Here is a 57,671-nt window from a genome sequence, read left to right on the forward strand (position 1 = left end):
AAATTCTTTTAAAAGGTTTTGTTTGAACAATCCAAACATCATATAACCTAATACGATTGGTGTGACCACACTTAAACAAATCGTCCACCATGACCCTAATCGAATATCTGATATTCCGTTTGCATGTGTTTGAAGATCTTTCAGTTCACGTAATACCCAAACAATCATTACAACTTCTATTAAACCAACCAATGCTACTCCAAATTGATTTATGAAGTAATCTGCAGCATCTAGGAAGTACAATCCACCTTGTGTAGCATAAAGCAAGGATATAACCGCAGCTAAACCGCCGCCGAAAAGTACCGCTTTGGATCTGGAAATGTTAAATTTGTCTACTAAACCAGCGACATATGTCTCCGTAATTGAAAGTAATGAGCTTAACCCAGCTAGAACTAAAGAAGCAAAGAATAAAAAGCCAAAAAATTCATTTAAGAATGGGAATTCATTAATAATTGCAGGGAAAACTACAAAAGCTAATCCTACCCCTCCTGCAACTACTTCATCAACCCCAACACCAGCTGCTGTTGCCATAAAACCTAAAATAGCGAATACACCAATACCAGCAAGCAATTCAAAACTGGAATTACCTAACCCTACAATAAAAGCATTGTTAGTAATATCCGATTTTTTTGGCAAATAGCTAGAGTAAGTAATCATTATTGCAAATGCAATGGATAAACTAAAGAATATCTGTCCATAAGCTGCAACCCAGACATCAGGATCTGCTATCCTATTGAAATCAGGAGCAAAAAATGCATCTAGTCCTGTTATTGCACCAGGTAATGTTAAAGCATAAACAACAATGATAAGAAAAATAATAACTAAAACTGGGATAAAAATTCTGTTAGCAACTTCAATACCCTTTTTAACACCTTTAAACAAGATCCCCAAAACCACTACCCAAACAATAATTAACGGAATAAGTACACCAGGCACAAGGCTCCCCGTTTGACCCGGATCAACAGTTAGTTTCAAATAATCTCCAAACAAGAATCCTTCTGTATCTGCTCCCCATCCCAAATTAAAGGAGAAAACGGAATACGATATTGCCCAGGCAATGATAACAGAGTAGTACGTAGATATAACAAATGCGATTAGTACGCCCCACCATCCGAGCCATTCTGTTTTCTTATTCATTCTTTTGAATGATAAAGGAGCTGAACCTCGATACTTATGTCCAATGGTAAATTCCATAATAAGTATCGGTATCCCAGCAGTAAGCAGTGCAAATAAATAAGGAATAAAAAAAGCTCCACCACCATTTTCATAAGCAACCGCTGGAAAACGCCAAATATTTCCTAGACCAACCGCTGATCCAACAGCTGCCAATATAAACCCCGCTCTTGTCCCCCACTGTGAACGTGTTTCCATGTATAAACCTCCCCCTTTTTCCATTCTACTAGCAATACTATGCTATGCATCATGGCGAAAATGAATGTTTAAAATGTTTATTATTTTCTAAACATTTATGCTTGTATTATATCGGTACTTTTCACCTATGTCAAAGTAATTTTTAAATCTTCTTTCTATTACCATCATTTCTAACAAAAAATCTTCCACCAAATAGGATGAAAGATTTTTTATTCGTTATTATTTACTTTTGATTGAATGAATGATGAATCCAATTAGCAACACGAGAGCTAGTGAAATGAATAGTGGAATAAATACCATATTCGTTAGACCTACCAACAAGTAACCTACAATGGCTACTCCAGCAGCAATGAGTGCATATGGTAATTGCGTCAACACGTGGTCTATATGGTTAGCACCAGCTCCTGTGGAAGACAGGATCGTAGTATCTGAAATTGGTGTACAGTGATCACCGAAAACGGCACCGGCAAGTACAGCAGCTAAAGATGGTAGAAGCATCTCCATGTCAGAGACGGCTGCAACTTCAGCAGCGATTGGTAACATGATACCGAATGTTCCCCATGATGTTCCAGTTGAAACAGCCATTAATCCAGCAATGATAAAGAACAAAACTGGTAACATTGATGAACTGATGGACGCTTCACTCACTATTTCTGCTAAATACGTACCGGTTTCAAGTGTTCCAATAATCGAACCAATCATCCAGGCAAGAACAAGAATATAAATGGCTGGAAGCATGGTTTTAATACCTTCAAAAAAGATTTTCCCTACATTCGCCTTTGGTATGCTTAAGCCAACATGAAATGCGAATGATGTTACAACAGCAGCAACCCCACCTATAAACAGTGATAAATTAACATTTGTATTAGCAAAGATGGTTAATATCGTTACATTATCACTTGCATTGGCACCAGTAACAACCATGGATAGGACTGTACCAACGACTAATATAATAATCGGCAGTAATAGATGGTATATTTTACCAGATTTATGCGGATAAAATGTATTACTTAAATCTCCAGGTACCTTATCCTGTTCCGGATCCAATACTGCTCCTGTTTTAATGGCACGTTCTTCATGTTTATGCATTGGACCAATATCCATATTCAAATAGGCAACCATGAATACAAGCAATACTGCAGAAAGTGCATATAAATTAAGTGGGATCATTTGGATAAATGCTGTTAATGGTTGAATATCCGTTATGCCATTAGCAGCAAACAATCCACCTAGTATACCTATTATATATGCACCCCAGCTTGAAATTGGCGAAATAACTGTGATGGGTGCAGAGGTAGAATCGATAAAATAAGCTAGTTTTGCACGAGAAATTTTATGTCGATCTGTTAATGGTCTTGCAACTTGTCCAACAGCCAAGCTATTAAAGTAATCATCGATAAATATAATTAAGCCTAAAACACTGGTCATTACTTGCGCACCAGTACGGGTTTTGACGCGTTTCATCATCCATTCCCCAAACGCCCTGCTGCCACCTGATGCTTGGAGAAATGCAGTCATCATACCTAATAATAATAAAAATCCTAATAATAGCAGATTTCCTGTATTTAAAGATCCTTCTGAAACAAAGATATTATAAAAAACCATCCAGACTTCAGATACGGAATCTAAAATATTAAAATCATGAATTAATAAAGCTCCAACGATAATTCCTGCACCTAAAGATAGCAATACCTTCCTCGTTAGTACGACAAGTACCAACATAAGCAGTGCTGGAATAAGTGATAAAATTGTTCCTTCCATGATGTTACCTCCATTAGTTAATATCGAATGTGTGGGAGTTGGACATATTGATTGCGAAACGCTTGGTGTACGAGCATACATCATTAATTTTGCTCACAAAAAAACAACGACAGAAAATAACCCATCATTGTTTTACAATATACGTTATCCTCCATTTCGATCAGTAGTTCTCCATGCACATTCGTATACGTTACATGACAGTGCATCCTTTATTCAAAGATGTACCAGCAATAATAAGTTTGACCCTTATTACACTTCGGCAAATAATCCTTTTACCAACCATCACTGTTGTCTTCCTCCGGTTGATTACTCATATTATTTGCGCCTCTACCTCACCGATCTGATAAGGTTTTTATTCAATTATGATTTTACTATACAAGATTTTCAGTCATTCTGCAAGTCGTCTTTTGGCACAGAGATAGATGGTCCACCTCCATCACCACCATAGAAGTCGGGTACTTTCCCCATAATTGCCCCACCATCAATGTAAATTTCGGTATTGACTGTCTTCACATCTGTAGTGAATGGAATAATTATTTGAACATCAGCCTCGACATCTACATAAAGGGAAACCCATGAACCATTAATTCCAAACTCCTCTTCTTCACGTATAATATTCGTCCTTACACTTCCAACTAACCCGAGATTTATTGGTATTTTAGGACCTAAATTTGCCAGGACTGTATTTCCTGTAACCTGACCTAGTGGAACTTCCACCAATGTCGGATCTTGTTCTACACGGCCCTCTGCCCCTTCTTCATATTCATAGGGATCATGAAGGGAATAATCATACGTAATTGGATCACCCCTGTTTACATTTAAAAAGAATTCTTCGACGCGGTCTGTTGCCACCCGATTTATTTCACTGACTACAGAGGGATTCCAATTGTATGTTGCGACATGGCCTTCATTATCATAGGTAATATTCAATACCTCATCAAAGCTGTATTCTTCAGCAAATCTTACTGCTGAATTAATCGCACGCGTTGCAAATTCATCCGTTTTTACTTCTGCAATTTCCATTAAGACCGGTTCAACCCGCTTATCAATGATCCATATACTAAGACCAACACTGCATACAAATATAATGAACGTAATCATCATAATAAAATTATTTGGAGGCGATGCAAAGTTTTTCTTTCGATAACGCTTCTTATGTCTCAACCAAAAAACCCCCTCAAAACAATTTATGCTTGTTTTAAGGGGGTTAGAATAAGTAAAAGCACGGAGAAAAATACGGATTAATCCTTCGTCAATACAGAAGTAATCGTTACATTCACGACACTTCCCAAATTAACTTCATAAACTTCTTTAACTTCTGTGCCGTTCTCCTGAATAATTCGAATTATGGGCCTGTCACAAAGTTGTTCGTTTTGCCTGATAACGACACCTTGCCTTCCATCACTCAACTCCACTGTCAAGCCTTCCGGATAGACAGCAATGCTCTTCTTAAATGCTTCGACCATCTCTTTATCAAAAAGACGCATCGCACCAGCATAAAGGAGCTCCAATCCTTCATGTGGAAGCATTGCATCACGATAAACGCGATTACTTGTCACAGCATCAAAAACGTCTGCGATACCAATCAATTTTGCATATGGAAGCATATCTCTATCTTCAATGCCTCGTGGATATCCTGAGCCATCCAGCCGCTCATGATGCTGATAGGCACAATGGGCAACTACAGAGGAAATCCCCGAATGCTTTCGCAAATAGTCATAGCCTATTTGTGTATGACTTTTAATAATTTCAAATTCCTGGTCTGTCAGCCGATCCGGTTTATGTAAAATCTCAGGATCAATGAAGATCTTGCCGACATCATGTAGCATTGCACCAACACCTATTTCCAACAGCGTACTTTTTGAATAGTCCATTTGAACCCCTATTGCAAGAGAGTAAATCGCTACATTAAGTGAATGCTGAAAGACATAATTATCAGAAACAAAAATATCAGCAAGCAGTGTAAGCGATTTTTCACTGTTTTGGATTTCTTTAAGAATCTGCTCGACCACATTACCAAGATCCTTTCCCTTTTTATTTAAAATATAGGGATTATTCAGAAAACCATCTTTTTTAATCTGATGGAATGTTTCTTTAATTGTTTCTGTCGCTTTTCTACGTAAATGATCCGGGATTATTGACTCAGGATAAATATCTTTTGTCAGTGGATCCTCTATGTATATGTATGTAATTCCCTGGTCAAGCAGCCTCCTAATCATTCTCTCCGTTAAAGACATGCCTTTTGCCAGCAGTACAACACCATTTTCATTATAAATGGATTGCGCAAGCGTTGTTCCAGGTTTAATTGATTTCGTACTCGCAAGTTTCATAATGATCTCCTTACCCTAAAATCGACATAATTCAACAAAATGAGCCCTTAGTCTTATTAAATAATATCAGAAATTGACCATTAAATCTATGAAAATATTGTCTCTTTTTGCAATATAAACTTTTATCGTAGTCTTTAAAAAGGGTTCAAATAAAAATGTCTCCCATATGGAAGACATTCGAGGTCATGATATTTTCAACAAGGCATCTTTCCCTGTCATGCCAACTTCCCAGCCATAGGCTTTCGATGCATCCGTAATTTTTTCCAAAGGTGCATTCAGCAATTCATCAATGGTTCGTACTCCTACTGCCCGGCCTGCAATAACATGACGTTCTTTTAATTTTGGAATCTCGTTAAAGATATCCACGTCCAATGCCGCACACATAATGTAGCCGATGTCGTTGGAAATCGTTAACAAAGTTGTTTTCGGAAGCTCTACACTTACTGCCGTAAAAATCATGCCATCTACTTCAAGCGGATTTATCGTAATCATAATTATGATTGCCCCCTTCGCAATTTACCTTATATTTGTATGCAAATAGGGGGCGACGTGTCACAATTCCTTTGTAAGTAGTAATGGCCTATCAGGAAAAATTACTGCGGAGTGTATGTGCAAGCAGATCTCTCAGAAATTCAGGTACAAAATACTGCTTTGTACTTGCTTTGGCAATTTCTGGCAAGAGCCGGCCAAACGTAAATGTATCTGCGGTTGCAATGTAATACGTATGATCAGGGTTCACCTGTTTACCATTTTCCAGTAAAACGCGTTTGACATATTCCCCGCCATCCCTATGAAAAGCAGTTTCCACTTTTAGTCCAGAGAACATCATCTTGCCAAGCAACTCTCCACGGAATCCAAACCCCTTCAGTCTTAACTCCATAAATTCCTTTGTTAAAGAGGCCCGGATTACTTCAATCAACTCATCGCCCTTCAGGTCAACCACCACAGGATTAATAGGATGTGGACAGATGCGATGTATATCTTTGTATGTGACAGCACCAGCAGGCAAACGATCGAGCAGCAGCCCTGCATTCAGCATTGCAGCATCTGCTTTTGTCCAGTTTCTTAATGTATTCGTTAACTCCTGCATGATTGGAGAATTCGTAAACCAGTTGACCTCTATCGGTTGTTCAAGATGCACAACGGTCTTGCCAAGTAATTTATCCGCTTCCGCTTGCATTTCTTGGATCGTTTGTTCTGTCTGCAAATCTTTCGCTTTATTTGTTATGTCGGTTGTATAAGCCTCTTTTTTCACGAGCTTTTTCTGATGATGATCCCACGTTAAAATTACTTCCCCAATAAAAGAACAATGCTTACCTGCAGCGGTTATAATCGTATTATTTATGGTTTCACCATTACGCAACAGATGGTGTGTGTGACCACCAATAATGACGTCAATATCCTCATACCTCCTTGCAATCTCCTGATCAACGCTGATCCCAAGATGGGACATTAATATAATAATATCCACCGATTGTTCTAATTCAGCGATATGGCTATCAAGTGCATCAAACTCAGTAGAAATATGCCAGCCTAACAGTTCATAGAATGCATTAAATGGTGCAGTTAAACCAATGAAACCAATCTTTATGCCATTAACCGTTTCTATCTTGATTGTTTTATTCAACCATGGTGGTTCCTCTTGATCTGTACTATTTAGATTTGCACATAAGACCTGAAAATTCGCTTCATCATACAAGTGATATAAATCTTGATGGGATAGGGTAATGCCTTCATTGTTTCCTATCGTAACAAAATCATAACCTGCATCATTTAATAGCTTTATATTGGACTTCCCCATAGAAGCTTCTGTAATTGGATGGGAACGGTCCACATGATCGCCAATATCGATGATCCAACTTGATTCCCCTCTTCGATTCCGGAGAGCCTTCGATTCCTTTAAATAGCTTGATACTCGTGGCCATTGTTCGAAATTACTATGTAGATCATTTGTATAATTAAAATAAAGTTTCTCTTCCATTTATATTACTCCTTACTATAACCCTTGATATATCATACGTAATCCAATGAAAACAAGCAAAATCCGTAATATCAATTCAAGCGTTTTGCCGGGCATCAGTTGATTTACCTTTGCTCCAAGTTTACCACCAATCCATGAACCAGGTATAAAGAAAAGCACATACTCCCATGGAATATGACCTAGTGAAATATGTGTCGTTGCACCTACAATACTTACAAAGAAAATCATAAACATCGAAGTGGCTGTTGCAATATGGGCAGGAAATCCAAATAATAAAATCATTGCCGGAACCATGATTGAACCGCCACCAATTCCAAACAAACCTGATAATGTCCCAACGATAACGGACAAGAGGAATGCTCCGAAAACAGACACCTTATAGTAATAGGTTTCACCATACAATTCAAACGATCGCAGACCACTTTCATTTCCGGAGTATATCCGCTTTGCAGAAGGTTTCTTTTTCAGTAACAATACAAGCGAAATAACAATCATTAATATACCAAAATACAGTAAAAATGATTCTGTATCAACAAATTGATTTAGCCAGGAACCGACTACCCCTCCTGGAATGCTCCCTGTTAAAAACAAGACACCTGCTTGGTAATCTACACGTTTCCCCTTCGCATAAGACAATGTGGAGGCCAACGAAGTAACCACCATCGTAATCAACGAAATGCCAACAATTGCCTGTGGAGTTGCCCATGAAAAACTGTCCGAAATAGAGCTCATAAATAATAAACTAGGAATCAGTACGATACCACCGCCCAACCCCATTGCTGAGCCTACAAGTGCAGTAATCACTCCAATTACCAAACAAACGAAAACAACCAATTTAATCCCTACCATCTATTATAATGTAATACCATCATATCATATGCTTAGTGCCTGTCCTCCGCAAGAAAAATTGTCCTATCAAGTATGCGGACAAAATTATTAAAAGGAATAGAAATAGAATCCTGAATTAAACCTTCTTTCCCTATATTGTCACCCTACGTAAAATAATGGTTGACAAAAGATATTTATTTCTTCTATGATTACCTAAAGGGGGGGTGAAAATTATGAATTCAAAAAATCATTGGACTCCGATTGATCTTACAATTGGCAGTCTATTTGTTGCAATGATGGCTGTCGGAGCAAACATTACATCTATTGCTCCTTTTATGGTCATTGGCGGTGTACCAATAACATTGCAAACGTTTTTTGCTATCTTAGCTGGACTTATTCTAGGTAGTCGATTAGGGGCTTTTTCCATGTTTATCTACATGGTTTTAGGGTTAGCTGGAGCACCAATCTTTGCCCAGTTTAAAGGTGGTGCTTCCATTCTTCTATCTCCGACTTTTGGATTTATCGTATCATTTATTTTGATAGCTTATATAGCAGGTAAAATTGTAGAAAAAAGGCGAAGTGCTCCTAGGTACATGTTGGCTGCATTAATTGGAATGGCCATCAATTATATTTTTGGTACAAATTGGATGTATGCTGCTTACATTCTATGGTTTGATGCACCAACAGGGTTTACCTACCAAATGGCCTGGTATTGGATGATTTTTCCTTTGCCTAAAGATATTGTTCTTTCAATATTTGCAGCTGTGATGGCTTATCGCCTTGAAAAGAGTTTTATTGCAAAAAGTGCTTTTCGGAATCAAAAAAATATTGCTTAAAGGTGGAATTACATGACAAATTGGAAACTATTAGCTGAAAAAGTTTTGCTGGGGGAGGAAATAAATGATCAGGAGGCATATGCTGTCTTAGAGTGCCCCAATGATGAATTACTGGAACTGTTACATAGTTCATACCAAGTTCGCAAGCATTATTATGGTAACCGAGTAAAGTTAAATATGATTATCAATACAAAATCAGGACTTTGCCCAGAAAATTGTGGTTATTGCTCCCAATCAAGGGATTCCACGTCTCCTGTCCAAAAGTATCGGATGATGGATAGAGACACAATTATCGAAGGGGCTAAACAAGCGCATCTTCTGAAGTCAGGCACGTATTGTATCGTTGCGAGTGGTCGTGGTCCATCGAAACGGGAACTTGATACCGTTACGTCTGCAGTTGAAGAAATCAAAAAAAATTACAACATGAAAGTTTGTGCTTGTTTAGGGATACTAAAGCCTGGACAAGCAGAACAGTTAAAAGAAGCAGGGGTAGACCGCTATAATCATAATATCAATACATCCGAGCAACATCATGGTAGTATTACTACAAGTCATACGTATCAAGACCGAGTAGCTACTGTAAATCAGGTCAAGGAAGCTGGTATTTCTCCATGTTCCGGGGTGATTGTAGGGATGAAGGAGAAAAAAGAAGATGTCATTCAAATGGCACGGGCATTAAAAGCTCTTAATGCCGACTCGATCCCTGTCAATTTTCTGCACGCTATAGATGGGACGTTATTAGAAGGAACGAATGAACTGACACCAACTTACTGCTTAAAAGTACTCTGCCTTTTCCGATTCATTAACCCTACTAAAGAAATTCGAATTTCCGGCGGGAGAGAGGTCAACTTAAGAAGCCTACAACCACTTGGTCTGTATCCTGCTAACTCAATCTTCGTAGGTGATTATTTAACGACAGCTGGTCAGGAAGGGTCAAGTGACCATAAAATGATTGAGGATCTTGGTTTTGAAATAGAATATACAACTTCTGAAGAAATGGTTTAATCCCAAAGCTTATCACTTTTCCCTTTATATTATTGAACAAATATAATATAAAATAGAGAAAGTAAAGGGGCTGATTCTCTTGATAATTCATCATATTACAGTGAAAGGTGCTATTGACCTTGAGACTCGTTGCAAACATTATCATAGCCGAAATGAGAGAATTGCGATTAAATTCTATTGTTGTGGAGAGTATTTCCCGTGTTTCAATTGCCATCAGGAATATGGATGCGGAAAAAAGGCAGTTTGGCCACAAAGCAAATTTGATGAAAGAGCCATTTTATGCGGGTCGTGTGGAAAAGAACTTACGATTCACGAGTATTTAAATAGCGACGATGCATGTCCTTCATGTCGTCAAGCTTTTAATCCAGGATGTTCCCTTCATTATGATTTATATTTTGAAAAAATGAATTAAAATAAGCACATACGATAGATTAGAAAAGTTAAGAGTATCTTATGAAAACAAATTTCTTAATTCTCATTAATTTTCTAATTAAGGGGATTGTCAGAAAATCTTCTAATTTTGTTCGCTATATGTTTGAGTGAATAGACAGTAGACCGTAATCTCTATAATCAATCCCTTTCTAATGGAAGGAGTTGATTGTAGGGATTACGGTCTTTATCGAGTAACGAATTTTAGATCATGTTATTATGTGTTTCTAAAACCAGCGCCCAACCCCGTTGATGAGTCAACAAGTTCAGTAATCACTCCAATAATCACTCAGGAAACAAGCAAATTAGTTGCGGGAAAATAAAGGATAAGCTAAGCTTCACTAAAAAAGGAGTTGTCCAGTAAAATACTTGTACTTAAACAATGAATAGGATTGATATGGGTGAAAAAAGGTATCAGGTATCAAAACGGTATCTTATTAAATGTAGATATTAATGATAAAGTGAGGGATTAGTAATGAAACTTGTCGGTATATCAGGAGCACTGGCTGGTGACAAAACATCTTTAGCTGTAAACAATGTTTTAGTCGCGGCTCAACTTTATGACCGAACGATACAAAAGGAGTTAATTGACTTAAGGGAATATGAAATTGAATTTTCCGTTGGTGCCCCTTTAGCAGATTATAATGATGATACTAGGGCGGTTGTAAGTAAAATTTTATCCGCCGATTTTCTTGTATTTGGAACTCCAATTTACCAAGCATCCATATCGGGCGCGTTAAAAAACTTGTTCGATCTTCTTCCTGAAAATGCATTTAAATATAAAGTAACTGGGATTGTTGCAACAGGATGGTCTAACAACCACTTTCTTGTACCAGAATATCAGTTAAAGCCAATCCTTTCTTATTTTAAAGGATTAATTCCAACGGGAAATGTCTATATCCAAAATGACTCCTTTAACTTGGAAAGCGATGAAATAATAAATCATACTATTTCCGAGAGAATTCAAAAGCTTGCTGAAGAAATGATTTATCTGCAACGCGGGATTAATAATCGATGAAAAAATAGTTCAGTTAAAAATTAATTCGGTACAAACTGAAAATTAACATTAGAAAAACCCCGCCACAAATATTGAAGTGACGGGGTTTTTGAAGTATTAACCGATAGAACCTTCCATCTCAAACTTAATCAGGCGGTTCATTTCTACTGCATATTCCATTGGAAGCTCTTTTGTAAATGGCTCGATAAAGCCCATTACGATCATTTCTGTTGCTTCTTCTTCAGTCAATCCTCTACTCATCAAGTAGAATAATTGTTCCTCGGAAACTTTCGAAACTTTTGCTTCATGTTCCAATGAGATGTTATCATTTAAAATTTCATTGTATGGAATCGTATCCGACGTTGACTCATTATCCATAATCAGCGTATCGCACTCGATGTTTGCACGTGCTCCGTCTGCTTTACGGCCAAAATGAACAAGTCCGCGATAGGATACTTTACCACCTTGTTTGGAAATGGATTTCGAAACAATAGTGGAAGACGTATTTGGCGCCAAGTGATGCATTTTAGCTCCTGCATCCTGTACTTGACCTTTGCCTGCAATAGCGATGGACAGTGTGTTACCACGAGCACCTTCGCCTCTTAGGAGGATTGCAGGGTATTTCATTGTCAATTTAGAACCGATGTTACCATCAATCCATTCCATTGTTGCATTCTCATCACATACTGCACGTTTCGTCACTAGGTTATACACATTATTTGCCCAGTTTTGAATCGTTGTATAACGGCAATAAGCATCTTTCTTAACAATGATCTCAACAACTGCACTGTGAAGTGAATTTGTTGTATAGACTGGTGCAGTACAACCTTCTACATAGTGAACGGAAGCACCTTCGTCAACGATGATCAACGTTCTCTCAAATTGCCCCATATTTTCAGAGTTAATACGGAAATATGCTTGTAATGGTGTGGTTGTTTGAACACCTTTAGGCACATAGATGAATGATCCACCAGACCATACTGCTGAGTTTAATGCAGAGAATTTATTATCAGAATAAGGAATTATCTTACCAAAGTATTCTCTGAAGAGATCTTCATGTTCTCGCAATGCAGTATCTGTATCTGTAAATAGGATACCCAAATCTGATAAATCTTGTTTCAAGCTATGGTATACTACTTCCGATTCGTACTGTGCTGATACACCAGCCAAGTATTTTTGTTCTGCTTGAGGGATACCAAGTTTATCAAACGTTTCCTTGATTTCCGCTGGTACTTCATCCCATGTAGTCCCTTGCTTTTCAGATGGCTTTACATAATAAACAATCTCATCAAAGTCAAGGCCGGTAAGATCGCCGCCCCATTGCGGCATTGGACGATCATAGAAATGTTGCAAAGATTTCAGACGGTAATCCAGCATCCACTGCGGTTCTTCCTTCATTTTGGAAATTTCTTCAACGACTTTTTTTGTTAAGCCTCTCTCCGTACGAAAAATAGAGATGTCTTTATCATGAAATCCATATTTATACTCATCGATTTCTGGCATATTTTTAGCCATTACTAAAACCTCCTATTGGTATTTAAAAACATTATACCTTAGTCTTCCTGTACCCCTTTTTCCATAGCCTTCCATGCTAAAGTTGCACATTTAATTCTTGCTGGAAACTTAGCAACACCTTGAAGTGCCTCAATGTCTTCCAAATCAAATTCTTCTGTATCAATTTCATTTCCAAGCATCATATTCGAAAAAGCGTGGGACATATTAATCGCATCTTCCACTTTTTTCCCTTTAATTGCCTGTGTCATCATGGAAGCTGATGACATACTGATTGAACAGCCTTCCCCGTCAAATTTGGCATCTTTAACAATACCATCTTCCACTTGCATCTGTAGCTGTATTCGATCACCACAGGTTGGGTTATTCATGTCAATCGTTACTGCATCGCCATCAATATTTCCACGGTTTTTTGGATTTTTATAATGATCCATAATTACTTGTCGGTAAAGTGTATCGAGGTTATTTAAAGCCATTCCCAAAATACTCCTTCGTTTTTAACAGTCCCTCTACAAGACGATCAATATCTTCAGTTGTATTATAAAGATAGAAGCTTGCACGTGCCGTTGCTGATACTTCTAACCATTTCATCAATGGTTGTGCACAATGATGTCCGGCACGCACTGCAATCCCAAAAGAATCGAGTACGGTTGCAGTATCATGTGGATGAACATCATTAAGATTAAAAGTAACAAGTCCGGCACGTTTTTCAGGACCGTAGATTGTAATACCATCTATTGTACGTAATTGATCCATCGCATAGTCTGCTAATTCTTGTTCATGTTCCAAAATGTTTTCCTGGCCAACTTCAAGTATAAAGTCGATTGCTGCGCCGAGTCCGATAGCTCCAGCAATAATTGGTGTACCACCTTCAAATTTCCAAGGTAGTTCTTTCCATGTTGAATCATATAGATCTACAAAATCAATCATTTCTCCACCAAATTCAACAGGTTCCATATTTTCCAGGAGAGCCCTTTTACCATACAATACCCCTATACCAGTCGGCCCAACCATTTTATGACCGGAAAAAGCATAAAAGTCACAATCCAAGTCTACTACATCCACTTTGATATGTGGAGCACCCTGTGCACCATCAACTAAAATGACAGCACCTTTTTCATGTGCAATTTTGGCTATATCTTTGATTGGGTTAATGGAGCCCAATACATTGGAAACATGGTTGACTGCCACCATTTTCGTATTCTCGGTAATCGTCGAGCGGACATCTTCCAATGTAATCGTCCCATCGCTTTGTAATGGTATATATTTTAATGCTGCGCCGGTTGCTTTTGCCGCCTGCTGCCATGGAATAATATTGCTGTGATGCTCTACCTGTGTAATGACAATTTCATCCCCAGCTTTTAACGTGTTACGAGCATAGCTGGTTGCAACTGTATTAATTGCTGTCGTTGTACCACGGGTAAAGATTACTTCTGCTGTACTCCCGGCGTTTATAAACCCACGAACCTTTTCACGGGCCCCTTCGTATTTATCTGTTGCCCTGGTCCCTAACGTATGAACACCGCGGTGTACATTTGAATTATCTTCACGGTAATACTTATTCACAGCCTCAATTACGGTGACCGGTTTTTGTGATGTCGCTGAAGAGTCGAGATATACTAAAGGATGTCCATTGACTTCCTGATTTAAAATTGGAAACTGCTCTTTAATGGCTTGAACATCCATTAATTAACTTTCCTTTCAATTACTTGAGTCAATTGTTTTCTAATGGACTCAATCGGAATTTGAGATACAACCGGATCAAGGAAACCATGAATAACAAGGCGTTCTGCTTCTTCTTGTTTCAATCCGCGGCTCATCAGGTAATACATTTGAAGAGGATCTACACGACCTACAGATGCAGCGTGACCTGCAGTAACATCATCTTCATCAATTAATAGGATTGGGTTAGCATCGCCACGTGATTTTTCACTTAACATCAATACGCGTGATTCCTGCTCAGAGTTAGACCCTGAACCACCATGCTCAATTTTTCCAATTGCATTGAAAATAGTTGTCGCACTGCCTTTCATAACCCCACGTTGTAAAATATAAGCGTCCGTTTCTTTTCCGTATTGACGAATGCTAGCTGTAAAGTTCTGTATTTGCTTACCGCGCCCAACAGAAACCGCTTTTGCTTCTGAAGTCGAATTGTCTCCAAGCAGATAGGTAATGTTTTCTGAAACTGTATTTCCGTCATTCATTTGACCCAGTGCCCAGTTGATTTTTGTATCACGATGACCAACTCCACGACGGTTTACATAGGTTGTTGTTCCAGCAGCGAAATGATCCACTGCACCATAGGCAACCTGTGCATTATCATGTGCAAATACTTCGGATACAATGTTTGCTACTGTTTCTTGCTCATCATTATGGGAAATATAGTTTTCCACATAGGTTAGGGAGCTTCCTTCTTCAGCTACAACGAGAACATGGTTGAACAATGCTGTTTCTGGGTTTTCCTGCCAGAAAATAGCTTGTAATGGTTCTTCAACTTGAACGTTTTTTGGAACGTATACAAAAATTCCACCGTTCATTAATGCTGCATGAAGTGCAGTTAGACGGTTTTGATCTACTGCTACTGCATCTTTCATGTAATATTTTTCCACTATATCACTGTGTTCGTTCATCGCAGTAAAAATATCCGTGAAAATAACGCCTTTATTTTTAAGTTCTTCATTTAATGTATTATATGCTACAGATTGATTACGCTGAATCAAGAGATTCTCATTCGCATTTCCTTCATCAAAATACGCTTGCATTTCTGCAGGCAGATCTTTTATGGAAGAGATTTTATCTCCTTCTGTAAATTCGTGCTTAAAATTACTGAAATTCCAATTACCGATTCTCGTCTTATCCGGTTTTGGCATCTCAAGTGTGTCTGCCATTTCTAAAGCACTAAGACGTAACGAGTTCATCCATTGTGGTTCATTACGAGCTTTGGAAAACTGGTCGATATAATCTTTATCAAATGGAAGCTTAGTTTCTACAGTCATATTACCCCTCCTACATTACGCGTTTTGTTCAACTGTTTCGTCTTCGATGCCTAGTTCATCTTTGATCCACTCATAACCTTCTTCTTCCAGACGTTTAGCAAGTTCAGGTCCACCTGACTTCACAATACGGCCTTGCATCATAACGTGAACAAAATCTGGTGTAATATAGTTTAGCAAACGTTGGTAGTGAGTAATAATTAAGCAACCGAATTCTTCGTTGCGCATTTTATTAATCCCTTTGGAAACGACTTTCAATGCATCGATATCCAAACCGGAGTCAATTTCATCCAGGATTGCAATTGCCGGGCTTATTTGCATTAATTGAAGAATTTCATTACGTTTTTTCTCCCCACCAGAGAATCCTTCGTTTAGATAACGTGTTGCCATGCTTTGATCAATTTCCAGAAAATCAAGATCTTTATCTAATTGTTTAATGAATTTCATTAGAGAGACCTCATCGCCTTCTTCGCGACGGGCATTAATTGCGGAACGAAGGAAATCTGATGTCGTTACACCACTGATTTCACTTGGGTACTGCATTGCCAGGAAAAGTCCTGCACGAGCACGTTCGTCCACTGCCATTTCCAGTACGTCTTCTCCATCAAGAAGAATGCTTCCTTCTGTAACTTCATATTTCGGATGACCCATAATTGCAGAAGCAAGTGTTGATTTACCAGTTCCGTTAGGTCCCATAATAGCGTGGAATTCTCCACCTTTTATCGTAAGGTTTACACCTTTTAATATCTCTTTGTCTTCAATGGATACATGAAGATTTTTAACTTCTAAAACTGATCCTGACATAAAACATACCTCCAAATACTGTATTTTCTAGTAATCAAATGAATTTACATCCATTCTCAATTTAGTCTCATTCCAATCTTAAAGCATTTCAAATTAATAATCAACTCTTTTAGATTAGCAGAAAATCGAGGATTTCTTCACTTTTGATATACTCTCTAATTGAAAATAGAGAATGCTAATTAATGTGTTCCTTACTATTCTTTCCTGTTACCTTTTTTCTATCGTATTAAAAAAATACTGATGCTCCTATGAGGAACATCAGTATTGTATTTCATGTATTTATTTAGGGAGTTGACCATCCATATTAGAGGATAATTGTTTTGCCTCTTTGTATTCTTCATCGCGTTGGCGTTCAACCTCAATACGTTTATCAAGCTTTCTTCCGTATTCCTCATAGTTGACATGTCGTGATTGAGTCATTCCTTTTTGCATTTCAGAAGTATACTTTAAGTCTATTCCACTATTAATAGTGAACCATCCCTTTCAAGTTTTTAACTACATTAATGTTACCACAAAGACGATTCCCTTAACAAAGCGGATATAAACCCCTTTTCAAGGAAATAGACCGATATTTGGTTAAACCATAACTCCAAATAGATTGTTTACATAAAATACGGATAAATAACTAACATTTCCTCTGGAATCCTCATTATTCAGTTTTCAATTAATTCTCTCCACCTACAGGAACTACGGCACCCTTGTAGTTTTCGATAATAAAGTTTTGAATTTCTTCTGATTGAAGTACTTCAATCAATGTATTTAAAGCTTCATTATCTTTATCTTCAGATTTGGCAGCAATAATATTTACATATTCTGATTCTTCGCCTTCAATGAATAATGCATCATCAAGTGGACTTAAACCAGACTCTATTGCATAGTTTGTATTAATGACAACAAGTGCTTCTTCTTCCGAATTGTAATATTCAGGTAAGAAAGCTGGATCGTAGTCAGGAGAGAAACTTAAATTTTTAGGGTTTTCTGCAATGTCTTCCATGGTTGCTTCTGATTTCTCGACACCTTCGTCAAGTGTAAGTAATCCTTCAGCTTCAAACAAGGATAGAATTCTGCCATGGTCAGACACAGAGTTACTCAAAATTACTTCTGTACCGTCTGGAATCTCGTCAATACTTGTTATGCTTTGTGAATATACACCCATTGGTTCAACATGTATGCCACCAATCGATTCAATTTCATAACCAGTGTCTGCAACCGTTTGGTTCAAATAAGGGAGATGCTGGAAATAGTTTGCATCGAGGTCACCACTTGCAAGGTCATCATTTGGAAATACATAATCCTGATATTCTTCAATATTTAAGGTAATTCCTTGCTCTTCAAGCAAAGGTTTTGCTTCTTCAAGAATTTCTGCATGGGGAACACTTGATGCACCTACAGTAATCTCAGTAGTTTCTTCTGTTCCTTCTTCCGTAGTTCCGTTATCGCTTCCGGTGTCAGAATCTCCTCCACCACACGCAGCCAATAGTAGTACAAATGCTAATGATAATAATGCTAGAATTTTTTTCATCTTTTTCTCTCCTTCTATGTTTTTATATATTTGAAATGGGCATCTGCCTATATACAAATCAATTATCTTTTATCCACTTTATTAGTAATAAAGTCCCCAATAAATTGGAAAATAAATACGATAATAACAATTATAATTGTACAAAGAAATACAACATCAAAGTCTCTTCGCTGGAATCCAAAGTAATAGGCGTAATTTCCAAGTCCACCGGCGCCAATGACACCGGCCATTGCAGTATAGCCGATTAAAGCAATTGCTGTAACCGTAAGTCCTGAGACAAGGGCAGGCATGGATTCTGGAATAAGTACCCGTAAAATAATGGTGCTTGTCTTTGCCCCCATTGATTTCGCCGCCTCGACAACACCTTTATCTACTTCTTTGAGAGCAATCTCAACGAGTCTCCCATAAAATGGTGCCGAACCGATAATTAGGGCAGGCAATGCTGCATTTGGTCCGCGTATGGTTCCAATCAAAAAATCAGTAAAAGGAAATAACAATAAAATCAATATAATAAAAGGAATAGCCCGAAATATATTTACAAATGCTGCTACGATTAAATTAACATAGCTATTTTGCCAAATTCCATCTTTTGTTGTCAGATAGAGAAGTAGCCCTAAGATGAGGCCTAAAATACATGTCCCAATCAATGCCAGAATTGTCATGTAGAATGTTTCATAAGTAGCTACCCAAAAATCCTCTATATCGATATTCGGAAATAAATTAGTTAGCATCTCGGATAACCTCCACTTCTACTGAGGTTTCTTCCTGAATAAAGCTTACTGCCTTATTAACTTCCTCAATTTCACCTTTCGCCTGGACAAATAATGTACCATATCCGCCAGCCTGAGTTTGTGTTATTTTCCCCTGCAATATATTCAGATCGATATCAAACTTTTTCGCCAATTCACTGATGAGGGCTTGATTTGTAGTTTCCCCAAGAAAATGCAAGCGTAGAATTTTCCCCTCGTTACTATACGTATCGATAATATTCGATATATCATCATCTTCACTACTGGATCCCATAATTTGTTCCACAAACTTCTTTGTAACTGGCATTTTCGGATGTGTGAATACCTCTAGCACTTGCCCTTGTTCCACGACTTTCCCTTGCTCCATGACAGCAACCTGATTACAGATTTTACGAATAACATGCATTTCGTGAGTAATTAAAATGATTGTCAAACCAAGCTTCTTATTAATATCCATCAATAAGTTTAAAATGGAGTTGGTCGTTTCGGGATCTAATGCAGATGTTGCTTCATCACACAGCAATACTTTCGGATTGTTTGCAAGTGCACGCGCAATACCAACACGTTGTTTCTGTCCACCACTTAACTGGGATGGATATGCCTTTTCACGTCCACTAAGCCCGACGAGATCAATTAGCTCTTGCACCCGCAAAGAACGTTCCGCTTTGGATGCGCCTGCTATTTCCAATGGAAAGGCAATATTATCTTCAACTGTTTTTGACCAAAGCAGATTAAAGTGTTGGAAAATCATACCCATTTCCTGGCGTGCAAGCCGTAGCTGTTTCGTATTCAAAGCCGTAATCTCCTGGTTGTCGATGATAACTTTACCTGCAGTTGGTTCTTCCAGTCGGTTTAGCAGGCGTACAAACGTACTTTTACCAGCACCACTATATCCGATTACGCCATAGATTTCGCCTTCTTTTATATGAAGGGTCAAATCGTCAACAGCTGTTATATTTTTCTTATTTAGAGCAAAGATTTTACTTAAACCCTCAATTGAAATCACTATTTATCCTCCTAATGATTCACATTTAATCAACAAAAAACGTCCATCTGCTCGAGAACAGAAAGACGTAATAGTTTACATAAAGTCTCACGTTCTCTCATCTGTCAAAGTACTACTTTGCAGGAATTGGCACCTTTCAAATTTAAATTTGAAGGTTGCCGCGGGTTCAAAGGGCCAGTCCCTCCACCGCTCAAGATAAGAGATAGAAAATATTAAGTTTTGAATCAGTGAGACTATAGTAGCACGGTGAAATATTCATGTCAATATTAAATTTTTGTATCTTTCTATTATCCTTAGCTTTTCGCAAACAACTCAGGCTTATACTTTATTAAATAACTATAGATATTGCCTGTCGAATGGAAGGCATAGATTTTCTCCTTTATTTGGCTGTCTTCCTTAATTAACAGGCATGGGACACTTTCTATTTTATTCTCAATCATAAATTCCGGGTTCAAAGACGCATTCATTTCATAAAATATGTTTTCCTGATGAACCGCTTCAATTTTTTCAAGCATTGCACGTGCAACACTGCATGTTCCACAAAATGGAGTATAAATATAGAGCAACATTCGGTCTTGTTTATGCGTTTCTTCTGTAATAGTTTTCACCTTTTACCACCTTATACCTTTGCACTAAAATAAAAATATGGGATGGACGGAAAAATGTTTGCTGAGTAAAGCACTCGCAAGAATCTTCTCAGGTGTTGCAGCTACTTCGCGGTATTCACTGCTAACATAAATGTGTTCCGCATGTGGAAGTTCGCGAGCAAGTTGTTTCCGTAATTTCATCCCCGACTTATCCTCATCTACCAGTATAAAAACATCCTTCTCATCCAGTTCATATGTTTCCAGTAATTCATCAAATTTCTCCACACCAAGTGTACCATTCGTACAAATAATCGTAACATTGTCGTTGATAATCTTCGCAATCTGCCGTTTGTCTGTCAGCCCTTCGACAATAATTACTTTCTCTGGTTCAGTAGTTATCATCACATAGCACTCCTTATGCAAGCAAGAAAGATGCTTATTTACATCCATTATATGATAAAACTAAGGCTGACTATACACAATTGTGTGCTTTAGTCAGCCTACGGAGCATTATTCTTCGGTTAATTCTTTGTATTGATCAGGTGTAAGTAGTTCATCAAGCTCAGATTCATTAGACGGTTCCACTACAACCATCCATGCTTTCTCGTATGGTGATTCGTTTACAAACTCTGGGCTGTCATCCAACTCTTCATTTACTTCAACTACTTTGCCACTTATTGGAGCATACAATTCAGAAACTGTCTTAACAGATTCAACACTACCAAAGGGCTCATCTACGGTTAGCTCATCACCAACTTCAGGTAATTCCACAAAAACGATATCGCCAAGTTCATCCTGAGCAAATGCCGTAATACCGATTCGTACATTTCCATTCTCTTTTTTAATCCATTCGTGTTCTTTTGAATACAATAATTCCTCTGGTAAGCTCATTCTTATCCCTCCAATAATTAATTCCAATCTAACTATACAATTTAATGCTCTCTTTTTCTAGTCCCTGTTATACTTATTTCCAATTTTCCTGGAATGTTTCTTCTTTGAAACCGACTGTAACAATCTCGCCATCTGTTACAATGGGCCGCTTAATCAGCATTCCATCAGATGCCAATATTTCCGCCATTTCTTCCGTGCTTGCATCCTTGATTTTATCTTTGATACTTAACTCGCGGTACTTCTTCCCACTCGTATTAAAAAATTTCTTTGCCGGAAGATCACTTTTCTCCATCAGATTCATTATTTCTTCTTTTGACGGACTCTCTTCCACAATATGTACACTTGTATAATCGACATTATTAGTTTCAAACCATTTCTTCGCATTCTTGCATGTTCCACAATTTGGATACCAATAAAATGTTAATGCCACCCGATAACCCCCTCATACCACTAAATTGAATTTCATTATATCAAACCCAATGTGCATTAATCCATTATAAGTGCTTTTAGTTAAGCTTCTTTTCGTAATGTTTGCTGATTTATAATCTTCGTAGTTAAGATAAAATACGAAGTAACTACTAGCTGATATCCAAAATCGTGTGCTTCCATCGCCGTCCGGGATCGCTCTGGTGAAGTTGTTGATGCTATGTCAGCTACCCGCGAATGTAGTAATAGTCAGCAACCCTTCTAACTAGCTCTGGGAAATACACGTAGACTTCTGCGGGAGGAAAGGCATAGGTGAGACTCTGAAATGCGTCAGCATGAAGAGGCTCACCAGCCGCCCGCGAAAAGAGAAGTGTATTTCCCAGAGCGGTCGCCGAAGTTCCTGCATACTGATAGAAAACCAGCAGTTACGTCGCACTTTATAGATTTGCCGCAAAAGAACAGCCTTTGTTAAAAAGCAAAAGTCTCTACTAGAACCGCAGAGACTTTCTCATCATTATAAAACGTATTTTTCTTCTTTAATAATTTCTGCTGCAATTTCACGTTTTTTAATTACAACATTTATTGGTGTGTGACGAGTCAATTTACGTAAGGATGACAGCATCGTACGGAGTGTGTCCCCTTCTTCAACCGTTATCAATGTTTCTTTTGCATTCGCTTCAATACGATTGAATGCTTCCTGAACATACACTTGTGTATATAGCAACTTGATATTATTTTTATCTTCTCCGTTTTTACTGATTGCTTTTTCTGTACGAAGGATTGCTGACTCCATATTGTAAACTTCTGCTGTCATATCAGCTAAATTCACAAGAATCTCTTGCTCTCTTTCCAGGTTTTTGCCATATTTTTGTGCAGCAAGGCCCGCTCCAAGGAGAACCATTTTCTTAGCGTTACGCAATAAATATTTCTCTTGTTCCAATGCTTCTGTACCGACTTCTTCGGGCATCATCATCATTAATTCCTCTTGGAGACCTTGTGCTTTTTGCAGCAATGGTAATTCACCTTTCAATGCTTTCTTCAAAAGGGTACCAGGCACAAGCAGGCGGTTGATTTCATTTGTCCCTTCAAAAATACGGTTGATTCTAGAATCACGGTAGATTCGTTCCACTTCATATTCCTGCATAAAGCCATATCCACCGTGCATTTGTACAGCTTCGTCCGCAGTGTAATCAAGTAATTCAGATGCCATAAATTTGTTCATGGAACATTCAATTGCATACTCAGCAATTGCACGAGCTACTTCACGTCCATCCTTTAACTGTTCGTCAGTCAATGCACCCATACGTTGTTCAAATAGGCCTACCGTACGATAAACAGCACTTTCATTTGCATAGATTCCAGCAGCCATTGTCGCAAGTTTTTCCTGTGTTAATGAAAAACTTGAAATTGGCGTATTGAACTGTTTGCGCGCATTCACATATTTAACAGCTAATTCTAGCGCACGTTTCGATCCACCTACACCACCAACTGCCAGTTTATACCGTCCTACGTTAAGGATATTAAATGCAATTACATGCCCACGACCCTTTTCTCCAAGTAGGTTCTCTACAGGAACTTCAACGTCCTCTAAAATCAATGTACGGGTTGAGGAACTCTTAATTCCCATTTTCTTTTCTTCAGCTCCTGTTGAAACGCCTGGAAATTCACGTTCTACAATAAATGCTGAGAAATGTTCGCCATCGATTTTTGCATAGACAATAAATACATCTGCAAATGCGGAGTTTGTAATCCATTGTTTCTCACCATTTAATACATAATGTGTTCGTGCTTCATTAAGTTTTGCAGTTGTTTTTGCACTTAACGCATCAGATCCAGAGCTTGGCTCAGTCAATGCATATGCTGCTAGTAATTCACCCGTTGCCAGTTTTGGTAAGTACTTTTCCTTTTGCTTATCATTTCCAAAAAATACGATTGGCAGTGATCCGATTCCAACATGGGCACCATGAGTGATTGAAAACCCACCTGCGCGTGCAAATTTTTCAGTAATCAGTGATGAACTGATTTTATCCAATGCTAGACCACCATATTCCTCTGGCACATCGGCACCTAATAACCCCAAATCTCCTGCTTTTTTTAGAAGTTCAACAGAGTAATCAAATTCATGATTTTCAAGATGATCTACTTTAGGCAAAACTTCTCCAATTACAAAATCTTCGGTTGTTTTAGCAATCATTTTATGTTCTTCGGTAAAATCTTCAGGTGTTATGATGTCATTTCCAGTCAGATCCTCAATTAAAAACGCGCCACCTTTAAATAATTTTTCTCTTGTTTCACTCATGAAAATCTTCCTTTCTTATATAGGAATTTTATTTTAATTTCATTTATAATCCATCTTCAACATTCCGTTTACCTTACAGTAGTTCAAAAACCCCTGCTGCTCCCATACCTCCACCAATACACATTGTTACAACACCAAATTGTTCATTTCTACGCTTCATCTCATGCATAAGTGTCAATGTCAATTTCGTACCCGTGCATCCAAGTGGGTGACCAAGTGCAATTGCACCACCATTCACATTGACTTTATCCGTATCCAGATTGAGTGCCTGAATGACACGGAGAGACTGTGAGGCAAATGCTTCATTTAATTCAAACAAGCCGATATCGGATAGTTCCAGTCCAGCAATCTTTAACGCCTTTGGAATGGCTTCGACCGGACCTACACCCATAATTTCAGGCTCTACCCCTGCTACAGCAAAAGAACGAAATTTCAGTAATGGAGTAAGTCCTTCTGCTTCAGCCTTCTCCCGATCCATCAAGAGTACGGAAGCTGCTCCATCACTCATCTGAGAAGCATTTCCCGCCGTTACGGATCCTTTTATATGAAATGCAGGCCGTAATTTAGCAAGAATTTCGGTTGTCGTTCCCTGCCGAACTCCTTCATCCATTTCAAATTGGAAACTTTTTTCTTCAATCTTATTATCCTTACCTACCACACGCTCTGTGACTTCGACAGGAACAATTTCATCATTAAATTTACCGCTTTCAATTGCTTTTGCCGCGCGCTGGTGACTCTGTACTGCGAACGCATCCTGATCTGCACGGGAAATCTCAAAACGATTTGCTACTTCTTCTGCCGTATGCCCCATACCCATATAATAGCCAGGGGTATCCTGCACCAATCTCGGATTCGGCTTTATTACATGCCCTCCCATTGGTAGTAGACTCATAGATTCTGCCCCGCCTGCGATCATCGTGTCGCTTGCTCCGATCATAATACGTTCAGCAGCGTAGGCGATACTTTGTAAGCCAGAAGAACAGTAACGATTGATCGTTATTCCGGGGACGTCATACTTAAGTCCTGCTAAACCTGCGATATTTCGTGCCATGTTCATTCCCTGTTCTGCTTCCGGGGTAGCACATCCTATAATGACGTCATCAATACTTCCATCATAGCCTCCTGCACGTCTCAATGTTTCTTTAATGGTGAGCGCGGCTAAATCATCAGGTCTTGTATTTGAAAGGGACCCTTTACCTGCTTTTCCAACTGGTGTTCTTGCGCCTGCAACAATAACTGCTTCCTTCACATTTTCTCCCCCTTTTCGATTAATTACGTAATGCTTTTCCTTTTACGAGCATGTGCTGCATTCTCGCTTGTGTAAGTGGTTCTGCTATCAGACTCAGGAATGCTTCACGCTCCAAATCGAGCATGACCTGCTCATCGATCAACGTTCCCTCTTTCATTCTTCCACCTGATAATACATACGCTAATTTTTCAGCTATTTTCACATCATGGTCAGAAGCATAGCCTCCATACTGCAACGTTTTTGCTCCCATAACCATTGCCGCATATCCCGCTTCTCCAACGACAGGGATATTTTCACGTTTTGGTTTTTTATATCCTGCTTTAACTAACGCAAGCACACGCTCCTTTGCGTCATATAGAAGATGATCCGGGTTCGCACTAATCCTGTCGTTACTATCAAGATAACCATTTTCAATCGCTTCCGCAGCAGAAGTGGATACTTTAGCTGTAGCAACCTTCTCAAAAACGTTATTTCCAATCTTTGTTAAATCAAAATCTACGCCTTGCGGAAGATTTCGAAGTTCTTTTAAATAAAGTTCCTTCGTCCCTCCACCGCCAGGTATCAGTCCGACACCAAATTCAACCAAACCAATATACGTTTCTGGTGAAGCCTGAATTGCTGCTGCAGGTAAAGATACTTCTGCCCCGCCACCAAGTGTCATATTGAATGCTGCGGTTACTACCGGTTTCTCGGAGTATTTAATATTCATCGTCATATTCTGGAATTGCCTAATGACCATATCCAGCTCAAAATAATTATCGTCTTGGGCTTCCATCAGCATCATAGCGAGGTTGGCACCGACGCAGAAATTTTTGCCTTGATTCCCAATCACAAGTCCTTTATAATTTCTGTCGACTTCCTCAATCGCGTAGTTGACCATTTGGATAATATCGAGACCAATCGCATTACTAGGCGAATGAAATTCCAGTAATGCAACACCATCGCCCATATCTATTAAACTGGCACCAGAATTCTTCTTAATAATTCCTTTCACTTCTTTTACGTTCTTTATATTAATCTCTTTTTGATTAAATTCCTGTTGGTTATACCCCTCACGATCATAGTAATAAACGGATCCGTTCCCTGTTTTGTAGAATGATTCATTACCTTTTTCAAGCATTTTTAGCACCCAATCAGGTACTGTTTCTCCTTCCTCCTGCATCCGTTCGACAGACTTACGAAGTCCGATTGCATCCCATGTTTCAAATGGGCCAACTTCCCAGCCGAATCCCCATTTCATTGCCTGGTCGATGGAAACAATATCATCCGCAATCTCACCAAGCAGTTCAGCAGAATAGATTAATACTGGCTTCAGCACAGACCACACAAGGTCCCCAGCTTTATCACCTTTTGCAGATACAAGCGCTTTCAATTTGTTGCGTGGGCCTTTTTCCTGCTTTGCCATTTCGGTGGCAGTTGTCTTCAATTTTTTCCGATCTTCATATTCCAATGTTTCGGGATTTAATTCATAAATAACGTGGTCTTTTTTCACAAAAAATCCTTGACCACTTTTAGCACCTAGCCAGCCATTTTCAAGCATTTTCTTCATGAACTCCGGTACATCGAATACTTCTTTCTCAGCTCCTTGCACTTGGTCATAAACATTTTTAGCTACATGACTGAATGTATCGAGGCCGACGACGTCAAGCGTACGGAAGGTTGCACTTTTCGGCCTGCCAATGAGTGGACCTGTAACCGAATCGACTTCACCAACACTGAATGCCCCTTTTTGCATTTCTCTTACCGTAACAAGCAATCCGTATGTACCAATTCGGTTAGCGATGAAATTCGGTGTATCTTTCGCTTCGACTACACCTTTTCCGAGTACATCTTCTCCAAATTGCTTCATAAAGGAAAGTACTTCTGGATCCGTATGCTTTGTTGGTATTACTTCCAACAGTTTGAGGTAACGTGGTGGGTTGAAAAAATGTGTTCCGAGAAAATGTTTTTTCAAATCCTCTGAACAATCTTCTATCATAGCTTCTACAGAAATCCCTGATGTGTTGGAGCTGACAATTGTTCCTTCCGTTCGATACGTATCTATATTTGCAAAAACTTTCTTTTTCACTTCTAGATTTTCAACAACGACTTCTATAATCCAATCAACATTGGACAATTTTTCCATGTCATCTTCCATATTGCCTATCGATATTAAATCAAGACTTTTTTTAGTTGTAATTGGAGAAGGCTTTTGTTTTAATAAGTTCTTTTTACTGGCTGCAGTAATACGGTTGCGTACAACAGGATGTTCCATTGAGAGTCCCTTTTGCTCTTCTTCCTTTGTCAGTTCACGCGGTACGAGATCAAGCATCATTACTGGTATCCCCGAATTTGCTAAGTGAGCTGCAATACCAGAGCCCATAACACCAGATCCAAGTACTGCGGCACTTTTTATTGAATGCTTCATCATTTATCCCCCAATCAATTTTGAATGAATACTCATTCATTTTTGGATTAAAATAAAAGGACAGTTTCCTATCCGTCTATCTAATACTATAATCTAATTTCTGACATTTCGCAATAAATTTAATTCATTTATTTCTAAAGGTTTTCTTTTAATTAGGATCATTTCGTAATGGTGTTGCTTTATATCCCTCTTATTCTATTTGAATTATTTTTCATTCAATCGTAATCATTACTATTTACAAACCGTAATCATTACGTTATGATATTGAAAGTGAAATTCATAAGATGACGGAGGTACGATTGATCTATGAGAAACTTAAAAACTATAACATTGCTATTATCTTTACTAATAATCGTTGTTGGATGCTCTTCTGCTGATGAAGTAAATTCAAAGCAGGAAGACCATCTCGAAATCTATACATCTATTTATCCGATTCAATATGCTGTGGAAAGAATCGGTGGAGAGACCGTTTCAGCCAAAACTGTTTATCCTCCAGGTGTAGATGCACATACGTATGAGCCAACATCAAAAGACATGACTTCCATCGCAGACAGTTCTGCTTTCTTTTATATGGGTGCAGGAATGGAAGGATTTGCAGAAACTGCAGCAGATGCACTAGCATCTCAAGATGTTAGTCTAATAGAAATTGGTGTACATGATGAGCTTTTCCATTCAGAATTTGATGCTGAGCAGGATCACGAAGCAGAAGCGGATGAACACGGTCACGAATCCGGTGAAAGTGAACATGAACACGAACATGAAGCTGAAGTAGAAGATGAGCATGAAGAAAGTGAATCACATGACGGCCATAACCATGGTGATGATGATCCACATATTTGGATCGACCCATTACGAATGATCGAGATGGCGGAAATTATAAAAGAGGAACTGATTAAATTAAATCCCGATGAAGAAACTCTCTATAACGAAAATTTCTCTGCATTGGAAACAGAACTGGAATCATTGGATAAGCGTTTTACAGAGGTATTGAGTGCAAAGGACGATAAACATATCCTTGTCGCCCATGCTGCATACGGTTATTGGGAAGAAAAATATGGAATTGAACAAATTGCTATTAATGGATTGTCTTCAAGTAGTGAACCTTCACAGAAGGACCTCACCAATATTATTGATCAAGCGAAAGAATATGACCTAAACTATATTATTTTTGAACAAAACAGCTCTAACAGCGTTTCAGAAATTATCCAAGAGGAAATTGGTGCCGAATCACTAATTATTCATAACCTGTCCGTATTAACTGAGGAAGATGTCAATAATAAGGAAGATTATTTCTCTTTAATGAAGCAAAATTTAGAAGTCCTTGACAAAGTAACAAAATAAGATTTTTACACGACCAGCTATTTCCCAAAATAAAAGAGGTGTAATAATGACTGAACCAGTCGTTTCCATGAAAAATGTTAGTTACAGCTATGAAAACAAAAAAGTACTCGACAATATCAATTTTGAGGTACCCCAAGGCTCCTTCATGGGGTTAGTCGGTCCAAATGGTGGCGGAAAAACAACGTTAATCAAACTTATTCTCGGATTAATCAAACCGAATGAGGGCTCCGTCTATATCTTTAATGATCCTAAAGACCATCGAAAGGACAAAAACAAGATTGGCTTTGTTTCGCAAAAAGCCAACACATTTAATAAAGGCTTCCCCGCGACCGTATTTGAGGTTGTTTCATCCGGACTCACAGCAAAAATTGGCTATTTAAAATTCTTGAATAAAACACATAAAGCAAAGATATTAGAAGCCATTGACCAGGTTGGGATGCTAGAGTACGCTTATGAAAACATCGGCAACCTTTCCGGTGGGCAACAACAGCGAATCTTTATTGCACGTGCTCTAGTAAACGATCCGGAGCTGATTATATTAGATGAACCAACTGTCGGGGTTGATTATGAAAATGTTAAACGATTTTACGAGCTACTACATCAATTACACAAAGAGCAAAACAAGACATTGCTGCTTGTCACACATGACACTGGAACGATGACAGAATATGCAACTGACATCGTTTGTCTGAATAAAACCTTGCATTTCCATGGGAAGCCGGAAGAATATACTTCCCTTACTGAAAAGGACTTATCACAATTTTATGGACATCCCGTAAATATTGTCAGCCACAATCATTAACGTTGGAGGAACAATTATGCTAGCAGATTTTTTTCAATATGACTTTTTAAGATACACCTTTTTAACCGGATTGCTGATTGGCATCATTGCCCCTCTGCTAGGTACATTCATCGTTGTAAGGAGACTCTCCTTAATCGCTGATGCCCTCTCCCATGTAACGTTAGCCGGAATCGCTTTCGGATTGATGGCTGAAAAGAAATTTGGATTAATGGTTCCCCCCTTGTACAGTGGGATGCTGTTTTCAGTTATTGGGTCCGTATTGATTGAAAAACTCAGATCCGTTTATAAAGCTTATCAGGAACTTGCCATTCCAATTATCTTATCCGCAGGGGTTGGCTTAAGTGTTATTTTTATTTCTATTGCCGACGGTTTTAACACTGAATTATTTAACTATCTATTTGGCTCTGTCTCGGCTGTTAGCCAAAACGACTTTTTCATGATTCTTGGCATTTCTATTTTTGTCGTACTTGTTGTCGTTTTCTTTTATAAGGAACTTTTCACCCTGTCATTCGATGAAGAACATGCAACGATCTCAGGGCTGCATGCGAAACGAATTCATTTACTATTTATTGTTTTAACAGCACTTGTTATCGCTGCTTCGATCCGAATTGTCGGTGTACTGCTAGTATCTGCATTAATGACATTACCGGTAGCAGCGAGCATGCGACTTGCTAAAGGGTTTAAGCAAATGATGTTGTTGTCTATATTATTTGGAGAACTTTCCGTTATTTTAGGACTCATATCCGGGTATTATTTAAGTATACCTCCAGGTGGTACAATTGTAATGATATCCATCTTTATATTGCTATTGGCTATCGGAATAAAACGACTACAGTCGAAACCGAAAAAAGTGAGGGATTCAGCATGAACATAGATGAAGCAATTGACTTATTAAAGGATAAAGGCTATAAAACAACTGGAAAACGAAAAGATATCCTTGCCTACTTCGGAGAGGCTGACGGTTACCGTACAGCAAAAGATTTGATCAGCTATTTAGAAAAGACTTATGATGGAATCAGTTTTGACACGATCTATCGAAATCTCCATTTATATGATGAAGTGGGAATCCTTGAAGCTACTGAATTAAACGGCGAGAAACACTTTCGAATGAACTGCACCCACCACCATCATCATCATTTTATTTGCAATACGTGCGGTAAAACAAAAGAGATTGAAGTTTGCCCTATGGATGATGTACAACAGTCACTTGCCAATTATGCTATTGAGGGCCATAAATTTGAAATTTACGGATTATGCCCGTTGTGTAAAGGCGCATAACCATATGAAACTATATCTTACAATCGGTATCGGTGGAATGTTAGGTGCAAGTAGTCGGTACGGGGTTTCTTTACTCTCAGATACCAATGATGGATTCCCCTTTTCAACGTTACTAGTGAATTTAATGGGGTGTTTTATGTTAACTTACCTATTAAATCATACCATCATTAAACAAAGACTATCACCCCATCTATTTACTGCACTGACAACGGGGGTAATTGGCTCTTTTACTACGTTTTCAGCGCTTGCCGTTGAATTTGTACAATTGCTGGGCTCACATGTAGTTGCGGCTATCAGTTATGTGGTCATTACCTTCGTTGGTGGATTGGTATTCAGTTATCTTGGGTATCAATTATCTACCAATACCGGAAAGCAGGTTGCCAGATGAACTTTTTATTCGTAGCCCTTGGAGGTTTTATTGGGAGTATTGTCAGATACTCCATCTCTATCAAATTTAATAAACGACTGTTTGCTACATGGATCGCCAATGTTACGGGATCCATGTTTTTGGCATTCTTGTTTCATCTCTATATCAATGAGGCAATTTCAGATAACGTTTGGCTTCTATTTGGCGTCGGATTTTGCGGCGCTTACACCACTTTTTCAACATTTGGTAATGAGACGCTACAACTACTGATGCAACACAAATACATAGCAGCAATTTTCTATGTATTCTCTTCTTTCTCCGTATCGATTGGGTTTGTTTTTACAGTTTTCTACCTATTTTAATACTGTATCTCTCCAAATTTTGGTATATTTCATGTATAATTATCCGAGATATGTTCAAAAGGAGGAAAATAAATGAATAGGAAAAAAGGAATATTCTTTGGTTTCATTGCAATCATTTCTACCGTATTTATATTATTTATAATCATTATGCAAAATGGCTTTAACAGCAGCCCAACAGTGGCGCAAAAAGACTCTGAACAGATACATAGTAAAGAAGAAACAGACAAAGAAGTCGAAATCGAAGGTGAATCAGACCTAGAAACGGTTGATAAGAAGCAAGAAGAAGATAGTCCAACTCCAAGCAAAGACTCAAAAGTAGAAACCAAATCTACGGAAGAGACCGATCCTAAAGAAGAAGCTCAGGTTGAGGTTGATAAGAAGCAGGAGCCTGTTACTTACTCCAATCAATTTGTTCGTGTATCTTCCCTTAACGTTCGTCAAGGTCCTGGGGTAGACAGCGAGGTCATCGGTATCTTGAAGATCAATCAGGCAATTCAGGCATCCGATTCTGCAACTGAAGATGGCTGGGTCCAAATGAAAACCAATAACATTTCTGGCTATGTTAATACCAAATATTTAAGTGATCAAAAGGTTGCTGTCCAGAAGGTGGCTAAGGCTGCGTCTACGGAATCAGAGCAGAATAGTACCCAAAACGCAGATACGAATGCAAAAGAAACAAAGCAAGAAACGAGTGAAAAACAAGATGGAAAAGAAGAAGAAACACAGAAAACAGAAAATCCAGTCCCAAAACAAAATGATGCTGATAAGTTAAAAACGATAGATGGGAATAATCAACTGATTCTCGTTACTTCCGATGGATACGGAACAAGTTCAGCACGCGTGCAAACCTACGAGAGGACAGCAGAAGGAAATTGGAAGCAACTCCTTGACGTTTCCGGATTTGTTGGTAAAAATGGGTTTGCAGATAATAAGGTTGAAGGCGATGGGAAAACGCCAATCGGAAAATATACCATTGGACATGCATTTGGACGCGCAGGAAACCCTGGAACAAAATTATCGTACCGAGCAATTACTCCAGACGATGTATGGGTTGACGATTCTAATTCTAGTCTTTATAACAGTTGGCAGTCAAAAGCAGAGACAAGCGATCAATGGTCCAGCGCTGAAAATATGGATATTGCTTTATATACACACGGTTTTGTAATTAACTACAACACGGCACAAACACCTGGAAAAGGTAGCGCAATCTTCTTCCATATTGCAAATGGATATACTTTAGGTTGTGTTGGAGTGTCTGAGTCAAATGTCGTTTCCATTCTGAAATGGCTCGACCCTAAAAAGAATCCGGTTATCATTCAAACTCCTACCAGTGGTCTTGGTAACTACTAACCCGTGAAATATGCTCGTATTTCATGTATACTACTTTTACACATATATGTTTTAGGAGAAGTGAGAAATGGATAGGAAAAAAGGAATTGTCTTTGCAATATTACTCATATTAACTGCCGCTTTTATTCTTTTTGTGGCAATCATGCAGCATAACTTTATGAATCCCGAATTTGCAGATTCTGTAAATAATTCAGCTAACGTGGAGAACGATGTGCAAGAAATAGGTGACACAGAGACTTCCGGAGAAGAGACAGATCGTAAACAAATCGAAACAGAGGATGCAACAACTTATTCGAAGCGAATCGTAACTGTGGATTCTCTTCATGTACGTAGTGGGCCAGGTACAGATTTTGAAATTTCCGGGGTAGTAACACTTGACCAGGAAGTTGAAGTTGAAGATGATGGTAGTGAATGGGTAAAAATTACAACTGCCGACTTTACAGGATATGTAAACGAAAAATACCTAACTGATGCTGAAGAATGAAAAAAAGACAGTACCATCAATTATATTGTTGGTACTGTCTTTTTTTACGGTTCGATTTACCCTAATACTTCTTTCATAACTTTGGATTCTTCATGATCCAGCATATTTTTCTGGATGACTTCATTAACTGGTTTATTCATTTGTTTCTCAAGTTCTTTAGATGACGCTGCTTCCCCAACAACAAAAATCTTCTCCCATTTCTTGTCCTTTGCCTGTTTATCTAATTTTGGGGCAATGCTCTTATACCAGCGCTGTTGGTTAGCTTCATAGCGAGCTTCAAAGTTATCTTTTTGTAAATTGGTGGACCCCATACCAGTGGCGGAATTTCCCTTACGTGGACCTTGCATCACACGCCATGTCTCTTCTTCTACATCCAGTTCATAGGAAAGGGTATCTTCAAGTTGATTCAAGTAGGATTCAATAACTTTGATCTCATTTTGCTGTACTAGGATAATGCCTGTTTTCGGATACGTATCCTTAAGCTTTCTAAACTGATCCAACTCCGGTGTCTCCTGCCAATAAAATTCATTTTCAAGCCTCATTTGAACCATATCTGCATACCATACGACTTCATCGGCAGTCGCAAATACTATTATTCCCTTTAAATGCTGTTGTTCATTTTCCTTCATATATTTTTCAACATTTTTCTTCACGAGTTGAAAGTTTTTTAGTTCTTCTTTATCATTTGCTTCCTCTAAATATTTTTCAAAATTACGCATGCCATTTTTAAAGTGGATTTTCCATTCCCCACCCTGCTGATCTGGATCAGACGGGTCTGTATTTAAGTACATGGTGAACACTTTATTGCTTCCCTCTGCACGTACATTCTCTAACTCTTTCAGTTTTTCATTTATGTCCATACCCATTTTAAGTTACCTCCTAAAAGAAATTATACTAGTCCTTTATCCTATATTTAGAAGATTTAAACATAATCTATTACTCTATAAGCTTCTCATCGGAGTTCATCAAACGAATCCACTAACAGGTTAGTAAATTTCGCAGTTGCCTAAGCCGTTGGGCGAGCGCCTTCGTTACACTGGTGGGGATAAAAGTTTACCTACCTGAAAAAAAAGCATCCCTTTTATAGGAATGCTTTTTTAATTACTATACTTTTACAATTTTAATACGCTTAATCTGGTAACCATCTTTTTGATCGAGGATAAATTCATGTCCATCAAATTCCATCGTAGCACCTGCTTCGGCATCGAGATTGTTTGTAAAAAACCACCCGCCGATGGTGTCTACTTCATCATCCTCCAGATATGTGCCTAAGCGTTGATTGACTTCATCAAGATTTAACTTTCCCGAAACAAGAATGGTTTTTTCATCAATTTCTTCAATATCCGGAATTTCATCCTCATCAAATTCATCACGAATATCACCAACAATCTCCTCCAGGATGTCTTCAACCGTAACGAGACCTGCAGTTCCGCCATATTCATCATTAACAATTGCCATATGAATCCGATCTTTTTGCATTTTAAGCAAGAGCTGCTTAATTGGGGTTGCTTCCGATACGTGAATAATCGGTCGAATAAAGTTTTCTATGGTGTTTGGCTTTTCATCATCATACAGACCTGTAAATATTTCTTTTAAATTAACCAAACCTATAATATTATCTTTATCCTCATCAGCAACTGGATACCTCGTAAACTGACCATCACGAATGATTTCGATATTCGCTTCAAAGCTATCTTCTTTTGCAAGATAAACCATTTCAGTACGAGGAACCATTATTTCCCTTGCTACACGTTCATCAAAGTCAAAAATATTATTTACATACATCATTTCTGATTGATTGATTTCACCACTCTTATAACTATCTGCAAGAATTAAACGCAGTTCTTCTTCACTATGTGAGGCTTCATGCCCACTCATAGGTTGTAACCCCACAGAACGTGACAAGAGTCGTGCTGAACCGTTTAAGAACCAGATAAATGGGAAGAGCAGTCGGTAAAATAAGATAAGAGGGCGTGCTACAAACAGTGTAACTTGCTCCGCTTTTTGAATAGCTAATGTCTTCGGTGCAAGTTCTCCTACAACTACATGCAGGAACGTTGCAAATGCGAGTGAGATAGCTATCGAAAGCGTTGTAACAATTGCGTCACTGATATTAAATGCCCCGATAATCGGATGTAGCACTCTCTCAAATGCTGGTTCTGCTAAACGCCCAATTCCAAGAGCTGTGATTGTAATCCCAAGTTGACACGCTGATAAATATTCATCCAAATGGGTCACGACTTGTTTAGCATAAACCGCCGACTTCTTTCCATTTTCAATATGTGGTTCTAGTTGTGTACTCCGCACTTTTACAATTGCAAACTCCGCCATTACGAAGAAAGCTGTAAATGCGATCAGAACAGCAACTGCAAGTAAACTTAATATGGTATCTATGTCCAATTAATATCCTTGTGCCAACGACACAAGGATTTCACCTCCCGATTTTCTAAAAATTAAGTATTTTAAAGAGTCTCCGTCCGCTGGCGATTCAACAAATGAGGTAATAAAACACTTACTGAGTCATTGCTGAATCTGCTATATAGTTTTACCTTCCCACCTGAATCACCCACTTTCCTAATTTGATTATAATATATTTAAAAATCGGAGTCTATATTTAATGAAATTTTTCTAAAACTTACTTAACGGGGGGATTGTATATGAATAAAAAACAAGCAGCTAATAGATGAACGATTAGCTGCTTGTTGGGTTACTTCTTACCTTTGAAATCCTTCTTGATTAGCTTCATGAAAGATATCACCATTAACAGTAATATAATTGTGAATGGCAGGGCTGAGGTTAATGAAGCCGTCTGTAATGCCTCTAAACCACCAGCTATCAACAATACGACTGCAATCGCTGTGATCAAGAAGCCCCAGATCATCTTCGTAATTAACGCGGGATTCAGTGACCCCTTCGATGTCATACTTCCTAAAATATACGTAGCTGAGTCTGCTGAAGTAACCAAGAATGTAAATATCAATAAAATCGAGAGTAGCGATAATATATCCGTTAAAGGCAGGACACCAAATGTTTCGAACAACGCTACGGTAACATCTTCATTTACCGCTTCTGCTATTTGTGTTCCATTAAATAAATCGCTATGTAATGCTGTACCGCCAAAGGTTGCGATCCATAAACAAGCAATTGCTGGTGGAACAATCAGAACACCAAAGACGAATTGCCGAATTGTTCTACCTCTAGAAACACGAGCAACAAATGCACCTACAAATGGAGACCATGCAATTGCCCATGCCCAGTAGAAAATCGTCCATTCCTGTACCCAAGTACCACCCTCATATGGGGTTAGTCGTAAACTGTACTGAATGAAATTCGTTATGTAATCACCAGTTGCAAGTACAAGCGTTTCTAATATAAACACTGTAGGCCCAGCGATAAATACAAAGACTAAGAGGAGAAGAGCCAATCCCAAATTTATATTACTCAACCATTTAATCCCTTTATTTAAGCCGGTGCTGGAAGAAATCAGGTAGGCAACAAGCATCACCGCTGCAATTGCAATTTGAACCCACACTGAATTAGGTACATCAGCTACTGCATTCAGACCACCATTTAACTGTAAAATACCGAGTCCAAGTGAAGTTGCTACACCCATTACAGTTGCAATGACTGCTAACGAATCTACCGTATTGGCTACTATCTTGTTTTTTCCAACTACAGGTTCAATTGCAATGGAGATTAATCCTTTTTCATTCTTTCTAAACTGCAAATAAGCAATAATTAATCCTACAATGGCAAAGACCGACCATTGACTTATACCCCAATGGAAAAATGAATATCCCATTGCCTCACGTGCAGCTTCGGGAGTTTGTGCTTGCAAATGATCAAATGGAGTGGCGAAATAATGACTCATCGGTTCTGCTACTCCCCAAAAAACGATGGAAATCCCAAATCCTGCAGAAAAAAGCATTCCTATCCAAGTGAAAAATGGGAATTCGGGTCGTGATTCTGGTGGACCAAGGCGAACTTTTCCGTATTTACTAATCGAGATTCCAATTAGAAATAACGTAATAATGAATACAGCTATTAGGTAAAACCAACCAAAGTTAGTCGTCGCAAAATCGAATAAACTCCCTGCAACATTACCGAATGTTTTTGGCGCCACTGCACCAATTATTACTAGTATCAAAACAATAATTGCTGAAACGAAAAATACTGGGTTAAAATATGCTCTTTTTTTCATAACAATTCCTCTCGTATGTACACAGTTTATTATGTTGCTTTGTTGCTTTAATTATGTATAGATTGTTTAACTGATTAACTATTACCTTAATTGTATAATAGTAAACCTTTTTTTAAAAATGATTTGTATTTCCAGTTCTTTTTTTCTTATAATTTGCATTTAACACACTTCTATTCTCATGAATCTTTCCAAACAAAAAAACCACCCGATTAGAGTGGATTTACTATTCATCTATTATTTCACACTACGTACATGACCAGAGAAATGATCTGCCCAATACCCACTGGACATATCTGCTACAGCAAGACCGGTTGAATTTTGTGCACCGATAAATTTACCGCCGCCAAGATAAATACCAACATGTCCATTTGTTTTATATGTGTTGAAAAATACAATGTCACCTGGTTGCATATTGCTTGCTGAAACTTTAGTACCTGTTCCTGCCAATCCAGAAGTACTTGATGGGATGGAAATGCCTGCCTGTGCAAATGCCCACGATACAAATCCTGAACAATCAAATCCGCTTGGAGTTTTACCACCCCATACATAAGGAGTTCCTAAGTAGGAGAAGCCGGCATTCATTGCTGTGCTGATACTACCGGATCCTGTGTTCGTACGGGTGCTAGTTTCCTTACTTAACGTTGTAAGATCACTGGAGTCATCTGTATTCACCGATGCACTTGCAACAGCTACATCTGGTGCAGGTTCAAGAGCAGCTCTCAAACTCGCATCAATATCTTTCTCCAAGGACGCAAACCTGGCATCTTCTATTTGCAGTTCCTCTTGCATTGCCAATAATTCCGTTTCTTTATTTTTCAGTTCTTCTTTTTTGCTTTCATTCTCAGCTTTTTGATCTTTGATTAGTGCAACAATACCATTTATTTCAAGTTCTGTATCTTTTAATTCATCTAGTTTGGCAAGAACAGCAGTCTGTTTTTCTTCTACTGCATTTTTATCTTCTTCCTGCCTTTTCATTAACGCAGTGTCTGATTCTGTTATTTTATTTACCGCTGAAACACGGCTAATAAACTCATTGAAGCTCTTTGAGCCAAAAATCACTTCTAAATAACTGATTTCTCCACCACTTTGCTGGTAGGACACAGCACGTTCCTTAAGAATATCATAACGCTTTTCTATTATTTCTTCCAAAGCCACTATTTCTTCCTCAAGCTGTACTACTTCATCTTCTTTTTCTGAAATATGTACTTTCGTATCATTCAATTGTTTTTGGTTTTGTTCTAAAGCATTCGTTACTTTATCGATTTCTTTATTTAAATCCTCTAGATCGATTAGCACATCTGCAATCTGACTTTCAGCTTCTGATAAATTTGATTTTATTGCTTCTCGTTGTTCCTCAATCTCAGTTTGTTTATTTTCTAATTTCTGAACGGATTCCGCCTGGGTAGTTACAGTGAATAAAGTACTACCTAAACCAACCACAGCTACAGTAGTTAATGTCATTAATGTCTTTTTCAACTTTCATTTCCCCGCTTCCATTAGCACAACGCAAAGCTCTCTATGTATGTAGGTAATATTTGTATTTGCAGTTATGTAAATAGTTTAATAGTTTTATATTTCTTCTAGGCAATATGCATTATAGCATTATAAAATGTCACACGTATTATGAAAATGTTACAGTTATATTTCAAATATGACATTAAATCTCTTTTCTCATCAAAAAAATGTCTATCCATTCGTCATGGATAGACACTTTTCGGTATTTATGTCTTATCTTGTAAACTGCTCTTCTTCCGTAGATCCTTTGAGGGCAGTTGTTGAAGAAGCCCCCCCGGAAATTGCCTGTGCTACTTCATCAAAATATCCTGTTCCCACTTCTCGTTGATGACGTGTTGCACTATAACCATATTGTTCACTGTCAAATTCAGCCTGCTGCAGTTCAGAATATGCTGCCATTCCTTCATCTTTGTATTTACGTGCTAGTTCAAACATACTGTGGTTGAGTGCATGGAAACCAGCCAATGTTACAAATTGGAATTTATAGCCCATCTTACCTAGTACTTTTTGGAAATTAGCAATCTCTTCTTCTTTCAGTTTACGTTTCCAGTTAAATGATGGTGAACAATTATAGGCAAGTAATTTATTCGGATATTGCTCATGAATGGCATCTGCAAACTTTTGTGCCTCTTCCATATTTGGTTCAGATGTTTCACACCAGATTAAATCGCAATAAGGAGCATATGCCAAGCCTCTTGCAATTGCCTGATCGATTCCAGGCTTTGTTTTATAAAATCCTTCAGACGTACGCTCTCCTGTTAGGAATGGTTCATCATATGGATCGACATCATTTGTAATCATATCCGCTGCATTTGCGTCCGTTCTGGCAATAATTATTGTTGGCGTACCCATTACATCTGCAGCAAAACGTGCTGCTATTAAATTTTTAATCGCATTTTGCGTAGGAAGTAGTACTTTTCCACCAAGATGACCACATTTTTTCTCCGATGAAAGCTGATCCTCAAAATGTACTGCTGATGCTCCCGATTCAATCATAGACTTCATTAGTTCAAAAACATTTAGCTGTCCACCGAATCCAGCTTCTGCATCTGCGATAATCGGTGCAAACCAATCAATTTCTTCATTGCCTTCTGAGTAATGGACCTGGTCAGCACGCTGCAGCGCCTGATTAATCCGTTTTACCACATTTGGCACACTGTTAACGGGATACAAGCTTTGGTCAGGATACATCTGTCCTGCCGTGTTAGCGTCTGCAGCTACTTGCCAACCACTTAAGTAAATTGCTTTTAGTCCCGCTTTCACTTGTTGAACTGCCTGATTTCCAGTTAATGCTCCTAATGCATTCACATAACTTTCCGTATTTATTAAATTCCACAGCTTTTTAGATCCTCTTTCAGCAAGTGTATGTTCTATGTCAATCGACCCACGTAAACGGATTACTTCCTCAGCACTGTATGGACGTTCCACTCCTATCCAGCGTAAATCCTTTTCCCACTCATTCTTTAACTGTTCTACACGATTTTCAGTTGACATTATTTATTTCCCCCTTTAATTAATTGGCCGTAAGCCGGTAGTGTTAAAAATTCAGTAAAGTGATCCTGTTTAATAAGGTCTTCAAAAAGTATTGCTGCCTCTCTGTAATGACCTTCTTCATAAAAATCTGCCCCTACTTGGGTTTTAATCTTCTTTAATTCTTCTTCCATTATTGTTTCCACAAGCTCCATCGTTACGTCTCTATGATCTGAAAGTACCCCTTTTGGATGTCTAATCCATTGCCATACTTGTGCTCTTGAAATCTCAGCTGTAGCCGCGTCCTCCATCAAATTATTTATTGGCACCGCACCTCTGCCGGAAAGCCATGCAGCAGTATACTGAATACCTACATTAATGTTTGTTCGCAGCCCTTCTTCTGTAATATTCCCTGCTGGCACTTCTACAAGGTCTTCGGCAGTTACTTCAACATCTTCACGCTTATTGGAAATTTGATTAGGTTCAGGCATCCCTTTATCGAAAATATCTTTTACAATCTGTACCATTCCAGGATGTGCTACCCATGTTCCATCATGGCCATTATTCACTTCCCTTTCCTTATCTGCACGTACTTTATCAAACGCCGCTTTATTGGCTGCCTCGTCATTTTTTACAGGAATTTGCGCAGCCATCCCCCCTATAGCCGGAGCATTTCGTTTATGACACGTCTTGATTGCCAGCAACGAGTACGAACTCATAAACGGTACAGACATCGTTACCTTAGATCTGTCAGGCAAAATGACATCTGTATCATTCTGGAATTTTTTAATAAAGCTAAAGATATAATCCCATCTACCACAGTTAAGCCCGGCTGAATGCTCACGTAATTCGTATAATATTTCATCCATTTCAAATGCCGCTGTTATTGTCTCAATCAATACAGTTGCTTTAATCGTACCCTGCGGAATTCCAAGTTCGTTTTGGGAAAAAATAAAGACGTCATTCCATAATCTTGCTTCCAGATGATTTTCCAGCTTCGGTAGATAGAAATATGGACCTGAGCCTCTTGCAATAAGTTCTTTCGCATTATGATAAAAATAAAGACCAAAATCTACGAAACTTGCACTAATTGATTTTCCATTAATCTGGATATGCTTTTCTATCAGATGCCAACCGCGTGGGCGGACAATTAAAACAGCAGGTTGATCCTTTAGAGCATATTTTTTCCCATTGGATGCTTTGAAGTCTATTTTTCTTCTAATTGCATCCTGCAAATTTTGCTGACCATCCATGACATTTTCCCATGTTGGCGATGTTGCATCTTCAAAATCAGCCATAAATGTCTTTGCTCCAGAATTCAGAGCATTAATAATCATCTTTCGGTCAACAGGTCCAGTAATTTCCACTCTGCGGTCCTGCAAATCTTTCGGAATCCGATCAATCGTCCAATTCCCTTCTCTAACATGCTTGGTTTCCTCCAGAAAATTTAGTTGTTTGCCATCATTTAGTTTCTGTTGAATTTGTTTTCTGATTTCAAGCAATTTTCTGCGACGTTCATCAAAATTACGATGAAGTTTCTCCAAGAACTCCAATGCTTCAGGGGTAAGAAGGTCTTCATACTTTTTTTCACTTTCGATCTTTACTGTTTCACTTTTCAAAAACATCGGGAAACCACTTCCAATCTGTTATATTATAATCTAATTTAAATAACTTTGTTGTATAACAATGAATCTAAAAAAATTTAATCATCCTTTTTAGATAAACAGTAATCACATTCCAGTGTATAGCTCTTGGAGTCTACTTCTTTACCACATTCCGGACAAGATACATCTTCATATCTTTTCATATTATTTCCTCCTCCCTTTTATATAACAGTTGTTATATTATTTCTTCTGTTACAAAACAGTTTATGCTATCTTTTTTAAAATTGCAACCCTTTTATTTAAATTAATTGAATTTTTTTTCAGATAGTAAGAGAATAGGTTAGTATCATAGGCTTTACTAGATAATTTTGGGAATAGAGGTTTTATAAGTGAAAAAATATATGATTGGCAGCAGAGTTGTAAAAACTGGAGTAGCTGTTTTCCTGACTGCACTTATATGTGAATGGATCGGTTGGCCCCCAGTATTTGCAGTAATTACAGCGATTGTTACAGTGGAACCGACAGTTTCTGCTTCAATCAAAAAAGGAATTGTCCGTTTTCCTGCATCAGCAATAGGCTCGGCCTTTGCTGTACTATTTATTTCCCTTTTTGGAGATTCACCGCTTACGTACGCACTAGCAACTGTGTTTACAATCGCTGTCTGTTTTAGGTTAAAGCTACGTGACGGTTTACTCGTTGCTACATTGACTGCTGTTGCAATGATTGATGTCACCCACAGTAATCTTTTAATAGCCTTTTTTACAAGGTTAGGGACGACCACAATCGGACTTAGCGTTTCAACTATCGTAAACATGTTTATTCTGCCTCCGAATTACAGGAATCATATATCAAAAAACGTAAAAGATATTAAACATCAAACCGGATTACAAATTGAAAAATTATTTGAATTTATTTTAAAAGATAAACACGAAAGTACAGCCTCTATGCTAAACGATTTGAAAAGACTTGATCAAAACATTAACCAAACAGAAATGTTAATTCGCTTTCAAAAAGACGAAGTTAAATACCATCCATTGCTGGAAACAGAGAAGGAAGAGTTTAAGCATTTACAAAGTCAGATGAATCATTTGAGACTCATTCATTACCATTTAAGTAATCTAATTCATAATCCGATTATCAATCTATCTTGGTCCGATAGCGAAAGGAACATTATCTTAACTGCAGTCAGGGCACTCGTACAAAGTTTGCAGGATGAAACTTCCTATAATTACGAAGTTCATGCAAACCGCCTTAAGGAGATAACCGCTATTTTTTGGGAAGATAATGAGGAAATCACAAAGAATAATGAAATACATCCTACGAACTTCCCACCCGAATTAATCATTTTATATGAACTGGTTTCCATTTATGACCTTGTTGACCACTTCTATACCAACTAAAAAGGAAGAGCCTGTATTTCTATGGCTCTTCCTCTATGTGACGAGATTATTTTGAAATGCGTAAATGACTGCCTGTGTCCGATCCTGGACTTGAAGTTTTCCTAAAATATTACTCACATGCACTTTTACTGTTTTCAAGGCAATAAATAAGTCATCCGCGATTTCCTGATTTGTTTTCCCTTTTGCGATTAACAACAGAATTTCTTTTTCTCGTTCTGTCAACTGATCATGGAGGGGTTCTTCCGGTTTATTGCGCATACGAGTCATTATTTTTCCGGTTACTTCAGGTTCCAGAATGGATTGGCCACCATGGGTTGCCCGAATTGCTTTTGCGATTTCACTTGCCTTTGAAGTTTTTAACATATAACTTGTCGCTCCAGCTTCCAGAGCAGGGTATACCTTTTCATCATCTAAAAAACTTGTCACAATTATAATTTTTGCCTCGGGCCACTTCTCGATAATTTTTCTTGTTGCTTCAATTCCATCCATTTCCTTCATAACAAGATCCATTAGAATAATATCCGGTTTCAATTCTAAAGCGAGCTGTACTGCAGGAGCACCATCATCCGCTTCTGCAATAACATCGATATCAGGCTGTGCGGAAAGATATGCCGATACTCCAATCCGAACCATCTCATGATCATCTGCAAACAATACGTTAATCATTTACGAATTCCTCCTTCTTCAGGACCGGGACTTTAACTTCCAATTGGGTTCCCTCATTTGGCAAGCTGACAATTTTGAACGTTCCCCCTACTTCATATGCGCGTTCCCGCATATTCTGCATGCCATACGAGCTTGTTTTTTCTTTTTTCATATCAAAACCGATTCCATTATCAACCACACGTAAAATGATTGTTTCATCCCGTTCTATTAATAAGATATTCAACGTTGTTGCTTTGGCATGCCTTAATGTGTTGGAAATCGATTCCTGCAAAATACGGAACAATTGATCTTCCACCCCTTTATCGACAGTAAATGCCTCGACCTTTGATTCAATCTCCATCGGAACTTTTTGGGTAAGTTCCAATAATAGTTCTTCTACACCTTCTTGAAGAGACTTCCCTTTTAATGCGACAGGTCTGAGATGTAATAGTAATGCACGCATTTCCGCTTGAGATTGGTGTATCATTTTCTCAACCATCGTAAGCTGCTGTTTGAGAGTTGCCTCTTCTGGTGGATTGGTTTCATTTATCGCTGACATCAGCATGGAAGCAGCAAATAATTGCTGACTCACCGAATCATGAAGCTCCCGAGCCAAGCGATTACGTTCCTGTATAACAATCTCCTGCAGACTTTTCTCCCGTTCGTGAGCCCTTTCTGTAGCTAGACGTTGGGCATGTTCCGCCTGATTTCTTAATTTTTCCTGTAATTGATCAATCCGTAACTGTATGCTTGTGAGTTCTTTATAGGCTTCTTCCTCTTGTGATACCTTCTGACCTTTCACCATCTGATCAAGCTTGCGTTCTACCGAATGCAGCCGCTGTTTCCAATACCATCCGATTGAAAGTCCTGTAATTGTACCTACAGAAATGCCAATTCCAAGGATCCATACCAGATAGGAAACATTTCCAAAACCTTCATTCCAAATATCAGACCAATTCGATGGGGGGAAGAAGAAGAAAGTCACCCCTACCACGAGTAAAGTAAATACGATACAAAATAAAACGGAAGTAAGTATATGACGTATAACTGTATTCATATCCGCTTCACCTCAATATCACCCGAGAATAAAGAGGTAATGATTTTCACGCGCTGCTGGGATGTATCGTAATTAGCTGTTTGATAGAAAAGCGATTTGTTCATTAATTGCAAATGATGGTTTCCTAAAATATGCCCCCGTCCAAAGATGGAACTGTGATGTATACTTACTTCCACCTCATAGGGGACATAGATTACGATATTTCCTACAAGATGGCGAATTGAGATGACGGCTGTATCTTTTGGAAGAACGGTATTACTCAGATCGATTACACGGTCACCAAAGGCACCATGTATATTAATATCCTTCCATTGATAGGCAGTATCATCAGTTATCTGATCATCTAAAAATGTAGACTTAAATAATGCATCTATTTCAATGACCGTTTCTTCTCTTACTTCACCACCGGGAAGAATCGGTTCATAATGCTCCATTTTCTTTTTTGATTTGGAATAATTCATGATAAATAAAACGACTGCAGCAATAATCAAGAATCGGACTGCTAATAAATTTAGGACAGCAAATACGAGACTGATTAAAGATATCCAAAACAGAATTTTCCCCCATAATCGATGGAAATATTTCCATCCGATATACATAAATAAAGCGGAGAACAGAGCTGGAATAATGGTTCCTCCGTAAAAGAAAGCTATCTCAAAAATAAAGAGGATCACCCCAATGATCAAAATCCAGTTAAAATAATCGGTCGATAAATACTTGAACATATTGGTGATCCTCCTTTCTATGTAGTAAGATATACAGGCTCAAGTAGTGCAAGCCTGTACATTATATCATGATTTATTCATTTTCTGAATGGGTTACTATTGCATTAATTTGTTTGTTCATTCAGCTCTTTTTCAAGCTTTGCGATTTTACTGTCAAATGTACTTTTGTAATAGGAGCTGTTTACTTTGTATTCCAGATTTTCAATATATTGCTCCATCTCAGTGAATCTTGAAAATGGCTTTTCGGATGTTTCTTCCACTACTCGATTGATTTGATAATTTGCTTTAGCAATATTTTCACGTCCCATCAATTCCATACGACGTAAATGCATGTCTTTTAATCTATGTTTCATATCCTCATACTTTTGTTCCAATGTTTCAAGCTGCTCAAGTGCTTCCTCACGGGAGGCTTTCATGCGATCTGCACGAACCTGATATTCTTCATGTTCTTTTACCGCAAACTCATGCATTGCTACTTCTCCAGCTTTTTCAGCAATTGCTGCTTGTTTCAAGCGTCTATCAGCAAGATCCTGTGCTTTCAAATATTCTCTTGAAAATTCCTCTTTTAATTTGTATTGACGATCAATCAGCTTCCTTACCTTCTCTTTTTCCTGCTCACTTTGACGTAAATATTGATTTAAAGCTACAATCGGGTTTTTCTGTTCTTTTTTATCCAACATGGTATGAAGATCTGCTGAAATAGAATCTTTCATTCGAGTGAATACATTTGTTGACATATCAATCTCTCCTTTTAATTTAATTATCTATTTAATTCTGCCCACTGACGTTCAAAATTGGTAAATGGATCATCGTCTTCTATAACAGAGACAACAGGACTTTCTTCTTCCTCGTTCCAGTTTTTATAAATGAGGTAGAGCACATATGCTGCAGCAATGCCAATCACAGCAAACATGTTTGAAAAAGTAATACTTAACACGAGTAATCCAACGATCGCCCAGCCGACTTTACCTACCGTTGAATCGCTTTTGACAAATTTCTTAAAAACGACGTATAGTAACCAAATACTCAGCGCAAGCAGTGCCATTGGTCCAATATTGGCCAACAAAATAATCACTGCAACAAGGCCAAAAGTAAACAACATAAATTTCTTCATTCCTATTTCCTCCTTTCTTTATCCTGATTTAATCTTACCGAGAATGAAGCTCTCCGGTAATGAGCCTCAGATATATTTTGAACTAAGCCCTCAGGCGTATTCCACTGTAGTCCGTGCCTGTGGTCAATACCCGGTTTTTGTAGAAATTTGTCGGAAATAGGTACAGAAAAAGGAAGTAAGGTTAGCCAATATGGCATCCTTACTTCCTTTTTTTTCGAATATACCAGATAACAACGACTACCATCCCACTAAAAATCATTAGATAAACAATAGAGGAATATACATCCATAAATCCCAGAATATCTTCCCAGTTTTCTCCCAAGATGACACCAATCGAAATAAGAATCATATTCCAAGCAAGCGTTCCGATTGTAGTAAAGAACAGAAATAATGAGAATTTCATATTAGACATCCCAGCTGGAATAGAAATCAGACTACGAACGAGTGGGATCATCCGACAAAAGAGTACGGTCCAATACCCATACTTATCAAACCACGCATCTGCCTTATGAATGTCTTCTTTTTTAATCCTGACAAGATGGCCATAGCGGTCGACAATTTTTTCCAATCGTTCCACATCTACTAGCAGTCCAATACTATACAAAATCATTGCACCGATGACCGAACCTAGAGTTGCAGTAACCACGATACCGATTACTGTCAAATCTGTATAGGTAGTAAGAAACCCACCGAAAGGAAGTACTATTTCCGATGGAATCGGTGGAAACACATTTTCCAAAGTCATCATTAGGAAAACTCCTAAGTAGCCAAATTGTTCCATTATGTCAGTAACCCAATTTTGCATGATAACCTCCGACTTCCATAAATGCTAAAAGGATTTTTCATTCTTCTATTTACTTAATCTAAATTCATCAGCCAACAACTGATATGATTTTCTTCGGGCTTCATAGCTATGTGTGATTGTCACAATCATAAATTCATCCGTACCATATTCCTGTTGTAGTTCTTCCAGCTTATTTCTAACTGTTGCAGGGTCACCAATAATCTGATTATCATTCATATTTTGCATCATTTGCAAATCGTCATCAGAATAAGGATATTCGGTTGCCTCTTTCACGGAAGGCACCCCATTTTTCCCCTCCCCCTTCGTTTGCAGTACACGCAAAAGTATATTGCTTTTAGCAAGTTCCTGAGCTTCTTCATTTGTTTCTGCACAAATGACGGAGACAGCAACAAAAGCTTTCGGATTTTTCGTGGAATGATGGTCAAAATAACTTTTCATTATCTCTGCACCATTCTCATTACTCATAAAATGTCCATATACATACGGCATTCCTTTTCCAGCAGCCAACTTGGCACTCTTCCCACTTGTTCCAAGAAGCCACGGAACTGGTGGCGTTTCTGGAATTGGGGTAGCTGTAACTTTGGAAAACATATGATCCTCTGGAAAATCACGTTGAAGGAAATGTGTTAGCTCGTCTATCAATTCCGGCATTTTACGTACCTTTTTCAGGAAGTTACCTGCAAGTGCAATGGAAACTTCAGCAGATCCACCAGGTGCCCTTCCTAAGCCAATATCAATTCTACCAGGGAACATTGTAGCCAACACATTATATCTCTCTGCAATATTATATGGTTTATAATTAGGCAAGAGAACAGCACCAGACCCTAAACGAATTTTGTCTGTTTTAGAACCGATTATTCCTAACAGAATATCCGGAGCGGGACTCGATAATCCATCCAGATCATGATGCTCAGCAACCCAATAGCGTGTAAAACCTAACACATCTGCCAGTTCAGCCAATTCGATAGTAGCTTCCAAAGCTTCTTTGGCTTTACGCCCTTTTGTAACCGGTGCCTGATCCAAAATACTAAGCTTCATCCTTATTCCCTTCCTTCTTCATATTATCCACGATTTTCTCAGCAGCTCTTCGATAATAATTACTCATACTTGAAAAAGTTGCTACAAGCAAAACTTGTTCCAAATACGCTTCATCATCGGCATGATCATTCTCCAGTTCTTTCACTTCATTGTTTATATCTTTCCAATGCTCCTCGACATCATTTTTGAACATCGCACTGTTTTTATCCATTAAATCTAGGTAACTACGATATAAACGCTGCAGATTGAAGTCTTCATCTGTTATTTTTGAATTCAATTGATCAAGTGCCATCTTTACATCCTTAATCGATAATGCACTTTTCATTTGATAAATCATACTGATTAATATCAAATGCTCCTTGGAATATTTTTTATTTTTTATAGGAAAAAAAAGCTTTCCCTTTGCGTAATTGTTAATCATTGTTTTGGTTAATACTTTTTCATCATCATTTCGCTTAGATGCTGCAAATTTATTTTCAAATAGCTGAATAACCTGATCCATATATAGATCCAGGTTAGGTATATCCTCCAGTGATAATTGGTTTTCCAAGTTCAGTGATTCAATTAGTTCCTTTTTATTTTTCATCGTTTAAGCTCCATTTATTAAAGTTACTTTACATTATATGTGATGCCAACATCAAAGTAAAATATTGACTACATGTCGTAATAGTAATATTATGTACATATAGTTTTAAAAACTACATAACAAACTAAGGATGTGTAATTAATGAATAAGTATATTCGTGAACCAATGAATGGTTTTACACATTTATTTGGAGCAATCATGGCAGTTATTGGGCTGGTGGCTCTAATTGTGAAAGCTTCTGAAACTACAGACAGTACACTGGCAGTCATCGCTGTTGTTATATTCGGAGTGAGTATGATTCTATTATATTCTGCTTCTGCGACGTATCATATGGTGATAGCAAAAGATAGTGTCATTGCATTTTTACGAAAAATTGACCATTCCATGATATTCGTGTTGATTGCAGGGACATACATCCCCTTTTGCCTTATTACCTTAAATGGCGTTACAGGATGGATTCTAAGTGGGGTTATCAGTGGACTTGCAATAGCTGGAGTCATTTTCAAATTGGTTTGGTTCCATTCTCCACGTTGGCTGTCGACTGCACTTTACGTCTTAATGGGCTGGATCGTCGTTTTCTTCAGTGGATCATTAGCCCCCGAACTCGGGACAAACGGGATGTTTTATTTAATCGCAGGAGGTCTGTTTTATACAGTTGGAGCGCTTATCTATTGGCTGAAACCTAACTTTTTATCATCGAAGTACTTTGGATTTCATGAGATCTTCCACATATTTATTTTATTTGGCAGTTTATGCCACTTTGTCTGTATTTACGTATATGTATTGTAGAAAAAACGAGCTCGCCACTAATTTGGGAAGCTCGTTTTCATTTAATAGGATAATATATTGGACTTTAAATAATAGTAAAGCAAATGTTCAGTATGTCCCTATTATTTACTCTACAATGGTTACCTTAACAGTACGTACTCCCCAACTGTATGCTTCCTTCTTAGTTGGTACAAAGACATCAATTTTATTTCCTTTAATTGCGCCACCAGTATCTCCTGCTGTTGCGTATCCATATCCTTCCACATAGACAGTACTACCTAATGGAATTACATTTGGATCTACCGCTATCACTTTTGCATCTGGATTCGCTTTTAAATTAATACCTGTTGCCGTGTAACCAGAGCAACCTGCACAATTAGCTGTATAGGCAGTCGAATTTACAGTAAAGGTTTTACCTTCTTTCTTTTCGTCCGCTTTTTCTTCTTTCATTGGCGCTGCTGTTTCTTTTTCCACTTTTTTCTCTTTTACTTCTTTTGCCTCTTGTTTAGGTGTTTCTTGCTTCGTTGCAGGCTTTGTCTGTTTGTTTTCCTTAGGCTTCTTCGTTTCCACCTTTTCAGAAGGTTTTTCTTCCTTAGATGCCATTTGAACGATATTTGGTTCAACTACTGTTTTTTCCGTGTTTTTGGATTTTTCATCCACTTTTTCCGATTGCGCTATTAAACTTTGTTTAACTTCTTGTTCAAGTGAAGCTAAATCGCTATCTTCCAATTTAAGGTCAGTTGCTAATGCTGATAATTCCTGTTCTTTCATTTCAAGCTCTTCTTTACGTTGAGCACTTTCCTGTAATTGTTGGCTGATTACCACTTTTGCTTCTTCTTGTTCTAATTTCATTGCGTTTAAATCATTAAGCTTGTCCAACACTTCATTACGTTTTTTTTCTACTTTTTCCATATCAGATTTCTGCTGTTCCATTAAAGCAGCATCCGAATCTGCAATTTTATTCATTGCAGTAACACGTGTAATAAAGTCACCGAAGTCTTTCGAACCAAAAATAACTTCTAAATAACTAATATCTCCACCCGTTTTTTGGGTAGAAACGATACGACCTTTTAATATCTCATATCTTTCTTCTATCTTTGCTTCTAATTCTTGCATCTCTTTTTCCAACTCAGATATGTCAGCTACGGTAGAGTCGATTTTATTCTCTGTATCTTCTACCAGATTTTGTTTTTCAATTAACGTTTCATTCGCACGTTCGATTTCTTGATTCAACTCTTCAAGATCTATTAAAATTGTTGTAATTTGTTTTTCTGATTTTGATAGATTTTCTGTAATATCTTTGCGTTGGTCACGAATCGATTCTAAATCGTTCGTCGGTTCTGCAAAGACTGGGACACTGAATAATGAACCACCTAGTCCAACAATCATAATAACTGTAGATATTACTACTAAGGTTTTTCTCAATTTTTCTTCCCCCTGATTTCGCCACACCTGCAATCTTTATATACAATAAATAGATTCGCTCATCTGCAGTCATGTGAAAAATATACTAAAATTATCCATTCTTTGTACGAGCTAGTATAGCATTGGAGAATGACATCCATATTATGAGAATGTTACATTTGTGTTTCACAGGGGTCCGTATGTTCGCTTGAAATGATTGTATAATAAAGAGGCAGTAGAAGACTGGATAAAAAACTGTCTTCTACTGCCTCTATCAATTTATATTTTCACAGGGAATAGAGCCAGATCTGCCAGGGTGAACTCTTGTTTTCAAAAGTTTGCTCATACTCCAGTCCGAGTTCTTCCTCATTCGCAATGGGTACTGCAGAGAGAATATAGTCACCACCGAGTTGAGCGAGTGCCTGTGTATTAATGTTTAGCTGTTCAATTGGTTCATTGCGATCTTTCGTAAACATGTAGTCTTTTCCATGCTCTGCTACGTACATGTACAGCCTTCCACCCCATGTGTCATAGTAGGACTCCAGAGTCGGATTTTTATCCAACTCTCCCTGGATGACTTTCCTGAACGCATACTTGTATTCAAGCGGATAACTGTTATTGTATGTATCGAGTGTGTAAAATCCGTTATACTGTGCAATCGTTGGATGCATTCCAATACTGACTACTCTGTATTCGGACTGATCTTTTCCGATGTAATCCGCTACCTCATCAAATAAATCCTCCGAATAGAATTCTGCAAATGTTGGCGTATTAAAATCCTTATACTTAAGCTCTTCTGTTAATCCAAATAGATTCAAGCACTGGGTAATTACAAGCAGACATACGAGCACCCTTCCGTACTTTAAATATCTCCATAAGATGGCAATTGCCAACGCAAAGCTAATATACCAAATGGCCGGATCAAGAAAGTGAATACGACCAAAATTAAACGTATTGGCAATCATAAAATTATCCTTTATGACTCGCCACCCTTCCCAGTACCAATAGGCATACCAGAATGAAAGTGCCAAATTGAACAGGAATAGGGTCAGCAGTAATCGCGGCTTTACTTTACTGTATACTGCGACTAACAAGGCAATCAGTATCGTAGGAATGATAATATACGCCTGATGTGCTTCATCATGAGTTAGTCCGTAAAGGAAATTTTCCCAGGCCAATTCATAACTGCGGTCAAACGTATTGTGTCCTAGATCGAGTTCCTCCCGATGCGAAGTGAAACTGGAGTCAAGAAACATCGACGTAATTAACAAATAGTTTTTTACCACATAGATACTTGTCATAGAGGCAATAGCTGTAAAAAACGGCCAATTCGACTTTTTAAAGTGAATCCAGTCAATAAGCCAAAACAATCCCATTAACAAAAGGAAAAAAACAAAGCTAAGGACGAAATTGGATAGAAACGGAATCAGTAGAAGTACCAACCAAATATACTTAGGTGTTTTCCAACCATATTTTCGAATCATTAAAAATAAGTAATGTGCAAGTGGTATACCTGCAATGGACAAAGCACCTGATGGCCAATAGGGCAGCATGGAAAAAGCTAATGATGCTCCGACTGTAATCCATGCTGATTGTTCTTTCTTGAAAATAAATTTTGTCAGAAGCAAGTACATCCCGAAAAAGGCAACAAAACGCATAATGGTTTGACTTATCGTATAAGCTGTCATTGGTTCAAAAAGCACATACAGCCAAACAACTGCATCAAAAGACGATGGTAGTGTGCTCCTTGGCAAACCGTTGATGGCATTTGGCAGCATCGTATCTGTCAGGGTGAAAATCTGACCACTTTCTGCAAGCATCTTATACCAGACGATATTCGAATCCAGATTATCATGTATACGGATATGAGTGTCCTCACCTAATATGTAATAAGGGGTAAGATAGACAATGATGACAAGACAGGCAATCCAGATACATTTATGCTTGATAATACGCTTGAATAATCTTGATCCCATGTTCCACATCCTCTTCCTTTATACCATAATAAAGTGGCAACCTTAAAATACGTTCACTATCAGTTGTCGTATAAAGGTCCTCCCCTACAAACTCACCAAATTTTTTCCCCGCTTGAGAAGAACTTAGTGGAACATAATGAGGAACAGCCATTACCTCATTTTCCTTCAGATAAAGGATCAATTTCGATCGCTCTTGGTCATCCTTTGTTTTAATATAAAACATATGGGCATTATGTTCGCAATCCTTTGGAATGGTAGGAATGTCAATCTTCTCGATATCAGCCAGTGACTGAAGTCCTTTTCGGTATTGTTCCCATGAGCGTAATCGATCCTGATTAATTTCATCTGCATGTTCCAATTGCACAGAGAGATAAGCGGCATTCAATTCACTTAATAAATAGGAAGAGCCTAGATCCCGCCACGTATATTTATCAACCATTCCCTTCATAAACTGTGAACGGTCTGTTCCTTTTTCCTGCAGGATTTCAGCACGATCCACAAGTGAACGATCATTAATGATCAATGCACCGCCTTCCCCGCATGTATAATTTTTCGTTTCATGGAAGCTGAATGTCCCCATGTGTCCAATCGTACCAAGACTTCTTCCTTTATACTTACTCATCAGGCCCTGGGCGGCATCTTCAATCACCCAAAGACCATGAACTGCAGCAATTTCCATAATCGAATCCATGTCGCAAGATACCCCTGCATAATGAACAACGACGATTACTTTGGTTCGATCTGTTACCGCTTCTTCGATTTTTTCCGGATTGATATTCATCGTTTCTGGTGAGACATCAACAAATCGTATGGATGCACCTCTGAGTGCAAATGCATTGGCAGTAGATACAAAGGTATAGGATGGCATAATGACTTCATCCCCCACACCAACTTCTGTTAATAGAGCTGTCATTTCAAGTGCTGCCGTACAGGAAGGAGTAAGGATTGCCTTTTCACAATCGAGTTTGTTTTTTAACCATGCTGTACAATTGTCTCCAAACGGCCCATTTCCGGAGAGTTCGTTCTGCTGCATTGCATCTTTCATCGCCTCCATTTCTGGTCCGATTATGCATGGTTTATTAAATGGAATCATTCGTATCACCTCATTACAATAATGCCTAGAATAATTAAAGCAAAACCGATTAATTTTTGCGGGCTTACTGGTTCACCGAATAGAAACACGGAAAAAATAAATACTAGAACGAAAGACAGACTCATAAATGGATATGCATAGCTAATATCAAATTTCGTCATTGCTGCCATCCAACTGAGTGCTGCTAAAAAAGCGGCTAGAAAACCGGATAAAATCCAAGGGTTCATTAATAACTGAATAAGAAACAAGAATTTATCTGCCCAAGCTTCAGGAAGTCCCCCCTGCTTATCCATGGTCCACTTGATTACCAGCTGACCGTAGACAGTAAAAGTAATCGTGCTGAAAATAAATAAGTAACCCATTCATTCCCCTCCGGCCTTTAGTGAACCATTTAATTTATGATAAACATCGATGGAACCCTTCAAGCGAAAGCCAAGTGAAATAAATACATTCAATGATGCCGGATTGGAAGGAGAAATGGATGTCCGTAATGTGTCGTAACCGGTTATTCTGAATTGTTCCTGAACACAGGATCCGGCGAAATCTTTTGCCAGTCCTTTTCCCCGAAACTTCTTATGCATGGCTAAGAGTAGAATATGATCATTTTCATAGGCAAAAAATCCAGCTAATCTTCCATCAAAGTACAATGCAAGGATAAAATCTTTTTGAATCAAATCATTCACCCAATTTCGATAGCGCTTGTCCGCCATATCATCCGGTATATTGAAATCGCGGTGAAAACGGCCACCCGCAAAGGCCTCCTCGGCAATATCCAATATATCCTTGTTGTTATACTCACGGGCAAAACGAATTTTACTTTCTTTTGGAACGAGTAACTGTTCTTTGTTGCACACTGGCTCCATTAATGTATTTACATAATAAAATCCGAACTTTTTTAAATTTTCTTTATCAGCAAATGGGTCTACCTTCACAGTGAAGTGTCCCTCTGTATCCTGCGTCTCTTGTAAGGATTCTACAGAATATTCCCTCAGCTGATAGGTAGGCACACGGAAATTTCGTTGATCCCAAGGAGTGGGTTCCAAATAGTTTGTCATTGTATCAGCTCCGTTCATCTGTTTCATCTGTTGTTTCCCTGATTAGATAGAGGGGGCGTCCTTTTGTTTCATTAAATATTTTTCCGATATACAACCCAAGAATTCCAAGATTAAAAAAAATCAATCCTCCAAGAAAGAAAATGGAAACCATAACGCTTGTCCAACCTGCGACCGGCTGATCAAGAAAGAAATAACGGAAAAATAAATACACAGCATATAGAAAGGAAACAAGAGAAATTAAAAAACCAATTTGAATCGATAGGCGAAGTGGCTTGTTGGACTGTGAAATAATCGTATCCGTCGCCAAATTAATCAACTTGTTAATGTTGTACGAGGATTTCCCTTCCTTTCTGGAATTGTGTTCTACAGGAATGCTTGCTGCTTTATATCCCATCCATTTAAGAAATAATGGGAAGTTACGATTCTGCTCGCGCATTCGTCTGAAGCCCATTACTACTTTTTTTGAGTTGATACTGAAATTGGCAGTCGAGTAATCGGAAACTTGTCCACTAAAATAATCATAAATACGGTAAAAGACTTGTGAAGATTTCCTCTTAACCCACTTATCCTGTCTAGCAATTCGTTTGCCGAAAACTACTTCATAACCATCCATAGCTTTTTGATATAGGTTAGCGATTTCTTCAGGCTTGTCCTGTAAATCACAGTCCATGACGACCACCCAGTCTCCGCTTGTATAGTCTAGTCCTGCAGTAATCGCGTGATGCTGACCGAAATTCCGGGAAAAATCAATCCCCCTGATTTGTTCATCCTCTGTACTTAAACGTTTAATCGTTTCCCATGCAGCATCCGGGCTTGCGTCGTTGATTAATACGATTTCATGTTGGGCTGGTATCGTTGAAATTGTCTTTTTTATGCGGCCGCAAAGTTCTATCAGACAAGATTCACAACCATAAACAGGTACGACCACCGAGATTACCGGTTTGTTTGCAAATTCCATTGTTTCACATACCATTCTACTGTTTTCTTTAGCGCCTCATCCATGTCTTCTTTTGGTTTCCAGTCCAATTTATTTCTTAATTTGCTATCATCCACAGCATATCTCCGGTCATGTCCTTTACGATCTTTGGTAAAAGTAATCAGATCTTTATAGCTATGAATACCTTCTTCCTGCCATTTAATCTCCGGTTTAATCTGATCGAGAATCTCACATATTTGTTTAGCAATAGCAATATTCGTTTTCTCGTTGCCGCCACCGACATTATAGGTTTCCAATGATTTTCCCTGATG

Annotated in this window: 58 protein-coding genes and 2 riboswitches (2 of these 60 cut by a window edge); of the genes, 14 read left to right on the top strand and 44 right to left on the bottom strand. The window is 38.3% G+C overall.

Annotated elements, in window-relative coordinates; genetic code table 11:
• From ACHABU_RS03905 to ACHABU_RS03935, 7 genes are all read right to left on the bottom strand, one after another.
• Positions 1 to 1,371, bottom strand: the 5' portion of a protein-coding gene (locus ACHABU_RS03905) for a sodium-dependent transporter (protein WP_435762474.1). It extends 168 nt beyond the left edge of the window; the window shows 1,371 of its 1,539 coding nt (coding positions 1-1,371); it begins with the start codon at positions 1,369 to 1,371; its stop codon lies off the left edge, out of view.
• 219 nt (positions 1,372 to 1,590) lie between these two features.
• Complete coding sequence (locus ACHABU_RS03910) at positions 1,591 to 3,132, bottom strand: Na+/H+ antiporter NhaC family protein (RefSeq protein WP_435762476.1); 1,542 nt, start codon at positions 3,130 to 3,132, stop codon at positions 1,591 to 1,593.
• Positions 3,133 to 3,288: 156 nt separating this feature from the next.
• Positions 3,289 to 3,470, bottom strand: a riboswitch (Lysine riboswitch).
• 46 nt (positions 3,471 to 3,516) lie between these two features.
• Positions 3,517 to 4,296: a sporulation protein YunB gene (gene yunB, locus ACHABU_RS03915; protein ID WP_435762477.1), complete on the bottom strand. Its 780-nt coding sequence runs from the start codon at positions 4,294 to 4,296 to the stop codon at positions 3,517 to 3,519.
• Between the two features lie 77 nt (positions 4,297 to 4,373).
• Entirely contained in the window at positions 4,374 to 5,462 is a 1,089-nt protein-coding gene (locus ACHABU_RS03920) for an HD-GYP domain-containing protein (protein WP_435762479.1), read from the bottom strand.
• A 183-nt stretch (positions 5,463 to 5,645) separates the two neighbouring features.
• Entirely contained in the window at positions 5,646 to 5,954 is a 309-nt protein-coding gene (locus ACHABU_RS03925; protein WP_379496230.1) for a YunC family protein, read from the bottom strand.
• A 91-nt stretch (positions 5,955 to 6,045) separates the two neighbouring features.
• Positions 6,046 to 7,443, bottom strand: coding sequence for a bifunctional metallophosphatase/5'-nucleotidase (locus ACHABU_RS03930; protein WP_435762482.1), 1,398 nt, complete (start codon positions 7,441 to 7,443; stop codon positions 6,046 to 6,048).
• Positions 7,444 to 7,458: 15 nt separating this feature from the next.
• Positions 7,459 to 8,277, bottom strand: a complete 819-nt coding sequence (locus ACHABU_RS03935) for a sulfite exporter TauE/SafE family protein (RefSeq protein ID WP_435762484.1) — start codon at positions 8,275 to 8,277, stop codon at positions 7,459 to 7,461.
• A gap of 227 nt (positions 8,278 to 8,504) precedes the next feature.
• Between ACHABU_RS03935 and ACHABU_RS03940 the strand changes: the two genes are divergently transcribed.
• From ACHABU_RS03940 to ACHABU_RS03955, 4 genes are all read left to right on the top strand, one after another.
• A complete protein-coding gene (locus tag ACHABU_RS03940; RefSeq protein ID WP_435762486.1) occupies positions 8,505 to 9,107 on the top strand; it encodes a biotin transporter BioY in 603 nt (200 codons plus the stop codon).
• Between the two features lie 12 nt (positions 9,108 to 9,119).
• On the top strand, positions 9,120 to 10,112 hold the full coding sequence (bioB, locus tag ACHABU_RS03945; protein ID WP_435762488.1) for a biotin synthase BioB: 993 nt from the start codon (positions 9,120 to 9,122) through the stop codon (positions 10,110 to 10,112).
• A 100-nt stretch (positions 10,113 to 10,212) separates the two neighbouring features.
• Positions 10,213 to 10,524 (top strand): CHY zinc finger protein, encoded by a 312-nt coding sequence (locus ACHABU_RS03950; RefSeq protein WP_435763668.1) that lies wholly within the window; start codon positions 10,213 to 10,215, stop codon positions 10,522 to 10,524.
• 492 nt (positions 10,525 to 11,016) lie between these two features.
• Complete coding sequence (locus ACHABU_RS03955; protein ID WP_435762490.1) at positions 11,017 to 11,559, top strand: NADPH-dependent FMN reductase; 543 nt, start codon at positions 11,017 to 11,019, stop codon at positions 11,557 to 11,559.
• Positions 11,560 to 11,655: 96 nt separating this feature from the next.
• On the opposite strand, the gene sufB is transcribed toward ACHABU_RS03955, so the two are convergent.
• The 16 genes from sufB to ACHABU_RS04035 all read right to left on the bottom strand — a co-directional run bounded on the left by sufB (position 11,656) and on the right by ACHABU_RS04035 (position 27,983).
• A complete protein-coding gene (sufB, locus tag ACHABU_RS03960) occupies positions 11,656 to 13,053 on the bottom strand; it encodes a Fe-S cluster assembly protein SufB (RefSeq protein WP_435762492.1) in 1,398 nt (465 codons plus the stop codon).
• A gap of 38 nt (positions 13,054 to 13,091) precedes the next feature.
• Positions 13,092 to 13,526: a Fe-S cluster assembly sulfur transfer protein SufU gene (sufU, locus tag ACHABU_RS03965; protein ID WP_435762494.1), complete on the bottom strand. Its 435-nt coding sequence runs from the start codon at positions 13,524 to 13,526 to the stop codon at positions 13,092 to 13,094.
• A complete protein-coding gene (locus tag ACHABU_RS03970) occupies positions 13,513 to 14,736 on the bottom strand; it encodes a cysteine desulfurase (protein ID WP_435762496.1) in 1,224 nt (407 codons plus the stop codon). Before ACHABU_RS03970 ends, sufU begins: the two co-directional genes overlap by 14 nt.
• On the bottom strand, positions 14,736 to 16,046 hold the full coding sequence (gene sufD / locus ACHABU_RS03975) for a Fe-S cluster assembly protein SufD (RefSeq protein WP_435762498.1): 1,311 nt from the start codon (positions 16,044 to 16,046) through the stop codon (positions 14,736 to 14,738). Before sufD ends, ACHABU_RS03970 begins: the two co-directional genes overlap by 1 nt.
• Before the next feature lie 15 nt (positions 16,047 to 16,061).
• Positions 16,062 to 16,847, bottom strand: coding sequence for a Fe-S cluster assembly ATPase SufC (gene sufC / locus ACHABU_RS03980; protein WP_435762500.1), 786 nt, complete (start codon positions 16,845 to 16,847; stop codon positions 16,062 to 16,064).
• Positions 16,848 to 17,126: 279 nt separating this feature from the next.
• On the bottom strand, positions 17,127 to 17,267 hold the full coding sequence (locus ACHABU_RS03985) for a hypothetical protein (protein ID WP_435762502.1): 141 nt from the start codon (positions 17,265 to 17,267) through the stop codon (positions 17,127 to 17,129).
• 244 nt (positions 17,268 to 17,511) lie between these two features.
• Entirely contained in the window at positions 17,512 to 18,369 is an 858-nt protein-coding gene (locus ACHABU_RS03990; RefSeq protein WP_435762504.1) for a MetQ/NlpA family ABC transporter substrate-binding protein, read from the bottom strand.
• A gap of 62 nt (positions 18,370 to 18,431) precedes the next feature.
• Complete coding sequence (locus ACHABU_RS03995) at positions 18,432 to 19,100, bottom strand: methionine ABC transporter permease (RefSeq protein WP_435762506.1); 669 nt, start codon at positions 19,098 to 19,100, stop codon at positions 18,432 to 18,434.
• Positions 19,090 to 20,124: a methionine ABC transporter ATP-binding protein gene (locus ACHABU_RS04000; RefSeq protein WP_435762508.1), complete on the bottom strand. Its 1,035-nt coding sequence runs from the start codon at positions 20,122 to 20,124 to the stop codon at positions 19,090 to 19,092. The genes ACHABU_RS03995 and ACHABU_RS04000 overlap by 11 nt, the downstream gene beginning before the upstream one ends.
• Before the next feature lie 94 nt (positions 20,125 to 20,218).
• Positions 20,219 to 20,326: riboswitch (SAM riboswitch) on the bottom strand.
• A gap of 91 nt (positions 20,327 to 20,417) precedes the next feature.
• Positions 20,418 to 20,732 carry a thioredoxin family protein gene (locus ACHABU_RS04005; RefSeq protein ID WP_435762510.1) on the bottom strand — a complete coding sequence of 105 codons (315 nt, stop codon included), beginning with the start codon at positions 20,730 to 20,732 and terminating at the stop codon, positions 20,418 to 20,420.
• Between the two features lie 24 nt (positions 20,733 to 20,756).
• Entirely contained in the window at positions 20,757 to 21,113 is a 357-nt protein-coding gene (locus ACHABU_RS04010) for a toprim domain-containing protein (RefSeq protein ID WP_435762512.1), read from the bottom strand.
• 108 nt (positions 21,114 to 21,221) lie between these two features.
• Entirely contained in the window at positions 21,222 to 21,602 is a 381-nt protein-coding gene (gene gcvH / locus ACHABU_RS04015) for a glycine cleavage system protein GcvH (RefSeq protein WP_435762514.1), read from the bottom strand.
• Between the two features lie 73 nt (positions 21,603 to 21,675).
• Entirely contained in the window at positions 21,676 to 22,032 is a 357-nt protein-coding gene (locus ACHABU_RS04020) for an arsenate reductase family protein (RefSeq protein ID WP_435762516.1), read from the bottom strand.
• A 510-nt stretch (positions 22,033 to 22,542) separates the two neighbouring features.
• Positions 22,543 to 24,327 carry an acyl-CoA dehydrogenase family protein gene (locus ACHABU_RS04025; protein WP_435762518.1) on the bottom strand — a complete coding sequence of 595 codons (1,785 nt, stop codon included), beginning with the start codon at positions 24,325 to 24,327 and terminating at the stop codon, positions 22,543 to 22,545.
• Between the two features lie 73 nt (positions 24,328 to 24,400).
• Positions 24,401 to 25,576 carry an acetyl-CoA C-acetyltransferase gene (locus tag ACHABU_RS04030; RefSeq protein WP_435762520.1) on the bottom strand — a complete coding sequence of 392 codons (1,176 nt, stop codon included), beginning with the start codon at positions 25,574 to 25,576 and terminating at the stop codon, positions 24,401 to 24,403.
• 19 nt (positions 25,577 to 25,595) lie between these two features.
• A complete protein-coding gene (locus ACHABU_RS04035; protein WP_435762522.1) occupies positions 25,596 to 27,983 on the bottom strand; it encodes a 3-hydroxyacyl-CoA dehydrogenase NAD-binding domain-containing protein in 2,388 nt (795 codons plus the stop codon).
• Between the two features lie 306 nt (positions 27,984 to 28,289).
• On the opposite strand from ACHABU_RS04035, the gene ACHABU_RS04040 reads away from it, so the two are divergent.
• The 8 genes from ACHABU_RS04040 to ACHABU_RS04075 all read left to right on the top strand — a co-directional run bounded on the left by ACHABU_RS04040 (position 28,290) and on the right by ACHABU_RS04075 (position 33,967).
• Positions 28,290 to 29,324, top strand: coding sequence for a metal ABC transporter solute-binding protein, Zn/Mn family (locus tag ACHABU_RS04040; protein ID WP_435762524.1), 1,035 nt, complete (start codon positions 28,290 to 28,292; stop codon positions 29,322 to 29,324).
• Positions 29,325 to 29,370: 46 nt separating this feature from the next.
• Entirely contained in the window at positions 29,371 to 30,126 is a 756-nt protein-coding gene (locus ACHABU_RS04045; RefSeq protein WP_435762526.1) for a metal ABC transporter ATP-binding protein, read from the top strand.
• 16 nt (positions 30,127 to 30,142) lie between these two features.
• A complete protein-coding gene (locus ACHABU_RS04050) occupies positions 30,143 to 30,994 on the top strand; it encodes a metal ABC transporter permease (protein ID WP_435762528.1) in 852 nt (283 codons plus the stop codon).
• Complete coding sequence (locus tag ACHABU_RS04055) at positions 30,991 to 31,404, top strand: Fur family transcriptional regulator (protein ID WP_435762530.1); 414 nt, start codon at positions 30,991 to 30,993, stop codon at positions 31,402 to 31,404. The genes ACHABU_RS04050 and ACHABU_RS04055 overlap by 4 nt, the downstream gene beginning before the upstream one ends.
• 4 nt (positions 31,405 to 31,408) lie before the next feature.
• Positions 31,409 to 31,792: a fluoride efflux transporter FluC gene (locus tag ACHABU_RS04060; RefSeq protein WP_435762532.1), complete on the top strand. Its 384-nt coding sequence runs from the start codon at positions 31,409 to 31,411 to the stop codon at positions 31,790 to 31,792.
• Positions 31,789 to 32,133 carry a fluoride efflux transporter FluC gene (locus ACHABU_RS04065; protein ID WP_435762534.1) on the top strand — a complete coding sequence of 115 codons (345 nt, stop codon included), beginning with the start codon at positions 31,789 to 31,791 and terminating at the stop codon, positions 32,131 to 32,133. Before ACHABU_RS04060 ends, ACHABU_RS04065 begins: the two co-directional genes overlap by 4 nt.
• A gap of 72 nt (positions 32,134 to 32,205) precedes the next feature.
• A complete protein-coding gene (locus ACHABU_RS04070) occupies positions 32,206 to 33,483 on the top strand; it encodes a L,D-transpeptidase family protein (RefSeq protein WP_435762536.1) in 1,278 nt (425 codons plus the stop codon).
• 67 nt (positions 33,484 to 33,550) lie between these two features.
• Positions 33,551 to 33,967: an SH3 domain-containing protein gene (locus ACHABU_RS04075; RefSeq protein WP_435762538.1), complete on the top strand. Its 417-nt coding sequence runs from the start codon at positions 33,551 to 33,553 to the stop codon at positions 33,965 to 33,967.
• Between the two features lie 56 nt (positions 33,968 to 34,023).
• On the opposite strand, the gene ACHABU_RS04080 is transcribed toward ACHABU_RS04075, so the two are convergent.
• The 6 genes from ACHABU_RS04080 to aceB form a co-directional block, all read right to left on the bottom strand.
• Positions 34,024 to 34,827, bottom strand: coding sequence for a VLRF1 family aeRF1-type release factor (locus tag ACHABU_RS04080; protein WP_435763670.1), 804 nt, complete (start codon positions 34,825 to 34,827; stop codon positions 34,024 to 34,026).
• A gap of 244 nt (positions 34,828 to 35,071) precedes the next feature.
• On the bottom strand, positions 35,072 to 36,367 hold the full coding sequence (locus ACHABU_RS04085; protein ID WP_435762540.1) for a hemolysin family protein: 1,296 nt from the start codon (positions 36,365 to 36,367) through the stop codon (positions 35,072 to 35,074).
• A 307-nt stretch (positions 36,368 to 36,674) separates the two neighbouring features.
• Positions 36,675 to 38,168, bottom strand: a complete 1,494-nt coding sequence (locus ACHABU_RS04090; RefSeq protein ID WP_435762542.1) for a BCCT family transporter — start codon at positions 38,166 to 38,168, stop codon at positions 36,675 to 36,677.
• A gap of 234 nt (positions 38,169 to 38,402) precedes the next feature.
• Positions 38,403 to 39,644 (bottom strand): NlpC/P60 family protein, encoded by a 1,242-nt coding sequence (locus ACHABU_RS04095; RefSeq protein WP_435762544.1) that lies wholly within the window; start codon positions 39,642 to 39,644, stop codon positions 38,403 to 38,405.
• Positions 39,645 to 39,896: 252 nt separating this feature from the next.
• Positions 39,897 to 41,177, bottom strand: coding sequence for an isocitrate lyase (gene aceA / locus ACHABU_RS04100; RefSeq protein WP_435762546.1), 1,281 nt, complete (start codon positions 41,175 to 41,177; stop codon positions 39,897 to 39,899).
• Complete coding sequence (gene aceB, locus ACHABU_RS04105) at positions 41,177 to 42,778, bottom strand: malate synthase A (protein ID WP_435762548.1); 1,602 nt, start codon at positions 42,776 to 42,778, stop codon at positions 41,177 to 41,179. The genes aceA and aceB overlap by 1 nt, the downstream gene beginning before the upstream one ends.
• A gap of 368 nt (positions 42,779 to 43,146) precedes the next feature.
• Between aceB and ACHABU_RS04110 the strand changes: the two genes are divergently transcribed.
• Positions 43,147 to 44,157, top strand: coding sequence for an FUSC family protein (locus ACHABU_RS04110; protein WP_435762550.1), 1,011 nt, complete (start codon positions 43,147 to 43,149; stop codon positions 44,155 to 44,157).
• A 33-nt stretch (positions 44,158 to 44,190) separates the two neighbouring features.
• Here ACHABU_RS04110 and ACHABU_RS04115 read toward each other — a convergent pair whose 3' ends face one another.
• The 8 genes from ACHABU_RS04115 to ACHABU_RS04150 all read right to left on the bottom strand — a co-directional run bounded on the left by ACHABU_RS04115 (position 44,191) and on the right by ACHABU_RS04150 (position 50,127).
• Positions 44,191 to 44,823: a response regulator gene (locus ACHABU_RS04115; RefSeq protein WP_435762552.1), complete on the bottom strand. Its 633-nt coding sequence runs from the start codon at positions 44,821 to 44,823 to the stop codon at positions 44,191 to 44,193.
• Positions 44,816 to 45,859, bottom strand: coding sequence for a sensor histidine kinase (locus ACHABU_RS04120; protein WP_435762554.1), 1,044 nt, complete (start codon positions 45,857 to 45,859; stop codon positions 44,816 to 44,818). Before ACHABU_RS04120 ends, ACHABU_RS04115 begins: the two co-directional genes overlap by 8 nt.
• Entirely contained in the window at positions 45,856 to 46,584 is a 729-nt protein-coding gene (gene liaF, locus ACHABU_RS04125; RefSeq protein WP_435762556.1) for a cell wall-active antibiotics response protein LiaF, read from the bottom strand. Before liaF ends, ACHABU_RS04120 begins: the two co-directional genes overlap by 4 nt.
• A gap of 104 nt (positions 46,585 to 46,688) precedes the next feature.
• Complete coding sequence (locus tag ACHABU_RS04130; RefSeq protein WP_435762558.1) at positions 46,689 to 47,321, bottom strand: PspA/IM30 family protein; 633 nt, start codon at positions 47,319 to 47,321, stop codon at positions 46,689 to 46,691.
• Between the two features lie 23 nt (positions 47,322 to 47,344).
• Complete coding sequence (locus tag ACHABU_RS04135) at positions 47,345 to 47,698, bottom strand: flagellar basal body rod protein (protein ID WP_435762560.1); 354 nt, start codon at positions 47,696 to 47,698, stop codon at positions 47,345 to 47,347.
• Positions 47,699 to 47,897: 199 nt separating this feature from the next.
• Entirely contained in the window at positions 47,898 to 48,503 is a 606-nt protein-coding gene (locus tag ACHABU_RS04140; protein WP_435762562.1) for a DedA family protein, read from the bottom strand.
• A 45-nt stretch (positions 48,504 to 48,548) separates the two neighbouring features.
• Positions 48,549 to 49,541, bottom strand: coding sequence for an LLM class flavin-dependent oxidoreductase (locus ACHABU_RS04145; RefSeq protein ID WP_435762564.1), 993 nt, complete (start codon positions 49,539 to 49,541; stop codon positions 48,549 to 48,551).
• Complete coding sequence (locus tag ACHABU_RS04150; RefSeq protein ID WP_435762566.1) at positions 49,531 to 50,127, bottom strand: DUF1836 domain-containing protein; 597 nt, start codon at positions 50,125 to 50,127, stop codon at positions 49,531 to 49,533. Before ACHABU_RS04150 ends, ACHABU_RS04145 begins: the two co-directional genes overlap by 11 nt.
• A 141-nt stretch (positions 50,128 to 50,268) precedes the next feature.
• Here ACHABU_RS04150 and trhA point away from each other — a divergent pair, with 141 nt between their 5' ends.
• Complete coding sequence (gene trhA, locus ACHABU_RS04155) at positions 50,269 to 50,916, top strand: PAQR family membrane homeostasis protein TrhA (RefSeq protein ID WP_435762568.1); 648 nt, start codon at positions 50,269 to 50,271, stop codon at positions 50,914 to 50,916.
• Between the two features lie 105 nt (positions 50,917 to 51,021).
• Here trhA and ACHABU_RS04160 read toward each other — a convergent pair whose 3' ends face one another.
• The 7 genes from ACHABU_RS04160 to rfbB form a co-directional block, all read right to left on the bottom strand.
• Positions 51,022 to 52,320 carry a PcsB-like coiled-coil domain-containing protein gene (locus ACHABU_RS04160; RefSeq protein ID WP_435762570.1) on the bottom strand — a complete coding sequence of 433 codons (1,299 nt, stop codon included), beginning with the start codon at positions 52,318 to 52,320 and terminating at the stop codon, positions 51,022 to 51,024.
• A gap of 266 nt (positions 52,321 to 52,586) precedes the next feature.
• The gene (locus ACHABU_RS04165; RefSeq protein WP_435762572.1) at positions 52,587 to 54,275 is read right to left on the bottom strand and encodes a DUF6044 family protein; all 1,689 of its coding nucleotides are present in this window, start codon (positions 54,273 to 54,275) and stop codon (positions 52,587 to 52,589) included.
• Complete coding sequence (gene rffA, locus ACHABU_RS04170; RefSeq protein WP_435762574.1) at positions 54,238 to 55,368, bottom strand: dTDP-4-amino-4,6-dideoxygalactose transaminase; 1,131 nt, start codon at positions 55,366 to 55,368, stop codon at positions 54,238 to 54,240. Before rffA ends, ACHABU_RS04165 begins: the two co-directional genes overlap by 38 nt.
• A gap of 5 nt (positions 55,369 to 55,373) precedes the next feature.
• Complete coding sequence (locus ACHABU_RS04175; RefSeq protein WP_435762576.1) at positions 55,374 to 55,730, bottom strand: EamA family transporter; 357 nt, start codon at positions 55,728 to 55,730, stop codon at positions 55,374 to 55,376.
• Positions 55,731 to 56,450 carry a GNAT family N-acetyltransferase gene (locus tag ACHABU_RS04180; protein ID WP_435762578.1) on the bottom strand — a complete coding sequence of 240 codons (720 nt, stop codon included), beginning with the start codon at positions 56,448 to 56,450 and terminating at the stop codon, positions 55,731 to 55,733.
• Positions 56,428 to 57,381, bottom strand: a complete 954-nt coding sequence (locus ACHABU_RS04185; RefSeq protein ID WP_435762580.1) for a glycosyltransferase family 2 protein — start codon at positions 57,379 to 57,381, stop codon at positions 56,428 to 56,430. Before ACHABU_RS04185 ends, ACHABU_RS04180 begins: the two co-directional genes overlap by 23 nt.
• Positions 57,357 to 57,671: the 3' portion of a dTDP-glucose 4,6-dehydratase gene (rfbB, locus tag ACHABU_RS04190; protein WP_435762582.1), read on the bottom strand. Its footprint extends 726 nt past the window's final position; 315 of the gene's 1,041 nt are visible here — the last part of the coding sequence; its start codon lies beyond the right edge, outside the window; its stop codon occupies positions 57,357 to 57,359. Before rfbB ends, ACHABU_RS04185 begins: the two co-directional genes overlap by 25 nt.

Source organism: Oceanobacillus sp. CF4.6, assembly GCF_051262635.1.
Lineage (GTDB): Bacteria > Bacillota > Bacilli > Bacillales > Amphibacillaceae > Oceanobacillus.

Excerpts from the sequence above, each read along its gene's own strand:
- ACHABU_RS03910 (WP_435762476.1), bottom strand. The coding sequence starts at position 3,132 with ATGGAAGGAACAATTTTATCACTTATTCCAGCACTGCTTATGTTGGTA.
- ACHABU_RS03920 (WP_435762479.1), bottom strand. The coding sequence starts at position 5,462 with ATGAAACTTGCGAGTACGAAATCAATTAAACCTGGAACAACGCTTGCG.
- ACHABU_RS03925 (WP_379496230.1), bottom strand. The coding sequence starts at position 5,954 with ATGATTACGATAAATCCGCTTGAAGTAGATGGCATGATTTTTACGGCA.
- ACHABU_RS03930 (WP_435762482.1), bottom strand. The coding sequence starts at position 7,443 with ATGGAAGAGAAACTTTATTTTAATTATACAAATGATCTACATAGTAAT.
- ACHABU_RS03940 (WP_435762486.1), top strand. The coding sequence starts at position 8,505 with ATGAATTCAAAAAATCATTGGACTCCGATTGATCTTACAATTGGCAGT.
- bioB (WP_435762488.1), top strand. The coding sequence starts at position 9,120 with ATGACAAATTGGAAACTATTAGCTGAAAAAGTTTTGCTGGGGGAGGAA.
- ACHABU_RS03955 (WP_435762490.1), top strand. The coding sequence starts at position 11,017 with ATGAAACTTGTCGGTATATCAGGAGCACTGGCTGGTGACAAAACATCT.
- sufB (WP_435762492.1), bottom strand. The coding sequence starts at position 13,053 with ATGGCTAAAAATATGCCAGAAATCGATGAGTATAAATATGGATTTCAT.
- sufU (WP_435762494.1), bottom strand. The coding sequence starts at position 13,526 with ATGGCTTTAAATAACCTCGATACACTTTACCGACAAGTAATTATGGAT.
- ACHABU_RS03970 (WP_435762496.1), bottom strand. The coding sequence starts at position 14,736 with ATGGATGTTCAAGCCATTAAAGAGCAGTTTCCAATTTTAAATCAGGAA.
- sufD (WP_435762498.1), bottom strand. The coding sequence starts at position 16,046 with ATGACTGTAGAAACTAAGCTTCCATTTGATAAAGATTATATCGACCAG.
- sufC (WP_435762500.1), bottom strand. The coding sequence starts at position 16,847 with ATGTCAGGATCAGTTTTAGAAGTTAAAAATCTTCATGTATCCATTGAA.
- ACHABU_RS03985 (WP_435762502.1), bottom strand. The coding sequence starts at position 17,267 with ATGACTCAATCACGACATGTCAACTATGAGGAATACGGAAGAAAGCTT.
- ACHABU_RS03990 (WP_435762504.1), bottom strand. The coding sequence starts at position 18,369 with ATGAAAAAAATTCTAGCATTATTATCATTAGCATTTGTACTACTATTG.
- ACHABU_RS03995 (WP_435762506.1), bottom strand. The coding sequence starts at position 19,100 with ATGCTAACTAATTTATTTCCGAATATCGATATAGAGGATTTTTGGGTA.
- ACHABU_RS04010 (WP_435762512.1), bottom strand. The coding sequence starts at position 21,113 with ATGATAACTACTGAACCAGAGAAAGTAATTATTGTCGAAGGGCTGACA.
- gcvH (WP_435762514.1), bottom strand. The coding sequence starts at position 21,602 with ATGAGCTTACCAGAGGAATTATTGTATTCAAAAGAACACGAATGGATT.
- ACHABU_RS04025 (WP_435762518.1), bottom strand. The coding sequence starts at position 24,327 with ATGAGTGAAACAAGAGAAAAATTATTTAAAGGTGGCGCGTTTTTAATT.
- ACHABU_RS04035 (WP_435762522.1), bottom strand. The coding sequence starts at position 27,983 with ATGAAGCATTCAATAAAAAGTGCCGCAGTACTTGGATCTGGTGTTATG.
- ACHABU_RS04040 (WP_435762524.1), top strand. The coding sequence starts at position 28,290 with ATGAGAAACTTAAAAACTATAACATTGCTATTATCTTTACTAATAATC.
- ACHABU_RS04045 (WP_435762526.1), top strand. The coding sequence starts at position 29,371 with ATGACTGAACCAGTCGTTTCCATGAAAAATGTTAGTTACAGCTATGAA.
- ACHABU_RS04050 (WP_435762528.1), top strand. The coding sequence starts at position 30,143 with ATGCTAGCAGATTTTTTTCAATATGACTTTTTAAGATACACCTTTTTA.
- ACHABU_RS04055 (WP_435762530.1), top strand. The coding sequence starts at position 30,991 with ATGAACATAGATGAAGCAATTGACTTATTAAAGGATAAAGGCTATAAA.
- ACHABU_RS04060 (WP_435762532.1), top strand. The coding sequence starts at position 31,409 with ATGAAACTATATCTTACAATCGGTATCGGTGGAATGTTAGGTGCAAGT.
- ACHABU_RS04065 (WP_435762534.1), top strand. The coding sequence starts at position 31,789 with ATGAACTTTTTATTCGTAGCCCTTGGAGGTTTTATTGGGAGTATTGTC.
- ACHABU_RS04070 (WP_435762536.1), top strand. The coding sequence starts at position 32,206 with ATGAATAGGAAAAAAGGAATATTCTTTGGTTTCATTGCAATCATTTCT.
- ACHABU_RS04075 (WP_435762538.1), top strand. The coding sequence starts at position 33,551 with ATGGATAGGAAAAAAGGAATTGTCTTTGCAATATTACTCATATTAACT.
- ACHABU_RS04080 (WP_435763670.1), bottom strand. The coding sequence starts at position 34,827 with ATGGACATAAATGAAAAACTGAAAGAGTTAGAGAATGTACGTGCAGAG.
- ACHABU_RS04090 (WP_435762542.1), bottom strand. The coding sequence starts at position 38,168 with ATGAAAAAAAGAGCATATTTTAACCCAGTATTTTTCGTTTCAGCAATT.
- aceA (WP_435762546.1), bottom strand. The coding sequence starts at position 41,177 with ATGTCAACTGAAAATCGTGTAGAACAGTTAAAGAATGAGTGGGAAAAG.
- aceB (WP_435762548.1), bottom strand. The coding sequence starts at position 42,778 with ATGTTTTTGAAAAGTGAAACAGTAAAGATCGAAAGTGAAAAAAAGTAT.
- ACHABU_RS04115 (WP_435762552.1), bottom strand. The coding sequence starts at position 44,823 with ATGATTAACGTATTGTTTGCAGATGATCATGAGATGGTTCGGATTGGA.
- ACHABU_RS04120 (WP_435762554.1), bottom strand. The coding sequence starts at position 45,859 with ATGAATACAGTTATACGTCATATACTTACTTCCGTTTTATTTTGTATC.
- liaF (WP_435762556.1), bottom strand. The coding sequence starts at position 46,584 with ATGTTCAAGTATTTATCGACCGATTATTTTAACTGGATTTTGATCATT.
- ACHABU_RS04130 (WP_435762558.1), bottom strand. The coding sequence starts at position 47,321 with ATGTCAACAAATGTATTCACTCGAATGAAAGATTCTATTTCAGCAGAT.
- ACHABU_RS04135 (WP_435762560.1), bottom strand. The coding sequence starts at position 47,698 with ATGAAGAAATTTATGTTGTTTACTTTTGGCCTTGTTGCAGTGATTATT.
- ACHABU_RS04140 (WP_435762562.1), bottom strand. The coding sequence starts at position 48,503 with ATGCAAAATTGGGTTACTGACATAATGGAACAATTTGGCTACTTAGGA.
- ACHABU_RS04145 (WP_435762564.1), bottom strand. The coding sequence starts at position 49,541 with ATGAAGCTTAGTATTTTGGATCAGGCACCGGTTACAAAAGGGCGTAAA.
- ACHABU_RS04150 (WP_435762566.1), bottom strand. The coding sequence starts at position 50,127 with ATGAAAAATAAAAAGGAACTAATTGAATCACTGAACTTGGAAAACCAA.
- trhA (WP_435762568.1), top strand. The coding sequence starts at position 50,269 with ATGAATAAGTATATTCGTGAACCAATGAATGGTTTTACACATTTATTT.
- ACHABU_RS04165 (WP_435762572.1), bottom strand. The coding sequence starts at position 54,275 with ATGGGATCAAGATTATTCAAGCGTATTATCAAGCATAAATGTATCTGG.
- rffA (WP_435762574.1), bottom strand. The coding sequence starts at position 55,368 with ATGATTCCATTTAATAAACCATGCATAATCGGACCAGAAATGGAGGCG.
- ACHABU_RS04175 (WP_435762576.1), bottom strand. The coding sequence starts at position 55,730 with ATGGGTTACTTATTTATTTTCAGCACGATTACTTTTACTGTCTACGGT.
- ACHABU_RS04180 (WP_435762578.1), bottom strand. The coding sequence starts at position 56,450 with ATGAAACAGATGAACGGAGCTGATACAATGACAAACTATTTGGAACCC.
- ACHABU_RS04185 (WP_435762580.1), bottom strand. The coding sequence starts at position 57,381 with ATGGAATTTGCAAACAAACCGGTAATCTCGGTGGTCGTACCTGTTTAT.